The following is a 57,246-nucleotide window of genomic DNA, read 5'->3' as shown; positions in this document are numbered from 1 at the left end:
ATGATCACCAGGTCGCCGTCGCGCACGGTGCCGTGGCGCAGCAGCTCCTCGATCACCGCGCAGTTGACCTCGTGGATGTCGGTGCTGGCGACGTCGAAGGCGACCGGGTAGACACCGCGGAACAGACACACCTTGCGCCGGGTCGAGTCGAAGCGGGTCATGGCGTGGATGGGGATGCCGGAGCTGATGCGCGACATCCACTTCACCGTCGAGCCGGTCTCGGTGAGCGCGGCGATCGCCTTCACCCCGAGATGGTTGGCGGTGTACATCGCCGCCATGGCGATGGCCTCGTCGACACGCCCGAACACCGAGTCGAGGCGGTGTCCGGAGCGAGTGGCGCTCTTCTCCGCCTCGCGGCAGATCCGGTCGAGCGCCTCGACCACCTTCACCGGATTGCTGCCGATCGAGCTCTCGGCCGAGAGCATCACCGCGTCGGTGCCGTCGAGCACCGCGTTGGCGACGTCGAAGACCTCGGCGCGGGTCGGGATCGGGTTCTCGATCATCGACTGCATCATCTGGGTGGCGGTAATCACCACGCTGTTGAGCTCGCGGGCGCGGCTGATGAGGTGCTTCTGCACCGCCGGCAGCTCGGCATCGCCGATCTCCACCCCGAGATCGCCGCGCGCGACCATGATGGCGTCGGCGGCGTTGATGATGGCGTCGATGCCGTCGAGCGCCTCGGCACGCTCGATCTTGGCCACCACCCCGCCGCGACCGCCGGCGGCCTGGAAGTGGGCGCGCGCCTGGCGCACGTCCTCGGCGCTGCGCACGAAGGAGACGGCCAGGTAGTCGGCGTCGAGCTCGGCGGCGAAGCGGATGTCGGCCAGATCCTTGTCGGTCAGCGCCGGAGCCGAGAGCCCCCCGCCCTTGCGGTTGATCCCCTTGTTGTCGGAGAGCTTGCCGCCGACCACCACCCGGCAGGCCATCCGCCCGGCCTCGACCGACTCGACCCACAGCTCGATGGCGCCGTCGTCGAGCAGCAGGGTGTCGCCGGCGCGCACGTCCTCGGCGAGCGCCGGATAGGTGGTACCGACCCGGGTCGCGTCACCGCCATCGAGCGGGCAGTCGGCATCGATGGCGAAGGGCGCGCCGCGCTCGAGCACGATCGGCCCGTCGGCGAAGCGCCCGATACGGATCTTCGGCCCCTGCAGGTCGAACAGCACCGCGACGTCGACGTCGGCCGCGCGGGCGCGCTCGCGCAGCCGCTCGACACGTTCGCGATGGCGTGCATGGCTGTCGTGGGAGAGGTTGAGGCGGGCCAGATCGAGACCCGCGCGGATGAGCCCGTCCATGACCTCGGGCGCGTCGGTTGCCGGCCCCAGGGTTGCAACGATCTTGGTACGTCTGGGCATGGTGTCACTGCCTCCCGCGTGCAAATGGGGCCGCGCCGGATGGCGCGGCCGGGATCGACCCGTCGTGGTCGATCAGTCCTTGGCCCGGGCCTCGAGCATGGCCACCGCGGGCAGGGTCTTGCCCTCCAGATACTCGAGGAAGGCGCCACCGGCGGTGGAGATGTAGGAGACACGGTCCTCGATGCCGTACTTCTGGATCGCGGCGATGGTGTCGCCACCGCCGGCGAGGCTGAAACCGGGGGCGGCGGCGATCGCCTCGGCGACCACCCGGGTGCCCTCGCCGAACTGGTCGAACTCGAACACCCCGACCGGGCCGTTCCAGACGATGGTGCCGGCCCCCTGGATGACCTCGGCCAGGGCGCGCGCCGAGTCCGGGCCGATGTCGAAGATCATGTCGTCCTCGGTGACCTCGGCGGCGGCCTTGGTCACCGCCGGCTCCTGCTCGTCGAAGCGCTTGCCGCAGACCACGTCGGTGGCGATCGGGATGCCGGCGCCGCGCGCGGTCATGGTCTCCATCAGCGCCTTGGCGGTGGGCACCAGATCGGCCTCGTGCAGCGACTGGCCGACCGGCAGCCCGGCGGCGGCGAGGAAGGTGTTGGCGATGCCGCCGCCGACCACCAGCTGATCGACCTTCTCGGCGAGCGACTCGAGCACGGTGAGCTTGGTCGAGACCTTGGAGCCGCCGACGATGGCGACCATCGGGCGCGCCGGCTCGGCCAGCGCCTGACGCAACGCCTCGAGCTCGGCGCTGAGCAGCAGCCCGGCGCAGGCCTGGGGGGCGAAGTGACCGACCCCGTGGGTCGAGGCCTGGGCGCGGTGGGCGGTGCCGAAGGCGTCCATCACGAAGACATCGCACAGCGCCGCGTAGCGGCGCGCCAACGCCTCGTCGTCCTTCTTCTCGCCGGCGTTGAAGCGCACGTTCTCGAGCAGCACCAGCTCGCCCTCGGCGACCTCCGGCGGGGTGTCGAGATAGTCGCGCACCAGCCGCACCTCGCGCCCGAGCTTGGCGCCGAGGTCGGCGGCAACCGGGGCGAGCGAGTTCTCGGCCGAGAACTCGCCCTCCTGGGGACGGCCCAGGTGCGACATCACCAGCACCCGCGCGCCGGCGCGCAGACAGTGCTCGTAGGTCGCCAGCGAGGCGCGGATGCGCGCATCCGAGCTGACCCGGCCGTCCTTGACCGGGACGTTGAGATCGGAGCGGATCAGCACCCGCTTGCCGGCGAGATCGAGGTCGGTGAGCTTGATGAAGGACATGACAAACCCTCTGGATGGATGGGGAAAGAGATCAGGCGCAAGCCCGGGCTTGCCTGATCGCCCTCGGCGGGGCCGCCGACCGGGACGGTCGGCGACGCGGCGGCGACCGCCAGACGGCGGTCGCCGGGACGACGGCGCCTCGCGGCGCCGCGCGCGGCCTCAGTTGTTGGCCACGTACTCGACCAACCGCAGCATGTTGCAGGTATAGCCGAACTCGTTGTCGTACCAGGAGACGACCTTGATGAAGGTCGGATCGAGCGCGATGCCGGCGGTGGCGTCGAAGATCGAGGGGGCGTTGAAGCCGCGGAAGTCGGTCGAGACCACCTTGTCCTCGGTGTAGGCGAGCACGCCTGCCATCTCACCCTCGGAGGCCTTACGCATCGCCGCGCAGATGGCGTCGTAGTCGGCCGGCGCCTCGAGCTCGACGGTGAGGTCGACCACCGAGACGTCCGAGGTCGGCACGCGGAAGGACATGCCGGTGAGCTTGCCGTTGAGCGCCGGCAGCACCTTGCCGACGGCCTTGGCCGCGCCGGTCGAGGACGGGATGATGTTCTCGAGGATACCGCGACCACCGCGCCAGTCCTTCATCGACGGACCGTCGACGGTCTTCTGGCTGGCGGTGGCGGCGTGCACCGTGGTCATCAGGCCACGCTTCACGCCCCAGTTGTCGTTGAGCACCTTGGCCACCGGCGCCAGACAGTTGGTGGTACAGGAGGCGGCCGAGACGATCGTCTGACCGGCGTACTCCTGATGGTTGACGCCGAACACGAACATCGGCGTGGCGTCCTTCGAGGGCGCGCTCTGCACCACCTTGCGGGCGCCGGCGTCGAGGTGCTTCTGGCAGGCCTCGGCGGTGAGGAAGAAGCCGGTGCTCTCGATCACCAGCTCGACCCCGGCCTCGTTCCACTTGAGGTTGGCCGGATCGCGCTCGGCGGTGAGACGGATGCGCTTGCCGTCGACGATCATGGTCGAGCCGTCGACCGCGACCTCGCCGGGGAAGCGGCCGTGCACCGAGTCGTACTTGAGCATGTAGGCCAGGTACTCGGGGTCGAGCAGGTCGTTGATCGCCACCACCTCGATGTCCGGGAAGTGCTTGGAGATCGCCCGGAAGGTCATCCGGCCGATACGACCGAACCCGTTGATACCGACTTTGATTGTCATGCGTTCAAGCTCCTTAACTTGTTGAGCGAAATATGTCGAACCGCGCGGGCGAGCGCGACGCCGCATCGCGACCGCCCGCGCGGTTGTCGGTCATTGAGCGTTCGGCCAGCGGGGAGCGGGCCCCGGCGGCCGGACCCATCAACCCTGCAGCACCCCCTCGACGACCGCGACCAGGTTGTCGACGGTGAAGCCGAACTCCTTGAACAGCGCGCCGGCCGGGGCCGACTCGCCGAAGCGATCGATGCCGAGCACCGCGCCGCGCGAGCCGACGTACTTCCACCAACCGTCGCCGACGGCCGCCTCGACGGCCACCCGCGCCTCGACCGCGCGCGGCAGCACCGACTCGCGATAGGCCGCGTCCTGGGCGTCGAAGACGTCGGTCGAGGGCATCGACACCACGCGCACCGCGCGCCCTTCGAGCGCATCGGCGGCACCGAGGGCGAGGGCGACCTCGGAGCCGGTGGCGATGATGATCACCTCCGGGGTCCCGGCGCAATCGCGCACCACGTAGCCGCCGCGCGTGATCGCCGCCAGCTGCTCGGCGTCACGCTCGACGTGCGGCAGCGACTGACGCGAGAAGATCAGCGCGCTCGGGCCGTCGCGCCGCTCGATCGCCTGACGCCAGGCGACCGCCGACTCGACCGCGTCGCAGGGCCGCCACACGTTCATGTTAGGGATCATGCGCAGGGTCGGGATCTGCTCGACCGGCTGGTGGGTGGGACCGTCCTCGCCGAGACCGATGGAGTCGTGGGTGTAGACGAAGATCGAGGGCACCTTCATCAGCGCCGCCATGCGCAGCGCGTTGCGGGCGTACTCGGAGAACATCAGGAAGGTCGCGCCATAGGGCACGAAGCCGCCGTGCAGGGCGATGCCGTTGATGATCGCCGACATGCCGAACTCGCGCACGCCGTAGTAGACGTAGTTGCCCGGCGCCTCGCCCTTGCCGATGCCCTTGCAGCCCTGCCACAGCGACAGGTTGGAACCGGCCAGATCGGCCGAGCCGCCGAGCAGCTCGGGGAGCAGCGGACCGAAACCGTTGAGCGCGTTCTGCGAGGCCTTGCGCGAGGCGATGCTCTCGCCCTTGGCGGCGACCTCGGCGATGAAGGCATCGGCCTGCTCGGTCCAGTTCGCCGGCAGCTCGCCGGCCATGCGCCGCTCGAACTCGGCGGCCTCGGCGGGGTGGGCCTTGGCGTAAGCGGCGAAGCGCTCGCGCCACGCGGACTCGGCGGCGGCGCCGCGCTCACGCGCGCTCCAGCCGGCGTAGACCTCCTTGGGGATCTCGAACGGGGGGTGGTTCCAGCCCAGCGCCTCGCGGGTGAGGGCGATCTCCTCCTCGCCGAGCGCGGCGCCGTGGCAGGACTCCTTGCCCTGCTTGTTGGGCGAGCCGTAACCGATGATGGTCTGGCAGCAGATCAGCGTCGGTCGATCGGTGACCGCACGCGCCTCCTCGATGGCGACCTGGATGGCGTCGGGGTCGTGACCGTCGACCTCGGGGATGACGTGCCAGCCATAGGCCTCGAAGCGCTTCGGGGTGTCGTCGAGGAACCAGCCGGGGGTATCGCCCTCGCCGCGCACCTCGCCGTCGATGGAGATGTTGTTGTCGTCATAGACGGCGATCAGCTTGCCCAGACCGAGCGCGCCGGCGAGCGAGCAGGCCTCGTGCGAGATCCCCTCCATCAGACAGCCGTCGCCGAGGAAGGCATAGGTGTAGTGATCGACGATATCGTGACCGGGGCGGTTGAACTGGGCGGCGAGCGCCTTCTCCGCGATCGCCATGCCGACGGCGTTGGTGATGCCCTGGCCGAGCGGCCCGGTGGTGGTCTCGACGCCGGGGGCATAGCCGTACTCGGGGTGTCCCGGGGTCTTGGAATGGAGCTGGCGGAACTGCTTGAGGTCCTCGATACCGAGGTCGTAGCCGGTGAGATGGAGCAGAGAATACAGCAGCATCGAGCCGTGCCCGTTGGAGAGCACGAAGCGATCGCGGTCGGGCCACTGGGGGTTGGCCGGGTTGTGGTTCATGAAGTCGTTCCACAACACCTCGGCGATGTCGGCCATGCCCATCGGCGCGCCCGGATGCCCGGACTTGGCCTTCTGCACCGCATCCATGGCGAGTGCCCGGACGGCGTTGGCGAGTTCTCTGCGTGAGGACATGAGCCCCTCCTGAAGTTGACGATGACGAAGATACTGATTGTGCGGACCGGGGCGCCGAGGCATCACGGCGGACTGAGGCTCACCCGGAAACGGCCCGCGAATGCGATGAATGTGGCGTGCGGGGCTGGCGGCCGCATCGAGCAGGGAAGTTTCCATCCTCCGGCCCGGGGCGAGGACGCGCGAGTTGGCCGGAGATTCCCACACAGGGCCCTTGATTGTGAACCAAAGGTCCAGGGTCGGACATCAAAACAAACTTATACCGCCAAAAACTATTTTAACATTTCATAATATTCAGGATTGACGCTTGAAATACCACATCAGTTTACCACCGCGCCGGGCGGGCCGGCGCGGGCCGGGCCGTGCTCAGCCCTCCATCCACTTGATCGAGCAGCCCATGCTCGGGATCTGCTCGGCCGGGCCGCGTCCGCTCAGCGCGACCTCGCGCATCGCCTCGAACAGGTCGCGGCGCACGTCGGCGGGGGCGGCCTGCTTGCGACTGGCATCGAGCCGACCGCGATACTGCAGCTCGAGCGCGGCGTTGTAGCCGAAGAAGTCGGGGGTGCAGACCGCACCATAGGCCTTGGCCACCGCCTGGTCGGCGTCGTAGAGATAGGGGAAGGGAAAGGCGAAACGCTCGGCGATCTCGCGCATGTTGTCGAACGAGTCCTCGGGGTAGTCGGCGACGTCGTTGGACATGATCGCCACGCTGCCGATGCCGAGCGTGGCCAGCTCGGCGGCATCGCGCACGATACGCTCACGCACCGACTGGACGTAAGGGCAGTGGTTGCAGATGAACATCACCAGCAGCCCGCGCTCGCCGCTGCAGGCATCGCGCGTCCAGGTACGGCCGTCGACGCCCGGCAGGGCGAAATCCGGGGCCGGCTGGCCGAAGTCACACACGGGGGTCTCGAGTGAAACCATGACGGGGATCCTCCGAGTTGGCGGTTCGATGGTGCGGGGCCGCCCCTGGCGGGCGCGACCAAAGGGGACATCAGCGTCCTCGCGGGCACGACGCCGGCGAGCACGGCCCCGGGCAACATGCCACATCCGCCCCCTCGGGCGCATCCCCACCCCCGCGCCCCGGCGGTCGGGGAGGATGTCGGCGACCCGTCCGCGCCCCGCATGTTACCGGAACGGAAGGGGATTCCAAATCTCGCCCCGATCGCCGCCGATCGCCGCCTCATGAGGCCGCGGCGCGGGCTTCGCGAACGTCACGCGAGCCGCTATCATGAGCGGCTTCATCAACGCGCCACCCCGGCGCCATGAATAGGGCTCGACTCGTATGAGCAAGGACTACATCTTCACCTCGGAATCGGTCTCCGAAGGACATCCGGACAAGATGGCAGACCAGATCTCGGACGCCGTCCTCGACGAGATCTACCGCCGCGACCCCAACCACGCCAAGGCGCGCGTGGCCTGCGAGACCCTGGTCAAGACCGGCTTCGTGATGCTCGCCGGCGAGATCACGGTGACCGACGCCAACCTCAAGATCGATTACGAGCGCGTGGTGCGCGAGGTGGTCAAGGACATCGGCTACGACAACTCCGAGGTCGGCTTCGACGGCAACACCTGCGGCGTGATGATCGCCCTCGGCGAGCAGTCCAAGGACATCAACCAGGGTGTCGATCGCGAGAGCGAGGAGGCCCAGGGCGCCGGTGACCAGGGGCTGATGTTCGGCTATGCCACCAACGAGACCGACATGCTGATGCCGGCGCCGATCGACTACGCCCACCGTCTGGTGAAGCGTCAGGCCGAGGTGCGCAAGAACGGCACCCTGCCCTGGCTGCGCCCCGACGCCAAGTCGCAGATCACCATGCGCTACCGCGACGGCAAGCCGGTCGGCGTCGACGCCGTGGTGCTCTCCACCCAGCACGGCGAGGAGGTCAGCGAGCGCGTGCTGCAGGAGGCGGTGATGGAGGAGATCATCAAGCCCGTGCTCGGCGCCACCGGCTGGCTCAACGCCGAGACCAAGTACCACATCAACCCCACCGGCAAGTTCGTCATCGGCGGTCCGGTCGGCGACTGCGGCCTGACCGGGCGCAAGATCATCGTCGACACCTACGGCGGCATGGCCCGTCACGGCGGCGGCGCCTTCTCCGGCAAGGACCCGTCCAAGGTCGACCGCTCGGCCGCCTACGCCGGTCGCTATGTCGCCAAGAACATCGTCGCCGCCGGGCTCGCCGACAAGTGCGAGATCCAGGTCTCCTACGCCATCGGCGTCGCCGAGCCGACCTCGGTCTCGATCGAGACCTTCGGCACCGCGCATGTGAGCGAGGAGCGCATCATCGAGCTGGTGCGCGAGCACTTCGACCTGCGCCCCTATGGCATCATCAACATGCTTGACCTGACCAACCACGAACTGATCAAGTATCGCGATACCGCTGCCTACGGTCACTTCGGTCGTCCCGAGGCCGGCTTCACCTGGGAGCGGACCGACAAGGCAGAGGCGCTGCGCGCCGCCGCCGGGCTCTAAGCCCACCCAGCCCCCCGCCACCGAGGAGCGCTGCAACCCGGGACCACCGAGGTCCGGGCCAGGCTCGGGGACGGGGCATACAGTTCGAACGGCGCTCACTCACGATTCATCAGGAAGAGTTGATCAACCATGAGTGAGTTCACCGATTACAAGGTCGCTGACATCACCCTCGCCGACTTCGGTCGTCGCGAGATCGCCATCGCCGAGACCGAGATGCCGGGCCTGATGGCCCTGCGCGAGAAGTACGGCCCCTCCAAGCCCCTCGCCGGCGCCCGCATCACCGGCAGCCTGCACATGACCATCCAGACCGCCGTGCTGATCGAGACCCTGGTCGCGCTCGGCGCCGAGGTGCGCTGGTGCTCGTGCAACATCTTCTCCACCCAGGATCACGCCGCCGCCGCGATCGCCGCTGGTGGCATCCCGGTCTATGCCTGGAAGGGCGAGACCCTGGAGGAGTACTGGTGGTGCACCGAGCAGGTGCTCAACTGGCCCGACGGCCAGGGCCCGAACATGATCCTCGACGACGGCGGCGACGCCACCCTGCTGGTGCACAAGGGCGTGGAGTACGAGAAGGCCGGCGCGGTCCCCGCGCCCACCGCCGAGGACAACGAGGAGTGGACCGCGGTGCTCGGCGTGCTCGGGCGCACCTTCGAGCGTGACAACCAGCACTGGCACAAGATCGCCGAGGGCATCAAGGGCGTCACCGAGGAGACCACCACCGGTGTCCACCGTCTCTACGAGATGGCCAAGAACGGTTCGCTGCTGTTCCCCGCGATCAACGTCAACGACTCGGTGACCAAATCCAAGTTCGACAACCTCTACGGTTGTCGCGAGTCGCTCGTCGACGGCATCAAGCGCGCCACCGACGTGATGATCGCCGGCAAGATCTCCATGGTCTGCGGCTATGGCGACGTCGGCAAGGGCTGCGCGCAGTCGCTGCGCGGACTCGGCGCCACCGTGTGGGTCTCGGAGATCGACCCGATCTGCGCCCTGCAGGCGGCGATGGAAGGCTTCCGCGTGGTGACCATGGAAGAGGCGGCGCCGATCGCCGACATCTTCGTCACCACCACCGGCAACAAGGACATCATCCGTCACGACCACATGGCGGCGATGAAGAATCAGGCGATCGTCTGCAACATCGGTCACTTCGACAACGAGATCGACATCGCCAGCGTCAGCCAGTACCAGTGGGAGGAGATCAAGCCGCAGGTCGATCACATCATCTTCCCCGACGGCAAGCGCATCATCATGCTCGCCCAGGGTCGACTGGTGAACCTCGGCTGCGCCACCGGCCACCCGAGCTTCGTGATGTCCAACAGCTTCACCAACCAGGTGCTGGCACAGATCGAGCTCTTCACCAAGGAAGACGCGTACCCGATCGGCGTCTACATCCTGCCCAAGCACCTCGACGAGGAGGTCGCGCGACTGCATCTGGACAAGATCGGCGCGCACCTGACCACCCTCACCGAGGATCAGGCGGCCTACATCGGCGTCGATGTGAACGGACCGTACAAGCCCGAGCACTACCGCTACTAAGCGGCTCGCGCGTCCCGGACGCGGCGGTCGCGGCCTCTTGGCCACGGCCGTCGCGGCCGCCACGGTTCCTCACCTCAACTCATCTCGCGACCGTCGCGCACCGCGCACCCGCGTCCTCGCGCGGCGGTAGCCGGAGTGCCAGAGCATGTCGCCACAAGATCCCACCCCGACCTACAGTCTCGAACTCTTCCCGCCCAAGACCGCCGAGCGCATGGAGCGGCTCAAGAGCGAGATCACCACCCTCAACACCGTCTCGCCGCGGTATTTCTCGGTCACCTACGGCGCCGGCGGCTCGACCCGCAAGGGCACCTTCGAGACCGTCTCCTGGCTGCGCAGCCAGGGCATCGACACCGCCCCCCACCTCGCCTGCATCGGCTCTCCCCGGGCCGAGGTCGAGGAGCTGCTGGAGCACTACCGCGAGCAGGGCATCGACCGCCTGGTGGCGCTGCGCGGCGACCTGCCCTCGGGCATGGGCGGCGGACTCGGCGGTGACTTCCGCTATGCCAACGAACTCGTCGAGTTCATCCGCGAGCGCACCGGCGATCACTTCCGCATCGAGGTCGCGGCCTATCCCGAGTACCACCCCCAGTCCGGTACCCCGGACCGCGATCTGGCCAATTTCAAGCGCAAGGTCGAGGCCGGCGCCGACGCCGCCATCACCCAGTACTTCTACAACGCCGACGCCTATTTCGCCTTCATCGAGCGCTGCCAGGCAGAGGGCATCGACATCCCCATCGTGCCCGGCATCATGCCGATCACCAACCACAGCCAGCTCGCCCGCTTCTCCGACGCCTGCGGCGCCGAGATCCCGCGCTGGATCCGCCGTCGGCTCGAGGGCTTCGGCGACGATCTCGCCAGCACCCGCGAGTTCGGTCACGAGGTGGTGCTGCAGCTGTGCCGGCGCCTGATCGAGGGCGGCGCCCCCGGACTGCACTTCTACACCATGAACCAGTCCGGCCCGACGCTGCGTCTGTGGCAGGAGCTGGGACTGCCCACCGGCGACTGAGCCAGCCAACGCCGGCGCGCGCCCCGGACGCGCCGGCGCCTCAGTCGTAGCACTCGTCCTTCCAGCGTCGCAGCGCGGCGAACACCGCCGCCGGCTCCTCCAGCGCCTCGCCGGCGAAGCGCTCGGCGGCCGCGCGCACCTCGGGCACCGCAACCCGCAGGAAGGGATTGGTCGCCAGCTCCTCGGCGAGCGTGCTCGGCACCGTCGCGCGGCCTGCCGCACGCGCCGCGCGCACCGCGGCGATGCGCGCCTCGAGCGCCGCATGCTGCGGCTCGACCCACTGGGCGAAACCGAGGTTGGCCTCGGTGTACTCGTGGGCGCAATAACACCGCGTCTCCGGCGCCAGCCGCGCGATCCGCGCCAGCGAGCGCGCCAGCTGCTCGGCGGTGCCGTCGAACACCCGGCCACAGCCGGCAGCGAACAGGGTATCGCCGCAGAACAGCCGCCCCTCGCCGAGATAGGCGACATGGGTCGCGGTATGACCCGGCACCTCCAGCACCCGGAAGGTCACGCCGAGCCCGGCGGGCTCGATGGCGTCCCCCTCCCCCACCCGATGATGCGCCAGCGCGATGCGCGCATCCTCCGGGGCGTAAACGACCGCCTCGGGGAAGGCGGCGCACAGCGTCTCGACGCCACCGATGTGGTCACCGTGATGATGGGTGAGCAGCACCGCCTCGAGATGCAGCCCGTGCTCGCTGAGATAGGCCAGCACCGGCGCGGCCTCGCCCGGATCGACCAGGGTCGCGCCGGCGCCACCGGGGGCGCGCAGCAGCCAGATGTAGTTGTCCTCGAAGGCGGGGATGGCGATGGGTTCGAGCATGATCGACGGCTCCTCGGGCGACGGCGGGGACGGCGATGGGGGGAGACGGCCGGGCGCATGACGCCCGGCACGGCTGCGGCTAGCCGGCGAGCGTCTGCTCGCGGCGCGGCGTGGTGGTCTCGAGCGCGGCGAGCGCCCGACTCACCGAGTCGTGGATACCCGCGGCATCGAGCCCGCACTCGGCGAGCTGCTCGGCCTGGGTGGCATGGTCGATGTTGCGATCGGGCAGCCCGAGCTGGAGCACCGGTACCACCACGCCCTCGGCGGCGAGCAGCTCGGTGACCGCGCTGCCGGCACCGCCGGCGACGGTGTTCTCCTCCAGGGTGACCAGCAGCGCGTGCTCGCGCGCCAGCGCGAGGATCAGCTCGCGATCGAGCGGCTTGACGAAGCGCATGTTGGCGACCGTCGCATCCAACTCCTCGGCGACCTCCAGTGCCGGCGCGACCATGGTGCCGAAGGCGAGCATCGCCACCCGACGACCCTCACGCACCCGCAGGCCGCGCCCGATCGGCAGCGCCGGGGCCTCGGGGTCGACGGCGACGCCGGGACCGACGCCGCGCGGATAGCGCACCAGCGCCGGTCCCTCGAACTCGTAGCCGGTCTTGAGCATCTGCCGACACTCGTTCTCGTCGGCCGGGGCCATGATCACCAGATCGGGCAGCGGACGCGAGAAGCTGAGATCGAAGCAGCCGGCGTGGGTGGCGCCGTCGGCCCCGACCAGACCACCGCGATCGACCGCCAGGGTGACGTCGAGCTGTTGCAGACAGACGTCGTGGACGAGCTGGTCGAAGGCGCGCTGGAGGAAGCTCGAATAGATCGCCACCACCGGCTTGACGCCCTCGCAGGCCATGCCCGCGGCGAGCGTCACCGCGTGCTGCTCGGCGATGCCGACGTCGTGGAAACGCTGCGGGAAGCGCTTGGCGAAGTCGCCCATCCCCGAGCCCTCGCACATCGCCGGGGTGATCGCCACCAGACGCGGATCGCGCGCGGCGGTGTCGCACAACCAGGAACCGAACACCTTGGTATAGGTCGGGCCCTTGGCCTTGGACTTGCGGAACTCGCCGGTCTGACGGTCGAAGGGGGTGACGCCGTGGAAGGTCACCGGCTGGCCCTCGGCGGGCTCGTAGCCGTGCCCCTTGTGGGTGACCACGTGCAGCAGGCGCTGTCCCGGCATGCCCTTGACGTTACGCAGGGTCTTGAGCACCGAGTCGAGGTCGTGACCGTCGATCGGGCCGATGTAATTGAAGCCGAGTTCCTCGAACAGGGTGCTCGGCATCACCATGCCCTTCATGTGCTCCTCCCAGCGCCCGACCAGCTCGCGCAGGTGCGGCATGCCGCGCAGCGCGCTCTTGCTGCCCTCGCGCATGCTGGTGTAGAGCTTGCCCGAGAGCAGTCGCGCCAGATGATTGCTGATGGCACCGACCGGGGGCGAGATCGACATCTCGTTGTCGTTGAGGATCACCGTCAGGTCGATGTCCATCGAGCCTGCGTGATTGAGCGCCTCGAAGGCCATCCCCGCGCTCAGCGCACCGTCGCCGATCACCGCGATGACGTTGCGCCGCTCGCCGCGCTGCTTGGCCGCGATCGCCATGCCCAGCGCCGCACTGATCGAGGTGCTGGAGTGACCGACGCCGAAGGTGTCGTATTCGCTCTCGCAACGCTTGGGGAAGCCGGACAGGCCGTCCTTCTGACGCAGGCTGTGCATGCGCGCGCGCCGTCCGGTGAGGATCTTGTGCGGATAGGCCTGATGACCGACGTCCCACACCACCCGATCCTCGGGGGTGTTGAAGACGTAGTGCAGGCCGAGGGTCAGCTCCACCACCCCGAGCCCGGCCGCCAGATGACCCCCGGTGCGCGAGACGGTATCGACGAGGAACGAGCGCAGTTCGCGCGCGACCTCCGGGAGCTGGCTCTCGGGCAGGGCGCGCAGGTCGGCCGGGGAGTCGATCGAGGCGAGAAGCGGATGCCGCTGCACGGCGGCGCCGGTATCACTCTGGGTGCGGTCGGGCATGATCTGACTGGCTGTTTTTTTGGCAGGTCGACTAGTTTAGACGAATCGATTCGGCGCTGCCCAATGCGAAAGCGCATCGGAGGGCGCCACGGCTCAGCGCCCCAGGGCCACCGGCGCGGCAATCCCACTGGCCTCGGCGATGACGAAGTCGCGAAAGGCGCGCGCCGCCGGCGACAAGCGCTTGCCCTGACGATAGACCAGGAACCAGTGACGCCGGTGCGGGAAGCCCTCGACATCGAGCACCACCAGGCGGCGCGTCTCGAGTTCGAGTTCGATGGTGTGCAGCGACACCACGCTCAGCCCCAGCCCCGAGCGCACCGCCTGCTTGACCGCCTCGTTGCGGGTCATCTGCATGCCGTGACGGATCGCCAGCCCCTGCTCGGCGAAGATCCGCTCCATCGCCTGACGGGTGCCGGAGCCGGGCTCGCGCATCACGAAGGGCTCCTCGGCCAGCCGCGCCAGCGGGATGTCGGCGACCCCGACGAGCGGGTGCTCGGGCGGGGCGATCACCACCAGCGGATTCTCCATGAAGGGCTCGGACTCGACCTCGACGCGCTCCGGCGGGCGGCCCATCAACACCAGATCCACGGCATTGCCCTCGAGCATCTGTACCAGCGACTCGCGGTTGGTGATGTCGAGATGCAGCGCGATCCCCGGATAGCGACGCTGGAACACCGCCAGCAGCCGCGGCGCGAAATAGTTGACGGTGCTCGCCGCGGCCAGGTGCAGACGGCCCCGGTTGACGCCCTTGAGCGACTCCAGCACCTCTTCCATCTCCTGCAGCGAGCGGTTGACCGCACGACTGTAATGAAAGAGCTCACGCCCGGCCTCGGTCAGCTCGATGCGCTTGCCCAGCCGCTCGAACAGCGCCAGCCCGACCGCGTTCTCGAGCTGGCGCACCTGCATCGACACCGCCGGCTGGCTCAGATGCAGCTCCTCGGCGGCGCGGGTATAGCTCAGGTGGCGCGCCACCGCCTCGAATACGCGCAACTGTCGCAATGAGACGTGCATGACGAGGCCAATCAATAGAAGTAGAAGGGATAGATCATAATCTATAGCTTATATTAAACATAAGCAATATTTAGTAGTAATTATAGGGTTGTTCCATATAATCGATCCCCAGGTTCCGCCCCCGGCCACCACGGCCGGGTCCGGCCCGAGAATACCGGCACAGCAGCAACACACCGAGCTCTATGCGGAGGACCGAGCATGGCCAAGACCTATAACGCGGGCGTCAAAGAATACCGCGAGACCTATTGGATGCCCGACTATACGCCGAAGGACACCGACCTCCTGGCGTGCTTCAAGATCACCCCGCAGCCCGGGGTGGCGCGCGAGGAGGCCGCGGCGGCGGTCGCGGCCGAGTCCTCCACCGGCACCTGGACCACGGTGTGGACCGACCTGCTCACCGACCTCGACCACTACAAGGGCCGCGCCTACGCCATCGAGGACGTGCCCGGCGACGACGAGCGCTTCTACGCCTTCATCGCCTACCCCATCGACCTGTTCGAAGAGGGCTCGGTGGTCAACGTCTTCACCTCGCTGGTGGGTAACGTCTTCGGCTTCAAGGCCGTGCGTGCCCTGCGTCTCGAGGACGTGCGCTTCCCCATCGCCTATGTGATGACCTGCAACGGCCCGCCGCACGGCATCCAGGTCGAACGCGACGTCATGAACAAGTACGGTCGGCCGCTGCTCGGCTGCACCATCAAGCCCAAGCTCGGACTCTCGGCGAAGAACTACGGTCGCGCCGTCTACGAGTGCCTGCGCGGCGGTCTCGACTTCACCAAGGACGACGAGAACGTCAACTCGCAGCCGTTCATGCGCTGGCGTCAACGCTTCGACTTCGTCATGGAGGCGATCGACAAGGCCGAGCGCGAGACCGGCGAGCGCAAGGGGCACTATCTCAACGTCACCGCCCCGACCCCGGACGAGATGTTCAAGCGCGCCGAGTACGCCAAGGAGATCGGCGCCCCGATCATCATGCACGACTACATCACCGGCGGCTGGTGCGCCAACACCGGACTGGCCCAGTGGTGTCGCGACAACGGCGTGCTGCTGCACATCCACCGCGCGATGCACGCGGTGATCGACCGTCACCCGCACCACGGCATCCACTTCCGCGTGCTCGCCAAGCTGCTGCGTCTCTCCGGCGGCGACCACCTCCACACCGGCACCGTGGTCGGCAAGCTCGAGGGCGATCGCGCCGCCACCCTCGGCTGGATCGACCTGCTGCGCGAGTCCTATGTCGAGGAGGACCGCTCGCGCGGCATCTTCTTCGATCAGGACTGGGGCGCGATGCCGGGCGTCTTCGCCGTCGCCTCGGGCGGCATCCACGTCTGGCACATGCCGGCGCTGCTCGCCATCTTCGGCGACGACGCGGTCCTCCAGTTCGGTGGCGGCACCCTCGGCCACCCCTGGGGCAACGCCGCCGGCGCGGCGGCCAACCGGGTCGCGCTCGAGGCCTGCGTCGAGGCCCGCAACCAGGGACGCGCGATCGAGAAGGAGGGCAAGGAGGTGCTCACCGCCGCCGCCGCCCACAGCCCCGAGCTGAAGGCCGCGATGGAGACCTGGAAGGAGATCAAGTTCGAGTTCGACACCGTCGACAAGCTCGACGTCGCCCACAAGTGACCCCGGAGCCCGGGCCCGGACGGGCCCGGCACCGGCCACCCAGAGTCAACCGAGCCGACCGACCGCAGGCTCGCCGATCGTAGAGACGAGGAGGACCCCGTCCGCGGACGGGCCCGGCAACGCCGGGGAGCAGCGCGGCGCCGCGAGGCGCACGCATAACCATAAGGGGCACCAAGTCCCACGGGCGGTGCCGCCAGCGATGGCGGCGGCGACCCGAACCAACAAGATCACTCGTCGCGCCCTCGGCGCCTGTGCGGTTCCAACCATAGAGAGTGTCACCATGAGCGAAATGCAGGACTACCAATCGAGCCTCGAGGACGCGAGCAGCCGCAAGTTCGAGACCTTCTCCTACCTGCCGGCGATGAGCCCCGAGGGCATCCGCCAACAGGTCGAGTTCATCGTCTCCAAGGGTTGGAATCCGGCGATCGAGCACACCGAGCCGGAGAACGCCTTCGACCACTACTGGTACATGTGGAAGCTGCCGATGTTCGGCGAGACCGACGTCGACACCATCCTCGCCGAGGCCGAGGCCTGTCACCAGGCCCATCCCGACAACCATGTGCGCCTGATCGGCTACGACAACTACGCCCAGTCGCAGGGCGCGGCCATGGTCATCTACCGCGGCACCCCGGTCTGACCACGGCCCGCCATCGCTTGTGACGTCACGGACGCGACCGGCGCCGGTCGCGTCCGTCCCCCGCCCGCCCAGCGTTCAAGGACTGCCCCCATGAGCGAGACCCATCGCGACCAATACCTGATCCGAGAGGAGCCCTACTACCGCACGGTCGAGGACGAGGTACGCCTCTACGAGGCCGCCTACGCGGCGCGCATGCCGGTGATGCTCAAGGGGCCGACCGGCTGCGGCAAGTCGCGCTTCGTCGAGTACATGGCCTGGCGGCTCGAACGCCCGCTGATCACCGTCGCCTGCAACGAGGACATGACCGCCTCGGATCTGGTCGGGCGCTTCCTGCTCGACGCCGACGGCACCCGCTGGCAGGACGGCCCGCTCACCGTCGCCGCGCGCATCGGCGCCATCTGCTATCTCGACGAGGTGGTCGAGGCGCGTCAGGACACCACCGTGGTGATCCACCCGCTCACCGACCACCGTCGCTGCCTGCCGCTGGAGAAGAAGGGCGAGCTGGTCGAGGCCCACCCCGACTTCCAGATCGTCATCTCCTACAACCCCGGCTACCAGAGCCTGATGAAGGACCTCAAGCAGTCGACCAAGCAGCGCTTCGGCGCGCTCGACTTCAGCTACCCCAGCGCCGCGATCGAGGCCGAGATCGTCGCCCACGAGGGCGGCATCGAGCGCGATCAGGCCGACAGGCTGGTGCAGGTCGCCCAGCGCAGCCGCAACCTCAAGGGCCACGGCCTCGACGAGGGCATGTCCACCCGCCTGCTGGTCTACGCCGCCCAGCTCATGGCCAAGGGCATCGAACCCCGCGCCGCCGCCCAGATGGCCCTGGTCCGCCCCCTCACCGACGACCCCGACATGCGCGACACCCTCGACGCGGCGGTGGATACCTATTTCTAAGCGGCCAGCGGTCAGCCACCAGTGAGGCGGATACCAACCGCCGACAGTCGACGACAGACCGCTGGCGGCTGATAGCTGAAGGCTGATAGCTGGTAGCTGGTAGCTGGTAGCTGGTAGCTGGTAGCTGGTAGCTGGTAGCTGGTAAAGCATCATGCGCGACTATCGCAAGCTGTCCGTCTGGCACAAGGCCCACGCGCTGACGCTCGCCATCTACGAGACCACCCAGGGCTTCCCGCCGAGCGAGCGCTTCGGACTGGTTCCGCAGATGCGCCGCGCGGCGTCCTCGGTACCGTCGAACCTCGCAGAGGGCTGTGGGCGCGGCAGCGATGCCGACTTCGCCCGCTTCGTGCGTATCGCGGCGGGGTCGGTCAACGAACTCGAATACCAGTGTCTGTTGGCGCGTGATCTCCACTACCTGCCGGCAGCACACGCCGATGAGCGCATGCGCGAGTGCGCGGAGATCCGGCGGATGCTCGTCGGGCTACTCACCTCGCTCGCCCCGCCGACCCCACATCCCCCTACACGGTCAACGCCACCGGACGAGGATGCCCGATGAGCACGCGGCACCGCCCACTGGAGGCTGGTGGCTGATATCTGGAGGCTTTGCATGACCAGCGATATGCAAGACGCACTTTCCTGCCTCAAGTCCGGCGCCGAGCACGCCCAGGCGCTCGAGGCGAGCCATCACGAGGCCGCGCGCCTGCTCTCGCCGCGCGGGCTGGAGCACTATGTCACCGGCATCCGCGCGATGTGCACACTCAACAAGGGCGACGATCTGGTGATGACCTATGTGCAGGAGATGCCCGGGGTCGCCCGCGAACTCGGCGAGGACATCATCCCCGACATCGTCGGCGCGCTGATGAAGCTCGCCTCGCACACCTCCGGCACCGTGCTCACCCTGCTGCTCGGCTCGCTCGGGCTGGCCGCCACCCGGCTCGGCGACGCCGAGCTGATGCGCGGCTATCTCGGCCTGCTCCACCAGCTCGCCGGCAAGGCCCCGCGCGGCCTGCGTCCGATGCTCGAACACAGCGACGAGCTGTTCGCCAAGCTCACCCTCGGCGGACTGCGCCGCTGGGCGCTGTGGGGCGCCCAGGCCCACGCCCGCGACCTCGACGGCCAGCTCGCCTACTTCGGCCTGGCCAGCGAGGCCTCGCGCGCGGTGCTCCAGCAGGAGCGGCGCGGCACCCTGTTCGTCGACAACCAGCGCCGTCTCAACTTCTATCTGCGCGCGCTCTGGGCGCGCGCCTTCTTCATGCGCCCGACCTCGGGCGACTACGAGTCGCGCGAGGGACTGCGCCCCTTCATCGAGGAGTTCCAGATCCATCTCCCCGATGCCTTCGACGACTGGCAGGACATCCCCGGCGTCGACCTCTACCGCGCCGCCGCCGCCCACTGCGCCGCCCATCTGGTCTACACCACCGCGCCGCTCGACGGCGCCGGCCTGAGCCCGGCGCAGCGCTTCGTCGTCACCCTGTTCGAGGACGCCCGCGTCGAGGCCCTGGCGGTCGCCGAGTTCCCCGGCCTGCGCAAGCTCTGGGGCGCCATCCACGCCCACGCCCTCCCCCTCGCGGCCAACGCCCACCCGATGCAATCGCTGCTCACCCGGCTGGCGCGCGCCCTGCTCGACCCCGAGTACCAGGACCCGGAACCGGCGATCGCCGAGAGCGCCGCACGCTTCCATGAGCACTGCGCCAACCGCGGCACCGACAACGCGATCAGCCGCGAGGCCGGGCTCGCCTTCCACGACCGCGCGCTCGAACTGGTGGCGCTGCCGAGCCTGCGCGTGCTCGAGGACATGCCCCTGCCCTATCGCGACGACAACCGCTACTGCTGGGCCTTCGACGAGAACCTGTTCATCACCCAGGGGCTCGACTACCTGCCCGAGCGCGCGCGACAGGTGCGCCGTCAGGTCAGCGTGATGGAGATGGTCAACGAACTCGACTGCGAGCTTGCCGGCGACGACGCCCAGGAGGTGTGGAACCTCGCCACCCCCTTCTGGCTCGACCAGGAGGACTGCACCATCAACGAGCTGGAGGGCCGCGAGCCGATCTCCGAGCCCTTCCACTATCCCGAGTGGGACTACCACGTCCAGCTCTACCGCCCCGACTGGACGAGCGTGATCGAGCGCCGCCAGGAGCGCGGCGACCCGGCGCTGATGGACGAGATCCTCACCCGCCATCGCCCCATCGCCTCGCGCATCCGCCACCTCATCGACGCCCTCCAGCCCCAGGGCGTGGTGCGTCGGCGCGGCTACGAGGAGGGCGAGGAGCTCGATCTCGAAGCCGCGGTGCGCGCCATGGTCGACATCCGCCGCGGCGTCATGCCCGACCCGCGCATCAACATCCGCATCACCCGCCACGTCCGCGATCTCGCCATCGTCGTGCTGATGGACCTCTCCGAGTCGACCAACGAGAAGGTCGGCGTCAACGAGGGCGAGCCCGGCTACGACGCGGCCCCCAGCATCCTCGACCTCACCCGCGAGGCCACCGGCCTGCTCGCCTGGGCGATCGACGCCATCGGCGACGCCTTCGCCGTCCACGGCTTCGCCTCCGACGGTCGTCACGACGTCCGCTACTACCGCTTCAAGGACTTCGACCAGGACTATGGCGACGCGGCCAAGTCACGCATGGCCGGGATGCGCGGCGGGCTCTCCACCCGCATGGGCGCGGCGCTGCGCCACGCCGGCCATCACCTCGAACAGCAACCGGCGCAGAAGCGTCTGGTGCTGCTCATCACCGACGGCGAGCCCGCCGATATCGACGAGCGCGACCCGCAATACCTCCGCCACGACGCCAAGAAGGCGGTCGAGGACCTGCGCACCCGCGGCATCCACACCCACTGCCTCACCCTCGACCCCGAGGCCGACCGCTACGTCGCGCGGATCTTCGGCGAGAACGGGTACTCGATCGTCGATCAGGTGGAACGGTTGCCGGAACGGTTGCCTGGGGTGTTTGGGGTGTTGACGGGGTGAGGGGGTGTGTTCAACTCCGGTCCTTGTAGACCGCTGTCTGGTCGCGTGTATAGCATAGGTAGCAGGGCGTCATCTGGTCTGCGGAAACGTCTCGGATGCGTGTTGGCTTGAGCGTATTGATGACGTTATCCGCGCGTTGCACATAGACGCGGAGCTGGTTGGGCGAGACTCGGTGGCATGCCAAGAGTGAGAGGCTGGCCTCGCGATGGGGGTGAGGCATCAAGCATTATTGGCGGTTGCCGTCCGCGTATTTGAGTCGACCACTGTTATGATAGACTGCCATCATCGCAGAAATTTACACACGGAAGTTATTCCACCAAAATGTTAAAAGCAGAAAAGCGCACCCAACAGCATGTCTTTTGAAGCAGCAGTAGACTGGGACGGAACAATCCGAAAAGGCTTTACCATCCGCACCTGGATGAGCCATCTCTATCAATCAAAAGTCATTGAGCAAGATTTTGTCTGTCAGGTTGAAGACTTATTCACTCGCCATGAAAGAAACCAGATTAATCACGACGACCTAGCTCAGCAAACCGCCCTAATCTATGCAAACGCACTAAAAAATAAAAAATTCTCAGAGATTCAAACTCAAGCCCGCATTTTTATTGAGGAAGACAAGAATTACATATTCCCAATCTCAAGACGCCTGATAAACCACCTCGCAAGCAATGGCGTTGAAATAACCATCATAAGCGGCGCCCCCATTGAAGTAATCTCCCAATACCAAGACAGCCTACCTATAAAAAGCATCTACGGTTTAAAGTTAAAAATTAGCGGAGCTAAGTATACAGGCTCAATACAGAGCAACCCCGGATCATCCAAAGAAAAAAAAGATATCTTATTTAAGCATTTCAATAAACCCCCGATTGAGCTTGCGCTTGGAAATTCCGCCTCAGATATACCGCTATTCAAAAACGCAAATAAACGCATAGTCGTAGACAACCCATCCATTCTTCCAGGCGAAAATTCTTACCACCTTAAAAGCGGTGACGCAGAAGAATCTGACTGGGATAACATTTTAGATTATCTTGGAGGCAATTAGTGGGCGCCAGTTCTTGGAATATCTTTTGGGGGCTCGTTGGCTCAGGGGTCGGAGCTTTGGTCGGATGGTTATTGAGAAATATAACTGACTGGTACCGAAAGCGGCTGGGCGTCCTTACTGGCACGTGGTACCAACTCATCCCATTACAGAACGACCAACCTGAAAAATGGGACATGGTCACCTGCAAGCATATTGGGGAGACACTTTCCGGCGAAATCAAGAGATTTCGGCCCGATGAAGAGAGCTTCAAGAAATGGAACTTCAGCGGCAGAGTTCGGAACGATCTTATCTTTGCTGTTTTTTGGACTGCAGACGAGAAGACAAATCCAGGAAGCTACGGAACAATTCAGTTGCATCGTTTGCCTGCGAGATATTGCGAAGGGCACTACGAAAAATGGGTCTTGTCCAGTGACGGCAGTGAGTTCACCGGCAAGTTACAACAAGCGAAGCTTAAGTGGATGTCTGAGTCTGAAGTCCCCCCCGAATTTCGCCCCCCCCCCCAAGGATTGACGTAGACTGAAGAAGAGTAAAGGACACCCACTTACCGTTGACGCTCCCAAGGCTCTCTCCTACGCTTCTCCCAACACCTCCAGCGGAGATGCCCCATGACTCGTCCCCGCACCGCGCTCGTCTCCCTCTCCGATACGCCCTAGTACCACGTCGTCACGCGCTGCGCGCCCGAGAGTAAAGGACACCAAAGGACACCCACTTACCAGATATTCCAGAAAACGCCCGATATGCGAGGCGTCCAGATCGGTCGGATCTCGATTTCCGCTGAAGGCGATATAGCGCATCATCCAATGGACATAGGTCTGCTCGGTGCGGATCGCCATTCCACGGACCCGAATGGTCTTGACGACACGATCCAGCAGGGCCGAATGCGTCTTGCGGATCTCGGCGAAGGAATGATTCGAGTCATCCGATGAATCCACGTCCGGACTCGCCGGACCCGCTTCATAATCCCGAGCCACCGTCGGATGGCTCGGCTCCAGCCGTTGGGCCGATGCCCGCCACTGTTCCCAGTCCACCTGCTCCAGCCATTCCACGCCCGCGAGCTCGAACAAAATCCGTATAGCATCGACAATCTGGCGAAACTGCCAGTCCTTCATCTCGGTCCTCTGACCCACCTCCGTCAGATAGCGCTCGACGTCGGCAGGGCACTGCTCCGCCAGCTTCCGATTCGGAAAAGCCGCGATGTACTGCTCCGCACGCCGCACCATCCAGCGGTCGAACGGAGGCTTAACCCCTGATTCTCCGACCTTTTGCACGTACCGGTGCCAAAACGACCGTACCTTTTCCCTATAAGTTGACGGGTTGTTGTCCATGGCCTAGTCTCAGTTCGTGTATGCGTGGTTGGTTGGGACGGCTACATCGCGAAATTTTGAGGATAGCGAGGGTGCGTACATGAATCATAGACACGCTATGCAGATTCTGTCTAGTTCAGAAATTAGAGAATCTGTATAGCGCAATAATTACTGATTCCGCCTAATCAACTGTTAGACATTAAAACGAGGAATAAGGTATGTTTGAAATATTGCCATGGATATTAGGGGTTGCAGCCGCCACTCACAGCATTTATAAAAAAGATGACACAGTATTTGCCGTTTTTGCAATCTTTTTCTTGGTGTCAATCTTTCTATATTTCGCATATTCTTCCGTTTTCCTTGGCGTGATGGTGCCAGACTTTTTGTCGATTCTTCCATTCCATCTTATACTATTATTTTTTTTCTGCTCCGCCTATTACTTTAAGTCCTTTGTAAAATACGAAGAATTCAAAGAGAATGTAGAAAGCTATTATTTCCAAGTTGGAATATTGATAACTTCGGTTAGTTTTTTTATTGGGGCCGCCTTCCTTGGATATTACTGGCCTCAATATTTGACAGCGTTTTATTTTGTTATATTTTTATTTGGCATAAATTTTGTAAAAAAATATCCACGTCTATCTGTTGTAGAATTCATGTCATTATTATTAATAGGAGGGGCAATTTTTAGCTATTATGTCTTAGCTATGTGGTACCATGGTGGAATTACGCCGAAATCAATCATGGATGTTGTATCTAGGCACATGTCTTTTTCTTTAATGGCTTGGTTCTTTTTTTTGTATGCCCTCGTGAAAATGAGAATACTTGAAAAGAAGCAATGGGATAGGTTCGCAGCTATCTGTATGGTCGCATTCATATTTGGTTTTAGCACGTTACACCCTGAGCTAAAACAACTATCCTCACCTGTTATAAAAAACATAGTAGATATTGCCTTTATTGGTGGCGACGTTGGAGTTATAGGTGTTTATGCATCAGCTTTAGTTAAACATAGGGTAAGTCTTTTAGCATAATAATTGCCAATTAAATCTGAAAAATATCTAACAAGGTAAATGCACTCGGACGTCAAAAAGCGCCGCTCGTTCCTCTCTATGCTTTTTGCCGCCGGTGATTTGCGGCGTTGGGCGACTAGCAAGATCAGTATTTGGTGAGTGCTCATGGATCGTATTTATCAGACGCGGCTTTGGGTGACTGCAGCTTTGGCTGCATTCTTTGTGGGTCTCAGCTACGAACTTAAGTCGTTTGCGCCGTCACTGTCCGCTTTTCCCTCTATCTTCTTGGCTGCGATTGCATTTCTATTCGGATCTGGCCTAGCTCAGTTTGTGGTGAAGGTCCTTATAGACAGCAAGCGCGTCCGCAGATTCCTACTTGGTAGTGCATGGATTGAAGGATACTGGTTCGTAGAAACAAAGAAAGTAGATGGCGAGGGAAACCCTCTTAAGTATCCCGGGATCCTTTATCTGGATTACAAAGCATCTAAAGGCATGCTAAAAGCCGTAACAACCCGATTTGACGCAGACGATAAAGAATATACGGTTGTGTCACAGGTTGCACATGCTCGAACTGACGATGATTTCATTCAGTACCTTAATTACTTTAAATTGACTAGTGCTGGCCAAGGAGAAAGACATGGGCTCGCTTTTGGTGAATTTGTAAACAACAGCGATTTCACTTCTTTCCCTACAAAGATGCTAGGGAAAATTTCCCTCGAAGGTGAAGATCAAATTAAAGAACAAACAGCAAGACGAATTTCAGACAAGAAGGCAAGAGAACTCTATGAGCAATACGGAGACAATTGGATGAAAGAGGTTCTTCACTCAAATGGCTCTTTGGCGTTTTCTTGACGTAGTAATCGAGCAGGGAACTTAGCAATCTGAGGCCCAACACGCCCATCAAGCCGAGTCCATACTGCGCATTGAACTCAGCGCAATCCCGTAGTGTTGTGGTAGCGCAGTATGGCCCGGCTTATGGGTGACGTTATGCGAGAGTAAAGGACACCCACTTACCACTTACCACTTACCACTTACCACTTACCAGCGTAGACTTGAAACGCGAACGTCATTCCATTCAAATGGAAGAACAAAAAATGACCGGCACAACTCAGGATAAACAATGATTACCTTCAAGACACAATTCCCCATCAACAGTAACAAATCGGTAGATGATTTATTTGAAACGGGGCGAATCTGGCTTGCTGGGAGCCCCCACTCCACATTAGCTTCAAAAATGTCAAATGCATCAGATATCAAAGATAATTGGTCAACTGAAAGCGAAAATGAAAAGATCCGCTTCATAAAATTTGAAAATGGAAAAAAGCTCAGCGCCCTAAGGCATGAGAATATCGACCATTCTGGTATGCGATGGGTAACAGAGGTCGCCTGCGCAAAATCTGCTGATGACTTTTGGCTTTCGGTACAACTCAGCGTCGATTCCGAACTACCAGTTGAAAAAATTGAACATGGCAAGCGCCCCCATATTATTAAAACGATCATACGTGAGATTGGCGGGGGCATGGACGGAGAGCTTCCCGTTTCGGATAAGCCAATACACCTCAAAGAGGATCAAGTAGAACTCGCGGCAGATGTAATCACGGCCAAAGCTGGATGCCAAATGCCGGTTGTGTACGTGAGTTCAGACAATGACGGGAATAGCCACATCAATCCAGCAAAGCTGTCCCATTGGCTGTCAGGGATGGCGCATGTTCTTGTAGAACCAAACAGAAGCTTTTCTTTTGATCTCGCCCCCTTGGTATATAGAGAGAATGCGTATGGCGGAGCCATCGCAATCTATTGGCCAGACGGGATCGGAAAATGGCTTTTTCTTCCCCAAGGGAAATACCTAGACCCTAAAGAGCTCCAAATATCGATAACCCGGAAAGTAAGAGATTCACTCTTATCTCAACGCACAAGGAGGGAATGCACCTGGGGGCACATTATTGAACAAAAATCAAGGAAGCGCATTCAAGAACTACGCAACTCAGGATCAGAAAAAGTCGATGAATATATCGCAGAATTTGATATTGAAATCGCCAGCAAGATTGAGGAAATACAGCGTTTAGAATCTGAGGTTAATCGCCTCAAACATAGCTATTTTGGAAAAGAAGACGGTCGACCGCTGCGTACAGATGGAGTGGTACTCAGCAGCTCTGAAGCCGATCTCTATCAAGGGGAAAGGCTTTCATTAATAATGGAAGCATTGTCGAGAGCGCTCGCTTCATCTGAGCCCCATAGCCGAAGACATCACGTACTAAATGACTTCGTAAATTCTAATAGCCAGCCTTGCGAGAAAGACACGATCATTGAGTCATTGAAAGAACTTTTACGTGCTTATAGAGAAATGGACTCAACAACCAAGGCTGAGCTGATGAGGCTTGGGTTCGACATAAGAGAAGATGGCAAGCACTACAAATTGACATTCAGAAATGAGAAAAGATGCCCGTTCATTCTCCCTAAAACCGGCAGCGACCATCGTGGCGGCCTTAACTCTTTCTCAGACATCAAGAAACGGCTTTTCTAAGAGGCTCTATCAAAAAGCCCCACACCACACCACACCACACCACACCACAGAGTAAAGGACACCCACTTACCGTTGACGCTCGCGAGACGCTCTCCTACGCTTCTCCCAACACCTCCAGCGGAGGAGATGCACCATGACCCGTCCCCGCGCCGCGCTCGTCTCCTTGTCTGATACGCCCTGGTATCACGTCGTCACGCGTTGCGTGCGCCGAGCGTATCTCTGCGGCTTCGATCGGTTGACCGGACGGAGTTTCGAGCATCGGCGCGGCTGGGTGGAGTTGCGGTTGCGTCAGCTCGCGGGGGTGTTCGCGATCGATGTCGCGGCCTATGCGGTGATGAGCAATCACGTGCATCTGGTGGTGCGGGTCGATGCCAATCGGGCGGCGGGGTGGTCGGATACCGAGGTGCTGCGGCGCTGGCGGTGCCTGTTCCGGGGGCCGGTGGTGGTGGAGCGGTTCCTGTCGCCTGCGACGCGGGCGGGGATGACCGAGGCGGAGCTGGAGGTGGTCGCGGGGTTGGTCGCGACCTATCGGGCGCGGTTGGCGGATCTGTCGTGGTTCATGCGGGTGTTGAACGAGTCGATCGCGCGGGCAGCGAATCGGGAGGATGGGGTTCGGGGACGGTTCTGGGAGGGACGCTTCCGTTCGCAGGCGATCCTCGACGAGACGGCGCTGCTGGCGGTGATGGCCTATGTCGATCTCAACCCGATTCGGGCGGGGATCGCGGAGACGCCGGAGGAGAGTGCGCATACCGGGATTGCGGCACGGATCGCCGCCTTGCGCGCGGACGAAGGTGACACGGCAGGACGATCGTTCGCTGTCATAGAGCGATCGACACCTGAGGTTGTCGAGGCCCCGCCAACGGCGTGCACCGCCGCAGCGCCCGAGACCGACCACGCCGACAGCTCACCAGACGCTCGCAGCACTCACCTCTGGGAGACCGTCCTCGGTCGCCTGCCCCCTGCCCCACTACTGCCCTTCGGCAACCCCGCCGAGGTCCCGGCAGCAATCCCCTTCACCTTCGACGGCTATCTGACCCTCGTCGACTCGCTCGGCCGCGCCCTGCACCCACGCAAGCGCGGGTCGATCCCGGCGGAGCTGCCCGACATCCTGTCCCGACTCGGCATCGCGCCGGAGCGCTTCGTCGAGCACGCGGGTTTCCTGCTCAAGGGGTTCGGCGCGGCGATCGGTGCGCCGGAGCGACTGACCGCGCTCGCGGCACGGCGAGAGTGTCGTTATCTACGCGGCGTGCGCCGCGCCACGGCCCTCTTCGGCCCGACCACGCCGACCGATCGTCCGGCAGCGACCGCATCGCCCTCGCCCGTCCCTGGCCGATAAATATTCAAACGCAAATTTAATAACTTCTACATACCACAGAAAGCGTAAATACGCGATGGATATTTTTGTAAGAAACTTGGATACGTCAGATATACCAGAAGTCCTTCAGATAATAAACGGATGCCCTCATTTAGAGGCGCACTCCCCTTTTATATACTGGATACTATCAAATTATTTCACCAATCTGTCCGTTGTCGCTTTACACAAAAACAAAGTGATTGGCTTTTCTTCCGCAATATTAAGCAGTAACAGCAAAAAAAAATTAGCGTATATCTGGCAGGTTGGCGTAGATATAAACTTCAGAAAAAAAGGAATTGGAAAAAGAATGATAAAAGAAATACTTTGTAATTTCGAAAAACACAACATTGAAAGTGTAGAGTTTTCAGTACCCCCAAATAATTTCGCCAGCCTCAAAATGTTTCAAAAAGCACTATCAGAATCAAGCTACCAAATCAAAGAGATGGCAGACCTTAACATTTCCGTAAAAAATATAAACTGGACAGAAAGTCATCGCCACTTTACGGCAAACCTCATAAATCAAAAACACTAACAAGCCAAGCCAAAATAACGTGCCCCCCAAGAGCGACACTCTACACTTATCGCAGAACGCTTTTCCGCCCAGTTATAAACAAGCCCGCAGCAAAAAACGCAAACCAAAAAGAGAAAGCTCATGTTTCACAGGAGAACTCAATACCCGCCCCCGTCAGGAAATTACTCAGTAAAAGTGAAACGTGGAGACAGCTGGAGAAATCATCGCAATTGCAGGCTTCAAATAAGCGTCGGCCACCAGTACCACGAAGCCGAAAAACTCAGCGCCACAATAGAATGGGCCACAAACAGATTTACTCCAGAACAGGGGAGTCAAATATTTTTATGCGTAAATGACACATTGCAGCGATACAACTCAATGTCAAAAGACAACATCACAGAAAAAAAAGCGTTAGAGCAAAGCATAGAATTGGGCAATGAATGGATAGAAAGGAACTCTTGTTTTTTCTCAAAAATCAGAAACCTTTACCTATCCCGCTGGGATTCCTGGAGAAGCCATAAAGATTACAAAAAATCACTAGACTCGACATATAAACTCTACGATCGCAATATAGAATTCCATAACGCAATCGACAAAAATGCATATGTGTTTTGGGAAAGACAAAAAAACAGAAACCGCTCCTCGAAAAGAACACTAGCCCGCTCTCTCGAACTTTCCAAGCTATACCTTCTTGAAGAAACGGCAGTCTTTTCACTTATGTTCAAATACAATCCCGCCATAGACATATACCCAGGCACAACATTACTTCCATGCACAATATTTCAAGGCAGGAGCAATATCCCCGGGCTTCCGGATGGTTTAGGGCAAGGCGCCTTCGCTCAAATTGATTTCGCGAAAAACTCAAAAATACGCAACAAATAATTCATGCGCAACCCAAAAACAAGCAACACCAATAATTAAGGAACACCCACCCCGCCCACTTATACAAAAACCTCTCCTACGCTTGCCCGCGCTGTGGGCGGCAAGTATATCTCTGCGGCTTCTATCGGTTGACAGAGGGAGTTTCAAACATCGACGGGGCTGGGTAGATTGGCGGTGATAGCCGATGTCGATATCAACCCAGTCTGGGCAGTGACCCCGAAGACACCGGAAGAAAGTACGCACAACGGGATCGCGGCGCGATCCCGTCGGACTTGCCCGAGATTCTCACCCGACTCGGCATCGCGACGGAGCGCTTCGTCGAGCACGCCGGTTTCCTGCTCAAGGGGTTCGGCGCGGCGATCGGTGCGCCGGAGCGGATGACGGCGCTCGCGGCACGGCGAGAGTGTCGTTATCTACGCGGCGTGCGCCGCGCCATGGTCCTCTTCGGCCCGACCACGCCGACGGATCGTCCGGCAGCGACCGCATCGCCCTCGCCCGTTCCTGGCCGATAGTGCGCATGGCCTGTCCCTGGCCGCGCCAGCCCCTGCACGCTAGACCTTCGGCCTCACCCGCCGCGCCCCTCCCCCGATCGGCTTGAACGCCACGGGGGCGACGAACCGCGCCCAGGCCCAGCTTGCCAGCCGGACGACCAGACGCACCACCAGCAGCGCCCACAGCAGCATCAACGCCCGGTAGACGATCACCCAGGCGGAGATCAGCTCGGGCTGCGGCAGTGCCACCCACGCCTCACCCTCGACCCGGTCCTGATACCACTGCAGCGCATCGGCGCTCGATCCGTTGCCGGCGATATGCATCTCGGGCTGGCCGAGCAGGCTCGACGGGATCGAGTCGAGCAGCGTGGCGAAGGCCGCGACGGTCAGCAGCGCCAGCACCAGTTGCACGAGGTTGTGCCGCCACGCCGAGGCCTTCGGTGACAACCAACCGCGCGCATGGAAGGCGAGCACCCAGACCACCACGACCACCGCGGCAAGGAGCGATTGCGTCAGTCCGACGAGGAGCACGAACCAATCGAGACGCTTGAGCGGGATCCCGCGAATCGCCCCGAACACCAAGGCCGCGACGACAACGGCGATCAGCAGCGCCCAGAAGGTCACGGCAGGCCCCATGGAGGGACCGGCGGTCCAGACCACCCATCGATCCTCGGCGGGCATCACCTTGACGCTGAGGTTCGTCGCGGCGGTCACGCCGAGCTCGACCGGTGCGACCCGGTAGCGTGTCGCGATCGCCGCCGCCGAGTCCCAGCTCACCAGGACCCTATGGAGACCGGGATCGATCGGGACCTGAAGCTCCACCCGACCATCCTCCAGTGCGGTCTCTCGGACGTGCCGTCTGGAGCCATCCACCTCGAGCGCCTCGAAGCGCGACCCGGCCGCCAGCCTGATCGGCAGCACATCCCCCTGACTGGACTGGATGCTGACCTCCAGTGTGTAGCGGGAGCCCTTGGCCCGCGGCATGACGGTCAGGGTCGAGGCGCGCACCGTCATGGTTGCGGCCGGCACCGGCTTGGGCCGGGTCACGTTGAGTTCGATGCGCTGACCCGGCCAGGGCCTCCAGGTCCGCAGCGCGCCCTGCTGGAGGGTTGCGACGCCCTCGTCCTCGACCGCCTCGACGCGCCACAAGGGGGATTCCGCGATCGCCCAGGTCTCGCTGAACGCGCCCCCGCCCGGGCTCTCCAGACGAATGCGATCGGCGAACTCCAGCTCGCTGCTCCACCGACGCTCGGTCTGGCCGGCGCGGAACGGGATCTCGATGCGGCCGTCCCGAACGGACAGGCCCGAGGAGACGACGCGCTCGCCATCGAGCAGGGGCACCAGCACGACGGCGCTGTCGCTGCTGCTCGACAGGCGCTGCACCCGCGTCGAGACCGTCCACTTGGGACCGAAGGAGATGGTCCTGAGCACCCGGGTGAAGGGTTCGAGTCCCGCGGTATCGGGCGCGCTCGCGTCCCCGGCCTCAGCGCGCTGCCGGGGCGCGATGCTGAGACTGCCGTTGGACAGCCCGAGCGCGGAGACGCCATCGACGCGCCAGATGTCCGGGGCGTCGACCCGGATTCGCTGCGGCGGGGCGTTGAGCGTCAGGGTCAGCCCGCCGGGCGGGATGGCGCCGGACAGCTCGAGGGTGTGTCGCCCGGCGGGCATGCGGACGTACCTGATCCGCGATGCGGCATCCGCGCGCACCGGCGTCGTCTCGCCGTCGAGCAGGACCGCCCGTGGCTGCCACTCGGAGCGTCGCGCGGGGAGCGGATAGGCGGTCTCGTGCAGGGCGGAGACGTCCAGGAGCAGCCGCAGCGTCCACCCCTGCTGGTCGTCGGCGCGGGAGATCATCACCCGCATGTCGCCCGAGGACGCACAGTTGGGCGCGCACTCGGGGGAGCGGAGCACATGCGAACGCAGCGCCTCGATCAGCGTGTCCGAGGGATAGCCGACGGACTGGGCGAGCGCCTCGTCGCTGACGAAGAGCGCGGGGCTCGACAGCACCGCCACGGCGATCAGCGCAACGGCGGGCGACGAGGGCCGCGCGGCGTCGACGTCGAGCGTCATCGCCTCCTCGTCCGATGCCGCGGGCCGGTCGCGATAGGTCCGGTAGCCGCGGAAGGCCAATGCCACCAGCAGCACGATGAGACCGCCCGCGCCGATCAGCTTCGCGGCGCCGAACATCATCGGCGTGAGCAGATAGAGCGAGGCGGACTCGAAGGCATCCGGGACGTTCGGGACCTGCCAGGCAAGGGTGGTCTGGTTGCCGCGCCAGGTGGGCAGTCCCGGCCCGGTGCCGATCTTGGCCTCGGCATCGACGATCACCTGCAGGCGACCACCGTCCTGATCGAGGCCCAGATAGTCAGAAGGCGCGGCGGCCTTGCCCCGCATGGGCGCGGATGAGGGCATCGCCATCTCGGCCTCGGCGAACCCCATCGCGCGGTTCGGGCTGGACAGCGCCGCGTCGTAGCGGTTGGCGAAGTTGCGATCAAGCTGCGGAAACAGCGACGTCTTGACCGCATAGACCGTGTAGGAGGCGACGAACACGGCGAGCGCGACGAACAGCGCCGCGGCGATCCCGCCGACGAGGTTGCCGAGACGCGGGATGTCGCGCTGATAGCACGCCCGCGTCAGGATGCCGAGGAGGATGACGGCGATCCACAGCGACCCACCGCCGAAGGGCAACTGCCAGGTCAGCGCCCCGACGATCACCCACAGCACCCCGGCCCAGAGGCCCAGGGCCTTGACGAAGAGCGCGGCGACCAGGATGAGCAGGAACAGATCGAGCAGGTTCCACTTGGTGAGCCAGGTCTGCGGGAGGTTGTCGGTGCCGAAGGCGGCGACGGCGAGCCACCCCGCCGGCAGGTTGATGGTGGTGTTGACCGAGTCGAACACCGCGCTCTCGGCCGCCCAGCCATTGCTCGCGAGCCGCAGGGGGAAGGTGCCGGACTGCTCGGGATCGGTCTCCAGACGCCCCTCCGCGGTGAGCGCGAGCCGCCCCGCCGGTACCTCGATCCCGTCCAGCGACGCCGCCGCGTTGTCCGCGGCGATCTCCGAGAGCACCCACGGTGTGCCGTTCAGCTCGAGACGGCCGATGTCCAGGGGCGACGAAAAGCGGCCTGGCGCGAACAGCTCGCCGGTGATGCTGTCGCGGAACGTCAGCCCGCGACCGGAGAAGTCGAGCCACGCCTCGCGGCGCAGGTCCACACGCCCGACGCCCGAGCCGATATCGGCGAGCAACTGCACATCGAGTGATCCGGCCTTGCCGGCCTCGGCCAGAAAGGCGCGATCGCCGCGCCACGGCTCGGGGATCTCGGTCTGGCTGGGGTCGATCTGATCCAGCCCGGTGAAGCCGAGAGAACGAAGCGCCGGCACCACCTGGAACGACCACAGCTCCCTGCCGGGCCAGCCCTCGCCGGCGACATCGGGAACCGGGATGCTGAGGATGTCGCCGGTGGCGTGCGCCAGGACGTCGACCGAGTGCGAGCCCTGCCCGACCTGGATCTCGAGCCGCCCCGCCTGATCGATGCCCACCGGGAGCGCGCTCTCGACCTGATGGGGGACGAAGCCCTCGGGCAGGAAGTCCGCGAACGTCAGGGATCGCTCGCGCCCGGTCACGGAGATCAGCAGCCGGGTGACGACGACCATCGGGTTGCCATCGGTGAAGCGCCGGAAGACCTTGATCGACAGCGAGTCCTGGGGCGCCGCCGGCGTCGCCTCGCGAGGGCGCTGGAGCCAGAGATCGCCGTTGTCGTCGAGCCGGAGCGGCGTGCCGTCGGCCGCGAGCACCACCCCGACCTGCTCGGGGATGGACAGCTGCGTCGGGCGGCGGAGCCACGCGATCTCGCCCTCGACGCGGGCGGATGCGCGGGGTCCGTCCAGGAACAGGAACGGCTTCCCGTCCCGATCGACCACGGTCGCGGGCGCGCCGTCGAGCGTCACCTCGGTCGGCCAGGCCCCGCGTTGACCGGGGAGCGGCAGCCAGCCCCGCTCGAGCAAGGTCCAGGGTTGTCGGAAGCTCATGGCCTCGCGCTCGATCGACAGGACGAGCGGCCCCGGCCAGGCACACACGGGATCGAGGGCGGCGCCGGCGGCCAGCGCGGGGGTGCAGCCGAGCGCGGCGGCCTGGTCTCGCAGCGCCCACGGGACCCATGCCTGCAGCTCGGCAGGAACGCCGGTGAGCCGCCAATCCTCCACCAGATCGAGCGGTTGCCCCTCGGTCATCGCGCCCGATGCCGTCTCCTGGCCCGGAGACACAACCTCTGGTGCCGATTGGGCGAGCGTCGTCGCCGGCAGGAGCAGCACGGCGAGGACGACGAAGAGCCCGGCCACGGGCGCCAATGGCCTGATGCCGAGAGACACGCCGGTGTTCTCGCGGGCGCTGCGTATCAGGTGTCCTGAGCGAGACATCGCGTCCCCTCCCTGTGGCGTCGATGATGGATTGGGTGCGCTGGAGGGTAGCTGTCGGGCCGCGCGGAACATGCGCGTCAAGGGGGCAATCACCGGGCTGACGCTCCTCGTCTGCGACGCCTCGCATCATACAGCCGTTCATCGAGCCCGAGTGAACGCCTCGGGCCGTCCCACGCAACCGCCCTGGTCTCGCGCCGATCTCGCGGCGGCTCGGCACGAAGGCGACCCCGCCCGTCCCCGACCGGCATGTCCGCAAGGACCCCGTCTCGCGGGACCGCTAGAATCGGCACGAAGGCACGGCTGATGACGCCTCCCGAAGACGATCGCGACAGCGCCTCGGCTGCCCCCATGGACCCACCCATCACCGGACGACACGACCACCATGCACGCCGAACTGATCCCCCTGGGCTGGACCGACTGGTTCGAGGACAGGCTCGACCCCGCCCCGAACACACGACTCGCCCGCGTCGCCGCGGTCGATCGCGACCAGCTGTTGCTGCTCGACGAGACCGGCCCGTTCCGTGCCAGGCTCGCCGGTCGCTATCTCCATCGCCACCCACACCCCGACGCACACCCCTGCGTCGGTGACTGGGTGTCTGTGGAGGGTGGCGCGGACGACGACTTCGGCATCGTCCATGCACTGCTCGCGCGGCGCACCGCGCTGCGCCGCAAGGTCGCCGGGAACAGCAGTGAGCCGCAGATGATCGCGGCAAACATCGACTGCGCGGTGATCGTCCAGTCCTGCCACTTCGACTTCAATCTGAGGCGCCTGGAGCGTTATCTGGTGATGGTGACCGACGGCGGCGCCGAGCCCTACATCCTGCTGACCAAGACCGATCTGGTCGCGCCGGAGGTGCTCGAGGCCCAGATCGCGGAGATCCGTGACGCCGGCATCAGTGCGCCGGTGCTGACACTGAGCAGCGTGACGCGGGAGGGGCTGGAGACGCTCGAACTGCTGCTCACCCCGGGCAGGACCTATTGCTTCGTCGGCTCGTCCGGCGTCGGCAAGAGCACCCTGATCAACCTGCTGACCGATCAGGCACGTCAGGAGACCGGCGGCGTCAGCGGCACCGGCGAGGGACGTCACACCACGGTACGACGCGAGCTGATGCGGCTCGCCGGCGGCGCGCTGGTCATCGACAACCCCGGGATGCGCGAGTTCGGCGTCATCGGCGCCGAGGGCGGTCTCGACGCCAGCTATGGCGAGATCACCGCGCTCGCGCAGCACTGCCGCTACCGCGACTGCACCCATACCGACGAGCCCGGATGCGCTATCCTGCAGGCGGTGGAGGTCGGGACGATCGGTCGGGCACAGCTCGACAGCTACCTGAAGCTCCGGGAGGAATCCGCCTTCCACCAGCGCTCCCATGCCGAGCGGCGCAAGAAGGACCGCGACTTCGGCAAATACATCAAGTCGGTGAAGAAACAGCTGAGACGCTGACCCGTGACGACAGGACCCGGCTCAATAGACACGCGGTCCGGTGGCACGGCTCGGTCGGTGAGGCGAGCGCCTCACCGATCGCATCCCTGCAGATCGGTGCCAGGAGCGCGCGCAAGGACATCATCTCGATCAATGGACTAGCGAGGTATCCGCGCATGAGACCTACCGTGACCGCACTCGGCCTCTCCCTGGCCCTGCTCACCGGACTGGCGCCGACCACCCAGGCCGAGCCCAGGGATCAGTTCACCAAACCCGACCCGAGGGAGGTCGAGGTCCAGCAACACCCGGACCCGGATGACCTGCACGTCGCCCGCCCGCCGCTCGAGATCCGCTATCAGTGCCCGCCCGGCTGGACGACCTCGGTCGGCAGCTTCGAGCCGCACCAGACGACGGTCTGCGTACCCGAAGACGTCCCGCAGCGCATGCCCTGCCCGCCGGGCACCGTCTTCACCAGGTCCTCGTGCAGCATCTCCTGCCAGATGTTCAACTAGTCGTCCGACGGACCGCCCCGGGGCTCGCACCCCGGGGGCGGCCCCGTGCGCTCAGAAGAAGCCCAGCGGGCTGGTGCTGTAGCTCACCAGCATGTTCTTGGTCTGCTGGTAGTGGTCGAGCGCCTTCTTGTGGGTCTCGCGGCCGATCCCCGACTTCTTGTAGCCGCCGAAGGCCGAGTGCGCGGGATAGGCGTGATAGCAATTGACCCAGACGCGCCCGGCCTGGATCGCGCGGCTGGCGCGGTAGGCGCGGTTGGTGTCGCGGGTCCAGACCCCGGCGCCGAGCCCGAACTCGGTGTCGTTGGCGATGGCGATGGCCTCGGCCTCGTCGCGGAAGGTGGTCACGCCGACCACCGGGCCGAAGATCTCCTCCTGGAAGACCTTCATGTCGTTGCGCCCCTTGAGCAGGGTCGGCTGCACGTAGTAGCCGGTGCTCAGACAGCCGTCGAGACACTCGGCGCCGCCGCCGATCAGCACCTCGGCGCCCTCCTCGCGACCGATGTCGAGATAGGACATGATGCGTTCGAACTGCTCCTGCGAGGCCTGGGCGCCGACCTGGGTGTCGGTGTCGAGCGGGTTGCCGCGTTTGATACGCGCCGCGCGCTCGATCACCCGGCCGATGAAGTCCTCGTAGATGTCCTCCTGGATCAGCGCCCGCGACGGACAGGTGCAGACCTCTCCCTGGTTGAAGAAGGCCAGCACCAGCCCCTCGACGCACTTGTCGAGATAGTCGTCCTCGTGACGGAGGATGTCGCTGAAATAGATGTTGGGCGATTTGCCGCCGAGTTCGACGGTCGAGGGGATCAACTTGTCGGCGGCACAGCGCAGGATGTGCTGGCCGACCGGGGTCGAGCCGGTGAAGGCGATCTTGGCGATGCGCTCGCTGGTGGCCAGCGCCTGCCCGGCCTCCTCGCCGAGACCGTTGACGACGTTGATCACCCCGGGCGGCAGCAGGTCGGCGATCAGCTCCATGAAGAGCATGATCGAGGCCGGGGTCTGCTCGGCGGGCTTGAGCACCGAGCAGTTGCCCGCGGCCAGCGCCGGGGCGAGCTTCCAGGCGGCCATCAGCAGCGGGAAGTTCCAGGGGATGATCTGCCCGACCACGCCCAGCGGCTCGTGGACGTGATAGGCGACGGTGTGCTCGTCGATCTCGGCCATCGAGCCTTCCTGGGCGCGGATACAGCCGGCGAAGTAGCGGAAGTGGTCGGCGGCGAGCGGGATGTCGGCGGCCAGGGTCTCGCGCACCGCCTTGCCGTTGTCCCAGCTCTCGGCCACCGCCAGCCGCTCCAGATTGGCCTCGATCCGATCGGCGACCTTGAGCAGCAGATTGGAGCGCTCGGTCACCGAGGTCCGCCCCCAGGCCGGAGCGGCGGCATGGGCGGCGTCGAGCGCCAGGGCGATGTCGGCGGCGTCCGAGCGGGCCACCTGACAGAACACCTGGCCGTTGACCGGGCTGACGTTGTCCAGGTAGCGACCATTGACCGGGGCGACCCACTCGCCACCGATGAAGTTCTCATAGCGCTCGGCGAAGCGCACCACGGCGCCGGGATCACCAGGGTTGGCATAGATCATGGCTCAGATCCTCCTGTTGTCGTCATCGCTTGGGCGGCAAGACACGCGCCGTGCCGGCAACAGGACGTTAACGGGGCATGACCATCGAATACTTGCCCCGCAGTCCCCAAGATTGGCCTGACAGTCCAGGCCCGGGGACCACGGAGGGAACAGCATGTCGCCAAGCGTACCGATGTCGTTGAACACCGCCTTGCCATCGCAACCGCCGGTGGACCTGATCGAGAACCGCACGCTGTTCGCGCGTCACGCGGCCGAGCTGTCGATCTACGACACCTTCGCCCCGGCCCGCGACGTGCCGCTGCGCGCCGAGGAGCTGCTCTACTGCGCGATGACCCAGGGCCGCAAGCGGATGCACGGCCCGCACCCGGCGCACGACTTCCTGCCGCACCAGTCCTATGTGCTCGCCCCCGGCGAGCAGGTGCTGATCGACTTCCCCGAGGCGACGCTGCAACGACCGACGCGCTGCCTGACCATCGCCGTCGAGCGCGAGCGACTGCGCCGACTGTGCGACCGGCTCGATCGCCACGCGCCGCTGCCGCGCGGGCGCGGGAGCTGGCAGACGGTGTCTCGGCACAGCTGGCACGGCCATCACTCGGAGGCCACCCAGCGCCTGCTCGAACGCATCGCCGGGAGCTTTCTCCAGGCCGACGCCGACAACGACCTGGTACTCGATCACGGCGTCGACGAGCTGTTGGGCCGGCTGTTGCGCCAGCAGGGGCGCGAGTTCCTGCTCGCCTGCGCCGCCGCCGAGCCCGATCACGACCCCTTCAGCGCGGTGCTCGACCATATCGAGCGTCATCTCGCCCAGCCGCTCGACATCGAGCGGCTGTGCCGACTGAGCTGCATGTCGCGCACCCGATTCTATGCCCGCTTCGCCGCCCTGCTCGGCTGCACCCCCAACGCCTATCTGCTCGAGCGTCGGCTGCGCTGTGCCGCCGAGCTGCTCGACCAAGGGATGGCCGTCACCCGCGTCGCCTACGAGGTCGGCTTCCAGAGCCCGAGCCACTTCTCGCGCCGCTTCCAGGCGCGCTATGGGGTCGCCCCCAGCCGCTACCGAGCGCACGCCGCCCCGCCCCTGCCCGGCTGACCCGCCGGCTCGCTTCCGACTCGCCCGGGTTCTGGACTATGCTGCCCCCTTCTCGCACTTTGGAGACATCGAGCATGGCCCAGGAACACCCCACCCCGGAGACCCGCACCGACTGGCGCGACACCATCGACCGCATCGCCTCGTCCGCACCGATGCGGCTCGCCCAGGCGCTCGGGCTGCGTCTCAGCGTCACCGCGCTGCTGCTCGGCTGGCTGGTCGTGCTGGTCGGGATCAACGCGCTCTACCCGATCGACGTCAGCGGTCTCTTCCTCTCCGCGGTCTTCCTCACCCTCTATGTGCTGCCCGGGCTGATCGCCCATGACCGCGGACTGACCAGACGGCTGCGCATCACCCTCATCAATGTGCTCTTCGGCTGGACCCTCGTCGGCTGGGTCGCGGTGCTGTTCTGGGCACTGCTCGGCGACGGCGAACCCACCCCGCAGGGCGGCGCCGAACCCCAGGCCTGATCGGCCCGTCGGCGCGCGGCCCGAACCGCCCCACGGCCGCCTCGACCTTCGCCGGCAACACGGACACCCGGCGTACAAAAGTCACCGGGTTTCCGTGACCTGAACCCCGGACACCCGGTGACGATCAGGTTACAATCGCGTGGCAATCGCCCCGGGCGCATGGTCTGAAGGAGTTCGCGAAGCAGGGATCGCTCGCCCGAGGATCCAATCGCCCGAGCGCACGGATCACGCCCGGTCTTGACGTGGCCCGCCCATCCGGGCGCCCGCACTCATCACGTCCGACCCCGCCGCATCGCCGCTCGGCAAGACAACGACCAGGACCGCCCCGGTCCACACGCACAGTCAAGAACAACCGAGCCAACATGTCCCGCATCCATCTCAGCCTCGGCCGCAAGATCGGCCTGGCCCTCACCGTCATACTCGTCTTCATGCTGCTGATCGCGCTGATCGGCTGGAGTGGACTGCAACGCACCGACAAGGTCCAGCAGGCGCTGATCAAGAGCTTCGAGCAATCCAACTTCCAGCTGGTCAAGGAGATCGACCACCTGGCCTGGGTCAACGATCTCGGGCTCAGTCTGCTGCTCGACCAACCCTTCACCGGCGAACTCGACCCGCACCGGTGTGACTTCGGCAAGTGGTACGACAGCCTGCGCAACGACCCGGGCTATGCGCGCTACCCCGAAGCGTTCCGCGCCGCCTTCGACACCATCGCGGTCCCGCATCGCGCCGTCCACGAGTCGGCCAAGCGGATCAACAGCGCACTACAGCGCGGCGATCACGATCAGGCGCTGCGCATCTATCGCAACGAGACCCTCGCCTACCTGCAAACCCTGCGCCATCTGTTCGGGGTGCTCGAGGAATCGCTCCAGGCCCAGCAGCAGGAGAGCATCGCCATCTCCGCAGAGACCAGCCAGCTGGCACGCTGGAGCATGCTGGGCGCGGCCAGCGTCGCACTGGTGCTCGCGGCCCTGCTCGGCGTGCTGCTCACCCGCCTGGTGGTCCGACCGGTGCGCGCCACCACCGCGCGACTGCGTGACATCGCCGAGGGCGAGGGCGACCTGACCCAGCGTCTCGAGGTCCACGGCAACGACGAGATCGCCGATCTCTCGCACGCCTTCAATGCCTTCATCGCGCGCATTCACACGCTGGTCAGCCAGGTCGCCGGCGCCGCCAGCCAACTCTCGGCCGCCGCCGAGCAGCTCTCCGGGACCAGCACCGAGAGCCGCGAACACGTCGCCCAGCAACAGCGCGAGGTCGAGCAGGTCGCCACCGCGATGCACGAGATGGCCTCGACCGTGGCCGAGGTCGCACGCAACGCCGCCGAGGCCGCGCAGGCGGCTCAGAACACCGACAACGAGGCCGAGGCCGGCAGCGCCGTGGTCGGCGAGGCCAACACCACCATCGATGCGCTGGCCCTCGAGGTCGAGAGCGCGGCCGAGGCGATCTCGCGCCTCGCCGCCGACAGCGAGGAGATCGGCAAGGTGCTCGACGTGATCCGCGCCATCGCCGACCAGACCAATCTGCTCGCACTCAACGCCGCGATCGAGGCGGCACGCGCCGGTGAGCACGGGCGCGGCTTCGCGGTGGTCGCCGACGAGGTGCGCAACCTTGCCAGTCGCACCCAGGCCTCGACCACCGAGGTGCAGGAGATGATCGAACGATTGCAGGGCGGCGCGCTCGGCGCGGTCGAGGCGATGGAGCGCGGTCGCGCCAAGGCCGGCGAAGGCGTCGCCCAGACCACGCACGCCGCCGAGTCCTTCCAGACCATCACCCAGTCGATCAGCACCATCACCGACATGAATGCCCAGATCGCCAGCGCTGCCGAGGAGCAGTCCGCGGTCGCCGAGGAGGTCAACCGCAGCGTCTCCAACATCAACGACGGCACCGCGCACGCCGCCACCACCTCCGGCCAGATCGCCCACGCCAGCGAGGCCCTGGCCGCGCTCGCCCTCGAACTCCAGACCCTGCTCGGGCGTTTCCATATCTGAGCCGCCAGCCGCCAGCCGCCAGCCGCCAGCCGCCAGCCGCCAGCCGCCAGGGAAGGCTAGCGCCCATGACTAAGGCCGAGAGCTGGAGACTCGCCGTTGGTGGTTCAGCCACCAGCGACCAGCTGCCAGCGCCGAAGGCTGGCAGCTGGAGGCTGATCGCTGATAGCTAAGATTCAAGAACCTCTTGCCGCGGCCGTTACTCAGGGACGGAACAGACTCGCCCCGGAGGCCCAGAGATGATCTCGCTCCACTCATCCGTCTCGCAGCTCCAATCGCTCACGACCCTGCGCTCGGGTGCCGGCGCATCGGGCTCGCCGACGACAGCGACCCGCGACGGCAGCGCAGCGGCGCCACAGCAGCAGGTGCTCGAGCGACTCGCCGCGCACATCCCCGGCATGGACGCCAATGCCGTGCGCAAGCTCGACGCCGAGAACTTCACCCCGGAGAAGGTCGCCAACCGCATCGCCGATGCGGTGGCCACCGGGCTGGAGAGCGCCCGCGCCCGTGGCCGCTCCGAGGCCGAGGTCGAACAGCTCTATCAGCAGGCCGTCGAGGGCGCACGCAAGGGCTTCGAGGAGGCGCGCGAGATCCTCTCCAACCTCGACATGCTCCAGGGCAAGGTCGCCGAACAGCTCGACGAGACCGAGCAACTGACCTTCGCCGCGCTCGACGGCCTGGCCCCCGGCGGCCAGAGCACGGCGAGCAGCGCCACTACCGCCATCGGCGTCGCCGAGCGCTTCCAGCACGCCGAGTCCTTCTCGCTCGAGGTGCGCACCCGCGACGGCGACAGCGTGCGTATCGACTTCGGCCAGCAGCTCGACTACAGCGCCACTGCAGCACTCGCCCGCGACAGCGAGGGCAATCAGGTGGCGCAGTTCGACGTCTCGCGCAGCGCCTCCAGCAACTACAGCTTCAGCGTCAAGGGTGATCTCGACACCGAAGAGCTCGACGCCATCCGCAACCTGGTACAGGACACCAGCGAGCTGGCCAACAGCTTCTTCCAGGGCGACGTGCAGGCGGCCTTCTCCCAGGCCGGCAGTCTCTCGTTCGACGCCGGGCAGCTCTCGCGCATGGAGCTGAACATGAGTTCGAGTACCAGCTACTCGGTCGCTCAGGCCCAGCGCTATCAGGAGACCCAGCAACTCGGCAACGACTCGCAGAGCGAGCGCCCCGGTCGTCGGATCGGTCAGCTGATGGATCAGATGCAGGAGCGCTTCTCGCAGCCTGCGCTCGGCTTCCTCGAGGACGCCCGCGCCAGCGGTGCCGAGCTGATGCAGGGCCTGGTCGAGCAGGATGAGCGCTTCGTCAGCGCCGAGAAGCAGCAGCAGGACGACTTCCGCTCGCACATGAGCCGACTGCTCGACGCCTTCGCGCCACGGCGCACCGACAGCGATGACTGAGGACTACTCGGGCAGGTTGGGCGGATCCCAGTCATCGAGTCGCGCCCCCGAGGCACAGGCCGCGCGCCACGCCGCGAGCCGCTCGAACTGAGCGCGGCTCGCGGCGGCCAGTAACACGGCGAGTTCGCGAACCTCGGGCGCCGCCTGATCGACCAACCCGGCATAGAAGTCACGACGACACCGGGCATCGCGCATGCCCAGCTCCAGCACCTCGGCCACGCTCATCAGATAGTCGACGCCCTCCCCGCCGACATCGGGCGCCGGCGCACCGTCACCACACCAGGCGAAGTCCCAGGGCGCGATGCGCGGCAGACACAGCCCACGCGCGCGGTGCTCGACCCGGGCCACGGTGGCCTCGCTGAGCCCGGCCAGTCGATCGAACGCAGCCGCCGCGGGCGCATTGTGGTGCAGCGCCATCCCGGCGGCGAGTTCGGTATAGCGCTCGTGGCTGGCGTGTTCGAGTTCGAGCGCGTGGGCGAGCAGCGCCGCGAGAGAATCCACCGACCCCGGGCCCGCGCTCATGCCAGCAGCCCCGACTCGATCTCTTCGAGCGTGCACGCGGGAGCCTGCTCGGCCCGCCAGGGCGTGAGGGCGCGGCGAAACAGCAGCCCCAGGGTCTTGCCGTCATCGGCCTGGATCCGGCGCGCCGCCGCCACCGGATCGGTGCTCGGCCCCGTGTCATCGACATGCACCCGCCCCTTCCAGTCGCGATGCTCGGGCCTGAAGGTGGGACAGGGGGTGAGCACGTGCACCAGGGCGAATCCGGGATACTCGATCGCCTCGACCAGCAACCGGCTCAAGCCCGCGGGATCGCCGGAGAAGCCCCGGGCGATGAATCCGGCGCCGGCGGCCAGAGCGATCGCGGTGGGCAGGAAGCGCGGCATCCCGGTGCCGTGCGGCGTGAGCTTGGCCTGCTGCCAGTCGGGCGCGGTGGTCGGCGAGGCCTGTCCCTTGGTCATGCCGTAGACCTCGTTGTCCATCACCACATAGGTGAGGTCCTGGTTGCGCCGACAGGCATGCAGGAAGTGATTGCCGCCGATCGAGAAACCGTCGCCGTCGCCCCCGAGCACCAGCACGGTGAGTTCGGGGCGCGCCGCCTTGAGACCGCCGGCGAGCGCCAGGGCGCGACCGTGCACGCCGTGGAAGCCGTAGGCGGCGACATAGGCCGGCAGCCGCGAGGAGCAACCGATGCCGGAGATCAGCGCCAAACGCTCGCGCGGCAACTCGAGATGGGCCAGCGCCCGGGTCAGCGCCGCGAGCACGCCGTGATGTCCGCAGCCCGGACACCACACCGGTGTCACCCCGGACTTGTAGTCACGGGCACGCAGGGTCGAGGTGGTCGGTGATTGCGACTCAGTCATCGGTCTCCTCCGCATCCAGCACCGCGGCGACGATCTCGCCCGGTCGCCACGCCAGGGGGCCGGGCCGGGCCAGCGCGCGCGCCTGTGGCGGCAGCACCCGCTGGGCATGGAGATGAGCAAACAGCTGGCCGTCCTGATTGAGTTCGACCACCCATATCCACGCCGCGCCATCGAGCGCCTCGCGCAGCGCCGCGCGCGCCAGCGGGGCGATCAGCCGCAGCGCGATCACCCGGGTCGGGCGCCCCGCTGCGGTGAGCCGCGCGGCGGCCTCGAACACCGCCCCGGCGCTGCTGCCCCAGGTGACGAGACAACGCGTACCCCGACCACGGATCTCGGCCCAGTCGGGCCCCGGATCGAGACCGTCGAGCTTGCGCGCGCGCTTGTCGAGCTGCTGGCGATGATCGGCGGCCAGGCTCGAGGGCGTCCCCGAGGCGTCGTGCTCCAGTCCCTCGGCGACATAGCGACACCCCGACCGGCCGGGCGCAGGCATCGGCGAGCGTCCGTCGACGCTCGGTGCATAGCGCTGGAAGGGCGCATCGAGGGGCCCGTCGGGCACCAGTCGGGACGGCAGTTGCGGGGCCCGTGGCGGCGGATCGACGATGGCGCGCGACTGGCCGAGCGCCTGGTCGGAGAGCACGATGGCCACCGTCTGCAGGTGTTCGGCCAGCCCCACCGCCCATTCCAGGGTGAAGCAACAATCGGCGATACCGAGGGGCGCGAGCACCAGGTGCGGGGCATCGCCGTGGAGCCCGTAGAGCGCCAGACCGAGATCGGACTGCTCGGTCTTGGTGGGAATCCCGGTCGAGGGACCGCCGCGCTGCACGTCGACCACCACCAGCGGGGTCTCGCTGGCCACCGCCAGTCCCAGCCCCTCGACCATCAGGCTCAGTCCGGGGCCGGAGGTGGCGGTCAGCGCCGCCACCCCGCCGAAGGACGCGCCGATGACCATGTTCACCGCCGCCAGTTCGTCCTCGGCCTGGAGCAGCTGACCGTCGCGTTGCGGCAACCGCGGCGCCAGCCATTCGAGCAGCTCGGTCGCCGGGGTGATCGGGTAGGCGGCGACGAAGCGCACCCCGGCGCGCAGCGCGCCGAGACCGGCGGCCTCGTTACCGCTGAGGTTCCACAGCCCGGCAGCGCCGCCAACGGGCGCGCACCCACCCTGCTCCACCAGCCCCAGCCCCGCTTCCAGACAGGCGATGGCCGCAGCGCGGGTGGCGGCGTCCTTGCTCGCCAGCACCCGTTCGCTGGCCGCGCTCAGCGCCGCATGAGACAACCCCAGCCAGCCGCCGAGCGCGCCCAGGGCGACCATGTTGGCGCGCCCCCCGGGGATCTCGGCGGCGCGCGCGGCGAGCGGCAGCGCCCGCACCCGTGCGCCGCACCCGGTCAGACAGGGCGGCGGCGGCACGCTGGCGACGTCCTGGAGGATGAGGGTGTCGGCGTCGACCGGCAGCTCGTCGACGAAGCGCTCGACATTGGCCCAGTCGAGCCCGAGCAACAGGTCGAGCCGATCGGCCATGCAGGCGACCGGGCGCGAGGCGAAGCGGAGGGTGGCGGCCGACTCGCCGCCGCGGATCTGCGGACCGGCGGCGCGCGTCAGCAACCCGTGGACACCGGCGCGACCGAGCGCGGCAAGCAGGATCTGGGCAGTGGTGAGGGCGCCGTGACCACCTGCACCGGTGATCGCCAGCATGCCCTCGGGGGCGACGGGGTCGCGATTGCACGGCATCGCGGGCACTCCTCCCAGGCCGGTGCGCCGCACTCGGATCGGCGGCGCGGGGATGGGGTGCGAAGCGGTTTCGGGGACACCACGACACACCCCCGTGCACCGATCATAGCCGCGACGCCGAGCGTCCCGGTTGATCTGGCACAGTCGAGGGGCGTTTCGATGGAGGGCGACCGGACCCGCCGCGCGGGCCGGCCGGGATCAGGCCTGGAGCTGCTCGGAGCGGAAGGGCGCGACGGTCTCGAGGATCGCCTTGTGGACCTTGACGTTGCCGGCGACCAGATTGCCGGTCTCGAGGAAGCGATTGCCACCGCCGAGGTCGCTGACCGTACCGCCCGCCTCCTGCACCAGCAGGGCGCCGGCAGCGCAGTCCCACTCGGACAGGCCGAGCTCCCAGAAACCGTCGGTGCGTCCGGCGGCGACATAGGCGAGATCGAGCGCCGCCGAGCCCGGACGACGCAGCCCGGCGGTGGCCAGGGTCATGGCCTTGAACATGCCCATGTAGGCGTCGATATGGCGCTGGTCACGGAACGGGAAGCCGGTGCCGATCAGTGCACCGTTGAGCGAGGGGCGCTTGGCGACCCGGATCTTGCGGTCGTTGAGCTGGGCGCCCTCGCCGCGCGCGGCGGTGAACATCTCCTCGCGCAGCGGATCGTAGACCACGCCGCACTCGAGCTGCCCCTTGTGCTTGAGCGCGATCGACACCGAGAACTGCGGAAAGCCGTGGAGATAGTTGGTGGTGCCGTCGAGCGGATCGATGATCCACTGATAGTCGCCCTTGCCGTGGAGACCGCTCTCCTCGGCAAGGATCGCGTGGCCCGGGAAGCGTGCCTGCAGCTCCTTGATGATGGTCGCCTCGGCGAGACGATCGACGTCGCTGACGAAATCGTTGCGTCCCTTGGTCTCGGCCTTGATGTGGTCGACGTGATCGAGATAACGCAGGAGGATCTTGCCGGCGCTGCGCGCGGCACGGATGGCGATGTTGAGGCTTGGATGCATAAGGATGAAAGATAACGGATGTGGTCCGCGTATCATAGATTGAGAACCCTATCAGCGTCTTGAGAGAACGCCCCATCCATGACCCAAACCAGCGAAGAAAACCTCGGGCGCATCCGCGCCGTGCTGATCGAGACCAGCCACCCCGGCAACATCGGCGCCGCGGCGCGTGCGCTCAAGACCATGGGCCTGTCGCGTCTGGAGCTGGTCGCGCCGCGTCAACGCCCGGACGCCGAGACCCTGGCCCGCGCCGCCGGCGCCGATGACCTGATCGAGCGCGCCGGCATCCACGACGACCTCGACAGCGCGCTCGAGGGCTGTCGTCTGGTGATCGGCGCCAGCGCCCGGCTGCGCAGCATCGAATGGCCGGTGCTCGACCCCGCCGAGGCCGCCGGCCGACTGCTCGCCGAGGCCGCCCACGGCGAGGTGGCGATGCTGTTCGGGCGCGAGAGCTCGGGGTTGACCAACGCCGAGCTGTCGCGCTGTCACTATCTGGTGCACATCCCCACCAACCCCGAGTTCAGCTCGCTCAACCTCGCCGCCGCGGTCCAGGTGCTCGCCTACGAACTGCGTCGCCACGCCCTCGTCGGCCGCCTCAGCGAGCACGTCGACGAGCGCCCCGATCTGGCCGACGCCGCCGACCTCGAGGGCCTCCACGGCCATCTCGCCGCCACCATGCGCGCGGTCGGCTTCGGCGACATCGAGCAGTCGCGCACCCTGCAGATCCGTCTGCGCCGGCTGTTCAACCGCGCCCGCCCCGACCGCACCGAGATCAACATCCTGCGCGGCATCCTCAGCGCCGCCCAGGGTCGCAAGCGCCCCGGGCGCGACGACCCGGCGCCAACGGAACCCGCCCCCACCGCCAAGGACACCACATGTTCAGACGACTGAGAGAGGATATCGCCTGCGTCTTCGACCGCGACCCGGCGGCGCGTACCACCTTCGAGGTGCTCACCACCTATCCCGGCATCCACGCGGTGGTGGTCCATCGCATCGCCCACGGTCTGTGGCGGCGCGAGTTCAAGTGGGCCGCACGCCTGCTCTCGAACATCGCGCGCTTGTTCACCGGGATCGAGATCCACCCCGGCGCGGTGATCGGCCGGCGCTTCTTCATCGACCACGGCATGGGCGTGGTGATCGGCGAGACGGCGGTGATCGGCGACGACTGCACCCTCTATCACGGGGTGACGCTCGGTGGCACCACCTGGGAGAAGGGCAAACGTCATCCCACCCTCGGACGCGACGTAGTGGTCGGTGCCGGGGCCAAGGTGCTCGGTCCGATCGACATCGGCGACGGCGCGCGCATCGGCTCCAACGCCGTGGTGGTGAAGTCGGTGCCGGCCGGAGCGACCGCGGTCGGGGTGCCGGGCCGGGTCATCGAGCCGGCGCGTGATGCGGCGAGCAAGCGCCGCGCCGACACCGCCCGACGCATCGGCTTCGACGCCTATGGCGCCACCCGCGATGTCCCCGACCCGGTGGCCAACGCCATCAACCGCATGCTCGATCATATCCACCAGATGGACAGTCGCATGGAGTTGATGTCGCAGGCACTCGAGGGCCACGGCATCATGCGCCGCTTCGAGCACGAGTGCGATCTCGACGCGATGAGCATCCCCCCGGCCACCGACGGCGAGACGGACGCCGACTCGGGTCAGCGCCGACCCGAGGATGCACGCCAGCGCTGAGCGCAGTGCCCTGGCGTGGTGCGGATTAATTGATCGTAACGGTCGGGTAACGTAGAATAACCCTACACTTGTTCGCTGTATTTTCCCTTGGGTGCAACGTGAGACTGACTACCAAAGGCCGCTACGCGGTCACCGCGATGCTCGACCTGGCCATCCACCAGGGCCGGGGACCGATCGCGTTGGCCGACATCGCCCAGCGCCAGGGCATCTCGCTGTCCTACCTGGAACAGCTCTTCGCCAAGCTGCGCAAGCGTGCGCTGGTGACCAGCGTGCGCGGCCCGGGCGGCGGCTACAACCTCGCCCGTACCGCCGCCGAGATCCGCGTTGCCGAGGTGATCGCCGCGGTCGACGAGAACGTCGACACCACCCGCTGCGGCGGCGCCCACAACTGTCAGAACAATGGTCCCTGCCTGACCCACGACCTGTGGAACGACCTCAGCGACCACATCTTCGACTATCTCAACGCCATCACCCTGCAGCAGCTCGTCGACAAGCGCGAGGCCACCCAGCCGCACCCACCGACCTCCTGCGCCACCGTCGACGTCAAGCTCGACGTCTCGCGGGTCGCCGCCAACACCTGAGCAGGCGCGCAAACGCCTTGCCAGCACGCGCTCCGAGGGCCTAGGATCTGGGTGAGCCGTGCGGATGACCCCGGGCGGCGGGATGCCCGAGATCCACCCAACTGTCTTCGCCGAGTTGGACGCAGCCAAGAACCACTTCGAGCTCTTCGGATTGCCGACGAGCTTCACGGTCGACACCAACCGCCTGGCGGAGCGCTATCGTGCGCTGAGCGCCCAGGCCCGCGCCGACACCGCCCTCGCCGCCGCCTCGCCGTCGCAACTCGACGAGGCCTACCGCACGCTGCTCGACCCACTGGCGCGCGCGCGCTATCTGCTGCGCCTGCACGGGCGTGAGTTGGGGCGCGGACGGGGCAATGCCGGGCTGCTGGTCGAGCAGCTCGAGCTGCGCGAGCAGCTCCAGGAGGTGAGCAACCGCACCCGCACCGCGCTCGCCGTCTCCAGCGTGCTCACCGATCTGGCCGAGCAGAGCGCGGTACTGGCCAAGGAGCTGCGGACCCTGTTCGAGGATCCCTCGACGGACAATCTCGAACTGGCGCACGACCTGGTGCACCAGCTCGAGTTCATCGCGCTGTGCCGGCGCGACGCCGAGCAGCGCCGCGACGCGCTCCAGCGCCGGGGCTGAGCCCGACCCGCGGGCTCAGCACTGCTCCCAGGGGAGACCGTGGAAGCGCCAGCCGCCGAGGCTGCTGCGGTGATGGTGCTCGTCGAGTTCGCCCTCGAACCCCTCGCCGACGTGATAGACACGCTTGAGCCCGGCCTGGAGCAGCGCCTTGCCCGCCTCGTGCGAGCGCTTGCCGCTGCGACAGATGAGGATCACCGGCGGGCACTGCTCGGTGTCGGACTCGCAGCTCGCGCCGCCGAGCAGGAGCTTGCGGATCTCGGTCTCGAAGTCCGGGTTGACGGTCCAGTCCGGCTCGTCGATCCAGGGTACGTGCACCGCGCCCTTGGGGTGACCGACGAACAGATACTCCATCGACGAGCGGATATCGACCAGGATCGCCTGGGGGTGGGAGTCGAGCATCGCCTGCGCCTGCTGCGGCGTCAGACTCTGCGGAGCAGCGTCGTGCATGGGGATTCCTCGTTGGTGGTGGGATCGCTCTTGTTATTGTGCCGCGCGCGGAGGCGCGTCCGGCTATCCTAGCGCCCTCGGGCATCACCGCCCAGCGCAAGCATCGGGAGACAGTATTGGCGACACATCGAGATCCACGACCCCCGCTGGACGTACGCATCAAGGACGCGCTGGCACGGGCGCTGATGCGACTGATGGCACGTCTGCCGCTGGCCTTCGCCCACCGTCTCGGCAACGGCCTCGGCTGGCTGGTTGCGCGCTGGCCCAACCGTCAGCGCCGCAACGCCCTGATCAACCTCGCGCTCAACTTCCCCGAGCGCGACCGCGAGCAACTGCTCGCACTGCGCGACGACACCCTGCGCGAGGTCGCCAAGACCTATTGCGAGATCGCCCATCTGTGGCTGCGCCCCGTCGAGCAGACCCTCTCGCTGGTCCGTGAGGTGCGCGGGGCGGAGCTGCTCGAGCGGCGCGACGGCAAGGGGCTGATCGTGCTCTCGCCGCACATCGGCGCCTGGGAGCTGGCCGGACTCTATCTCGCCGAGCAGGGACCGACGGCGATCTTCTACAAGCCGCAGAAGTATCTCGACGACCTGATCCGGCGCGCCCGCGGGCGCAGCGGCGCGACCCTGGCACCGATCACCGGCAAGGGCATCCGCGTACTGGTGCAGGCGCTCGAACGCGGCGACTATGTCGGCGTCCTGCCCGACCAGGAGCCCAAGGCCGACAAGGGGGCGGTGTTCGCGCCGCTGTTCGGCATCCCCGCCTTCACCATGCTGCTGGTCAACCGCCTGGCGCGGCGCACCGGGGCGCCGGTGATCTTCATGTTCGCCGAACGGCTCGACGACCAGAGCGGCTTCCGCATCCACTGCATCCGCGCCCCCGAGGGCATCGACAGCGCCGACGACGAGGTCGCCGCGCGCGCCCTCAACCAGGGCATCGAGCAGTGCGTGCGCACCTGCCCGAACCAGTACATCTGGCCCTACAAGCGGCTCAGACGTCGCCCCGAGGGCTGGCCGAAGATCTACAGCGGCGGGCTCTCCGACGCCGAGGCGCTGGAGCAGGTGGCGCGGCTGCGCGAGCGGCACGCGGCGCTCGCCGAGGACGCGCCGCCGAGCTGAGCGGAGACGCGGCCGGCGGCAGACCGCCGGCCGCGCGAGATCAGGACGAGATGGTGGTCGAGGCGCTCTGCGTCTGCCCCTGGTTGTCGGTCCAGGTGATCTCGATCGGATCGCCCTCGGCGCCCCCGGCAAACTTGAACGACAGATAGGGGTTCTTCGACACCCCGCCGCTCCACGAGGCGGTCATCACCACCTCCCCCTTGGCCTTGCACACCACCTCCTGGATGAAGTGCGCCGGGATCGGCTCGCCGGTCTTGCTGTCCTTGCGCAGCCCGGTCTCCATCGGGTGACTCATCAGACACTTGACCGTGGTCACGTCGTTCTTGGTCTTGGCGCGGATCTTGATATCAGACATTGGCTCTCTACCTCAGGTTATCCGTTGAGCTCGCTGCGATGGCGTCCTGTCACCCGCCGCAACCACCGATGGTCACCTTCACGCTCTTGCTGTTCTTGAAGACCTGATCGCCGACCTTGACCACGGCGGTGACATCGGCGGTCTCGGCCATCTTGATGCGGGTGGAGACGAAGGGCATGGCGTTGGGTGCGAGCTCGAAGGAGGCGATCAACGGGGTCTGATTCTTCTCGGCGAAGATCGCGATCGAGGTGACACCCTCGATATCGGCCTCGACCGTCACCGGCACCACGGCGCCGTTCTCGGCGATGTCCGGGGCCTTGATGCGGATGCGCTCGTCGCGCTCGGCGCTCTCGCTGCCGACCAGCGCCGTGAGCGCCTCGGGCATCTCCCTGGCCTTGAAGGCCGCCTCGTTCCAGTCGGCGAGCACCAGCCGGGGCGACAGCAACCCGGCGCTCACCGCGACCCCGACCGAGCCTGCACTCAGCGAGCCCTTGAGCAGGATTCTGCGTTTTGCATCGATCATCAACTCTCTCCTGTCGAGCATGGGTGGATGGTCTGCGGATCCGCTGGAGGAGGACCGCTGCCAGTGTTCACGACAGCGGCGCGCGGAACCTGGGTGCCCGAGTCCATCGGGCGTTGTTGTTGTCGTGCGTCGCCATCCCGGCGCCTCGAGCGAGCGGGTCGCGGGACAGCGGATATCGTGAGGAGCAGGCGCGACGCTCAGCCCAGCGGGTCGTCGCGCTCGCGCCGGTCGCGCTCCTCCTCGCGCAACGCATCGAGCCGCGCCTGGATCTGGGCGGCGTCGTGATAAGGGATATCGCGTTGCCGCAGGGCGATCTCAAGCTGGCGGATCGCCGGCTCCAGGTCGCCGAGCAGATAGAGCCGCTCGGCCCGATAGCGATGGGTCGCGGCACGGTTGCCGGACTTGAGCGCCGCCTGTTCGAGCAGGTCGTAGAGCATGACGTCGTCGGGGCGCAGCCGCGCCAGGTCCTCGAGCGCGTCGAGCGCCTGGCGCGCGCGGCCCTGCTCGAGCAGCAGTCGTGCCCGCACGGTGCCGAGCACCCAGTCGTTCGGCGAGAGCGCCAGCGACTGGGTGAGTATGCTCAGCGCCTCGTCCGAACGCCCGCGCCGCTGCGCCAGCTCGGCCTCGAGCACCACGAACTCGGGTTGGCTGGGCTGGGCCGCGAGCAGCCGGGCGAGTTCACGCTCGGCGCCGCCGTAATCACGCGCGCGCAACAGCGCCAACGCATAGCCGTAACGCTCGGCCAGCGCGTTGCGGTAGCGCCCCTCGCGCAAGGTCGCGCCGAAGTGCGCCACCGCCTGCTCGGCGCGGTCATAGGCGCGCTCGCGCAACCGCGCGCGGGTGAGATGGAAACGCAGACTATCGGGACGCTGGCGGGCGCCGAAACGCTCGGCGCGCTGCAGCGCCTCGGCGATACGATTGCTGGTCACCGGGTGGGTGCGGAGGAACTCGGGGGCGGCGCTGTCGTGGATCTGCCCGGCGCGCGAGAGCCGCTCGAAGAATCCGGCCATGGCGTAGGGATCGTGCCCGGCGCGCACCAGGGTGGAGATACCGATGCGATCGGCCTCCTTCTCGTTCTCGCGGGTGAAGTTGATCTGGTGCTGGATCGCCGCGGCCTGGATACCGACGATCGCCGCCATCCCGGCATCGCTCGAGACCTGGGCGCCGAGGATGGCCGCGGCCACCAGCAGCGCCGTCGCCGGGACGCTGAGCCGGCTCTGGTCCTCGACCCCGCGCATCAGGTGGCGCTGGGTGACGTGCGCGATCTCGTGGGCGATCACCGCCGCCAGCTCGCTCTCGGTCTGGGCGGCGAGCACCAGTCCGGCATAGACACCGATATAACCGCCCGGACCGGCGAAGGCGTTGACCACCGGTTCGTCGATCAGAAAGAAGGTGAAACGCCGCCCCTCGGCATCCGGGTCGGCGAGCACCAGCGAGCGTCCGAGCGACTCGATATAGCTCGCCAGCAACGGATCGTCGAGCACCGCCAGACGCTCGCGCACGTGCTGCATGAAGGCCTTGCCGAGACGGGTCTCCGCGCCCTGGGTCATCACCGCATCGGCCGAACTCGAGAGATCGGGCAACTCGAAGTGCTGGGCCTGCACCGCTCCGGCACCGAGCAGGGCCGGGAGCAGCGCCGAGGCGAGCAGGCGGCGGAGGCGTGGCAGTCGACACATGGATCGCTTCATCACATAACCGACGAATCAGATCAGAAGGAGACGGCGAGGTTTCCGCCCCATCCTCGCCGACATCGCGCGTCATGTCGACGCCCGGCGACGATTGAGAATCCTCATTGCCCCGACAAACCCAACTGCGTTGTCAACTATTAGAAAACCGCTGTATTCTTAACCACCCACCGCGCGCCAACGCTGCGTATACCATGCGCGCCAGCCGCTGGCCGGGGTGGTGACGGGTGAGGACGCGGCGCCAACCGCTGCCCACCCGCCCCGCAAGCCCCGCAGCGACGGGGATCAACGTCTCTATGGAGAGGACGAGGCCGCGCGGACGACACCGGCGGCCGGCATCGAGACCCGGCCGGGCGAGCGTCCCGGCCGGGCGCCATCACGAACTAGCGCGGAGAGACTCGGACATGAATCAGTTCTACTACGACGCGGTCACCAAGATGGAACAGCTCGGCGTCGATGACGAATACATCCAGGGCTGGCAGTGCGGCTTCCTGCAGAACCCCAAGCGCGAGGAACAGCGCCTGACCGAGGCCTATGCCGCGGGCTACGACGACGGCGAGGAGAAGAACGCCGAGAACTTCGCCAACTGGGTCAGGGAGTGACCCCGGTCCGGGGCGCCAGCGCGCCCCGGACCTCTCAGTGATGACGCAGGGTGTGCAGTGGCGGGCGCACCAGCAGCGGATAGGTCGCCACCACCCCGGCCACGCCGATCAGCAGCCCCGAACCCAGCACCCCGACCGTCCACAACCAGGGGTTGAAGACGAACGCGATGCCGAAGAGCTGCTCGGCGAGCAGCCAGCCGATGCCCTCGGCGAACACCGAGGCGAGCAGACCGGCGAGCAGACCGGCGACGACGAACTCCACCGCCAGCGCACCGAGCAGCCGCGCCCGTCCCACCCCGAGGGTGCGCAGGATGGCGTGCTCGACACGACGGTCCTCCAGGCTCGCCTGGATCCCCGCATACATCACCAGCAGCCCCGCGGCGAGGGTGAAGAGGAACACGTACTCCACCGCCAGCACCCCGCGATCGACCACCTGACGCACCTGCTGGAGCAGCGCGTCGACATCGAGCAGGGTGAGGTTGGGGAAGCGGCGCACCAGCTCGACGAGCAGCGACTCGTCGCTCGCCGGGACATGGAAGCTGGTGATATGGCTTGCCGGCTCGTCACCGAGCAACGCCGGCGAGGCGATGACGAAGAAGTTGACGTTGAAGCTGTCCCACTGCACCTCGCGCAGGCTGGTCACCGGGGCCGCGACCTCGCGCCCCGCGACCATGAAGGCGATCTCGTCGCCGAGCGAAATGCCCAGGGTCTCGGCCAGATCGCGCTCGACCGAGAACTGCGGCGGCGCAGCGGCATCCTGCCACCAGGCACCGGCGACGATACGATTGTCCGCGCCCAGCCGGGTACCGTAGCTGAGGTTGAACTCGCGCGTGGCGAGCCGCTCGGCGCGCGGATCGACATAGTCCGAGGGCGCCACCGCGCGATCGTTGATCCGCACCAGCCGGCCCCGGATCATCGGGTCGAAGGCGACGTCCTCGATGCCCTGCGCGGCGAGCAACGTCCGCATCGGCTCGACCTGCTGCGGCTGGATGTTGATCGCGAACTGGTTCGGCGCCCCCGGCGGCAGACTCTCGCGCCAGCCCTGCAACAGATCGACCCGCACCACCGCGAGCAGCAGCAGCGCGAGGATGCCGACCCCGAACCCGGTGATCTGCAGCACCGCGCCGCCGGGACGGCGGGTCAGCGCCGCCAGCCCGAGCCGCCACAGCCCGCGGCTGCGCCCGGCGAGCAGCGCCGCCAGCCGCACCAGCGCGAGCACCGCGACCACCAGACAGACCAGCGCCGCGGCCAGCCCGGCGAGCAACTTCCAGGCGAGCGCGAACTCGCCGGCCTGCCACAACACCAGGGCCGAGAGCGCCAGCGCCGCCAGCACCACGGCCAGCGCCACCGAGCCGCGCGGCGCGCCGAGATCGCGGCGCAGCGCGCGCAGCGGCGAGACCTGGGCGAGCTGCAGCAGCGGCGGCAGCGCGAAGCCGAGCAGGGTCACCAGCCCGGTGCCCAGGCCCACCAGCAGCGGCGACCAGGAGGCGGCCGGCAGCGCGGTGCCGAACCAGTCGCTGAACACCGCCAGCAGCCCGGCCTGGGCGATCCAGCCGAGGGCGGTGCCGAGCAGACTCGCGGCCAGCCCGAACATCACCAACCGCAACACGAATACCCGCATCAGCAGGTGTCGGCGGGCGCCGAGACAGCGCATCACCGCCACCGCATCGATCTGGCGTCCGACCAACCGGTGACTGGCCAGGGCGATCGCCGCCCCGGCCACCAGCAGGGTGCTGAGGCTGGCGAGGTGGAGGAAGCGCGAGGCACGCTCGACGGCATTGGCGAACTCGGGTCGCGCCGCGCTCGCGGTGAGCAGCTCGAACCCCGCGGTCTCGGCCCGCGATCCGGCCCAGGCGGCATAGTCGGCGACCGCGTCCTCGGGGCCGGCGAGCAACAGCCGATGGGTGGCGCGACTGGCCGGGCCGAGCAGCCCGGTGGCGGGCAGATCGGCGGCGTTGAGCAGCACCCGCGGGGCGAGATTGAACAGCCGACCGCCGGCATCCGGCTCATAGGCGAGGATGGCGCCGATGCGCAGGTCCGTCTCGCCGAGCGTGAGAGGGTCGCCGACCTGCAGCTCGAGCAGGCGCAGCAGGCGCGACTCGACCCACAGCTCGCCGGCCGGCGGTCCCTGCTCGCGCGGCTGCTCGGCGGCGGCGAAATCGGCGCGCACCCGCAACTGGCCGCGCAGCGGATAACCCGGCTCGACCGCCTTGGCCTGCACCAGCTGCGGCCCGTCGGACCCCAGCACCACCGAGCGGAACTCGACGGTCGCGGCACTGACCAATCCCTGCGACTCGGCGCGATCGCGCCAGGCCGCGGGTGGCGCATCACTGCCCTCGAGTACCAGATCGGCGGCCAACAGCTCGCCGCCCTGACGCGCCATGCCCGCCTCGATGCGACTGGCGAAGAAGCCGACGGCGGTCACCGCCGCCACCGTCAGCACCAGCGCGGCGGTGAGCAGGTAGAGTTCGCCGCTGCGCCAGTCCTGGCGCAACAGCCGCAGTCCGATCCGCCAGGCCTTCATGCCAGGGCCTCCAGGCGGCCCTCGCGCATCGCCAGGCGGCGATCGCAGCGTGCGGCCAGCCCCGGATCGTGGGTGACCAGCACCAGCGCGGCACCGGCCTCGGCGCGCAGCTCGAACAGCAGCTCGATGATCTGCTCGCCGGTGGCCTGGTCG

49 protein-coding genes, 1 pseudogene and 1 riboswitch (2 of these 51 running past the window's edge) are annotated in these 57,246 nt (G+C 66.0%); of the genes and pseudogenes, 29 read left to right on the top strand and 21 right to left on the bottom strand.

Annotated elements, in window-relative coordinates:
* From pyk to EDC29_RS04260, 5 genes are all read right to left on the bottom strand, one after another.
* Positions 1-1,352: the 5' portion of a pyruvate kinase gene (gene pyk, locus EDC29_RS04280; protein ID WP_123141470.1), read on the bottom strand. Its footprint begins 91 nt before the window's first position; the window shows 1,352 of its 1,443 coding nt (coding positions 1-1,352); its start codon is at positions 1,350-1,352; its stop codon lies beyond the left edge, outside the window.
* Positions 1,353-1,424: 72 nt separating this feature from the next.
* Entirely contained in the window at positions 1,425-2,606 is a 1,182-nt protein-coding gene (locus tag EDC29_RS04275) for a phosphoglycerate kinase (RefSeq protein ID WP_123141472.1), read from the bottom strand.
* 159 nt (positions 2,607-2,765) lie between these two features.
* Positions 2,766-3,767, bottom strand: a complete 1,002-nt coding sequence (gene gap, locus EDC29_RS04270) for a type I glyceraldehyde-3-phosphate dehydrogenase (protein ID WP_123141473.1) — start codon at positions 3,765-3,767, stop codon at positions 2,766-2,768.
* Positions 3,768-3,905: 138 nt separating this feature from the next.
* A complete protein-coding gene (tkt, locus tag EDC29_RS04265) occupies positions 3,906-5,918 on the bottom strand; it encodes a transketolase (protein WP_132228698.1) in 2,013 nt (670 codons plus the stop codon).
* 363 nt (positions 5,919-6,281) lie between these two features.
* Positions 6,282-6,839, bottom strand: a complete 558-nt coding sequence (locus tag EDC29_RS04260; protein WP_123142913.1) for a thioredoxin family protein — start codon at positions 6,837-6,839, stop codon at positions 6,282-6,284.
* Between the two features lie 361 nt (positions 6,840-7,200).
* Between EDC29_RS04260 and metK the strand changes: the two genes are divergently transcribed.
* The 3 genes from metK (at position 7,201) to metF (ending at position 10,933) form a co-directional block, all read left to right on the top strand.
* The gene (gene metK / locus EDC29_RS04255; RefSeq protein WP_062272501.1) at positions 7,201-8,391 is read left to right on the top strand and encodes a methionine adenosyltransferase; all 1,191 of its coding nucleotides are present in this window, start codon (positions 7,201-7,203) and stop codon (positions 8,389-8,391) included.
* Between the two features lie 16 nt (positions 8,392-8,407).
* Positions 8,408-8,495: riboswitch (S-adenosyl-L-homocysteine riboswitch) on the top strand.
* Between the two features lie 25 nt (positions 8,496-8,520).
* Positions 8,521-9,927, top strand: a complete 1,407-nt coding sequence (gene ahcY / locus EDC29_RS04250) for an adenosylhomocysteinase (protein WP_123141478.1) — start codon at positions 8,521-8,523, stop codon at positions 9,925-9,927.
* A 145-nt stretch (positions 9,928-10,072) separates the two neighbouring features.
* Positions 10,073-10,933: a methylenetetrahydrofolate reductase [NAD(P)H] gene (gene metF, locus EDC29_RS04245; protein ID WP_123141479.1), complete on the top strand. Its 861-nt coding sequence runs from the start codon at positions 10,073-10,075 to the stop codon at positions 10,931-10,933.
* Between the two features lie 40 nt (positions 10,934-10,973).
* Here metF and gloB read toward each other — a convergent pair whose 3' ends face one another.
* The 3 genes from gloB to EDC29_RS04230 form a co-directional block, all read right to left on the bottom strand.
* On the bottom strand, positions 10,974-11,753 hold the full coding sequence (gloB, locus tag EDC29_RS04240) for a hydroxyacylglutathione hydrolase (protein WP_132228696.1): 780 nt from the start codon (positions 11,751-11,753) through the stop codon (positions 10,974-10,976).
* A gap of 79 nt (positions 11,754-11,832) precedes the next feature.
* Positions 11,833-13,764: a 1-deoxy-D-xylulose-5-phosphate synthase gene (dxs, locus tag EDC29_RS04235; protein WP_132228694.1), complete on the bottom strand. Its 1,932-nt coding sequence runs from the start codon at positions 13,762-13,764 to the stop codon at positions 11,833-11,835.
* Between the two features lie 93 nt (positions 13,765-13,857).
* Positions 13,858-14,775: a LysR family transcriptional regulator gene (locus EDC29_RS04230; RefSeq protein WP_123141482.1), complete on the bottom strand. Its 918-nt coding sequence runs from the start codon at positions 14,773-14,775 to the stop codon at positions 13,858-13,860.
* Positions 14,776-14,973: 198 nt separating this feature from the next.
* On the opposite strand from EDC29_RS04230, the gene EDC29_RS04225 reads away from it, so the two are divergent.
* The 7 genes from EDC29_RS04225 (at position 14,974) to EDC29_RS04195 (ending at position 22,454) form a co-directional block, all read left to right on the top strand.
* Positions 14,974-16,392, top strand: coding sequence for a form I ribulose bisphosphate carboxylase large subunit (locus EDC29_RS04225; protein ID WP_123141483.1), 1,419 nt, complete (start codon positions 14,974-14,976; stop codon positions 16,390-16,392).
* Positions 16,393-16,672: 280 nt separating this feature from the next.
* Positions 16,673-17,029, top strand: coding sequence for a ribulose bisphosphate carboxylase small subunit (locus tag EDC29_RS04220; RefSeq protein ID WP_005221368.1), 357 nt, complete (start codon positions 16,673-16,675; stop codon positions 17,027-17,029).
* A gap of 90 nt (positions 17,030-17,119) precedes the next feature.
* Complete coding sequence (locus tag EDC29_RS04215) at positions 17,120-17,926, top strand: CbbQ/NirQ/NorQ/GpvN family protein (protein WP_062272487.1); 807 nt, start codon at positions 17,120-17,122, stop codon at positions 17,924-17,926.
* A gap of 151 nt (positions 17,927-18,077) precedes the next feature.
* The gene (locus EDC29_RS04210) at positions 18,078-18,482 is read left to right on the top strand and encodes a four helix bundle protein (RefSeq protein WP_132228692.1); all 405 of its coding nucleotides are present in this window, start codon (positions 18,078-18,080) and stop codon (positions 18,480-18,482) included.
* A 51-nt stretch (positions 18,483-18,533) separates the two neighbouring features.
* A complete protein-coding gene (locus tag EDC29_RS04205) occupies positions 18,534-20,897 on the top strand; it encodes a nitric oxide reductase activation protein NorD (RefSeq protein WP_132228690.1) in 2,364 nt (787 codons plus the stop codon).
* 352 nt (positions 20,898-21,249) lie between these two features.
* Positions 21,250-21,939 carry an HAD family hydrolase gene (locus EDC29_RS04200; protein ID WP_132228688.1) on the top strand — a complete coding sequence of 230 codons (690 nt, stop codon included), beginning with the start codon at positions 21,250-21,252 and terminating at the stop codon, positions 21,937-21,939.
* A 173-nt stretch (positions 21,940-22,112) separates the two neighbouring features.
* Positions 22,113-22,454 (top strand): hypothetical protein, encoded by a 342-nt coding sequence (locus EDC29_RS04195; protein ID WP_132228686.1) that lies wholly within the window; start codon positions 22,113-22,115, stop codon positions 22,452-22,454.
* Between the two features lie 54 nt (positions 22,455-22,508).
* On the opposite strand, the gene EDC29_RS04190 is transcribed toward EDC29_RS04195, so the two are convergent.
* Positions 22,509-23,264 carry a site-specific integrase gene (locus tag EDC29_RS04190; protein WP_242465942.1) on the bottom strand — a complete coding sequence of 252 codons (756 nt, stop codon included), beginning with the start codon at positions 23,262-23,264 and terminating at the stop codon, positions 22,509-22,511.
* Between the two features lie 197 nt (positions 23,265-23,461).
* Here EDC29_RS04190 and EDC29_RS04185 point away from each other — a divergent pair, with 197 nt between their 5' ends.
* The 7 genes and pseudogenes from EDC29_RS04185 to EDC29_RS04155 all read left to right on the top strand — a co-directional run.
* The gene (locus EDC29_RS04185) at positions 23,462-24,271 is read left to right on the top strand and encodes a hypothetical protein (RefSeq protein WP_132228684.1); all 810 of its coding nucleotides are present in this window, start codon (positions 23,462-23,464) and stop codon (positions 24,269-24,271) included.
* A gap of 144 nt (positions 24,272-24,415) precedes the next feature.
* Positions 24,416-25,102 carry a hypothetical protein gene (locus EDC29_RS04180; RefSeq protein WP_132228682.1) on the top strand — a complete coding sequence of 229 codons (687 nt, stop codon included), beginning with the start codon at positions 24,416-24,418 and terminating at the stop codon, positions 25,100-25,102.
* Between the two features lie 268 nt (positions 25,103-25,370).
* Positions 25,371-26,774: a hypothetical protein gene (locus EDC29_RS04175; protein WP_132228680.1), complete on the top strand. Its 1,404-nt coding sequence runs from the start codon at positions 25,371-25,373 to the stop codon at positions 26,772-26,774.
* 133 nt (positions 26,775-26,907) lie between these two features.
* Entirely contained in the window at positions 26,908-28,110 is a 1,203-nt protein-coding gene (locus EDC29_RS04170; RefSeq protein ID WP_132228678.1) for a transposase, read from the top strand.
* Between the two features lie 55 nt (positions 28,111-28,165).
* A complete protein-coding gene (locus EDC29_RS04165; protein ID WP_132228676.1) occupies positions 28,166-28,660 on the top strand; it encodes a GNAT family N-acetyltransferase in 495 nt (164 codons plus the stop codon).
* A gap of 120 nt (positions 28,661-28,780) precedes the next feature.
* On the top strand, positions 28,781-29,521 hold the full coding sequence (locus tag EDC29_RS04160) for a hypothetical protein (protein ID WP_132228674.1): 741 nt from the start codon (positions 28,781-28,783) through the stop codon (positions 29,519-29,521).
* Between the two features lie 245 nt (positions 29,522-29,766).
* Positions 29,767-30,033 (top strand): annotated as a pseudogene (locus tag EDC29_RS04155) (transposase); the annotation flags it as partial.
* Between the two features lie 39 nt (positions 30,034-30,072).
* On the opposite strand, the gene EDC29_RS04150 reads toward EDC29_RS04155, so the two are convergent.
* Positions 30,073-34,425 carry a hypothetical protein gene (locus EDC29_RS04150; RefSeq protein WP_132228672.1) on the bottom strand — a complete coding sequence of 1,451 codons (4,353 nt, stop codon included), beginning with the start codon at positions 34,423-34,425 and terminating at the stop codon, positions 30,073-30,075.
* Positions 34,426-34,807: 382 nt separating this feature from the next.
* On the opposite strand from EDC29_RS04150, the gene rsgA reads away from it, so the two are divergent.
* Both rsgA and EDC29_RS04140 read left to right on the top strand, forming a co-directional pair.
* Complete coding sequence (gene rsgA / locus EDC29_RS04145; protein WP_132228670.1) at positions 34,808-35,866, top strand: ribosome small subunit-dependent GTPase A; 1,059 nt, start codon at positions 34,808-34,810, stop codon at positions 35,864-35,866.
* A 155-nt stretch (positions 35,867-36,021) separates the two neighbouring features.
* A complete protein-coding gene (locus tag EDC29_RS04140) occupies positions 36,022-36,357 on the top strand; it encodes a hypothetical protein (protein WP_123139909.1) in 336 nt (111 codons plus the stop codon).
* A gap of 51 nt (positions 36,358-36,408) precedes the next feature.
* Here EDC29_RS04140 and exaC read toward each other — a convergent pair whose 3' ends face one another.
* Positions 36,409-37,929, bottom strand: coding sequence for an acetaldehyde dehydrogenase ExaC (gene exaC / locus EDC29_RS04135; RefSeq protein WP_123139910.1), 1,521 nt, complete (start codon positions 37,927-37,929; stop codon positions 36,409-36,411).
* 154 nt (positions 37,930-38,083) lie between these two features.
* Here exaC and EDC29_RS04130 point away from each other — a divergent pair, with 154 nt between their 5' ends.
* From EDC29_RS04130 to EDC29_RS04115, 4 genes are all read left to right on the top strand, one after another.
* On the top strand, positions 38,084-39,016 hold the full coding sequence (locus tag EDC29_RS04130; protein WP_132228668.1) for an AraC family transcriptional regulator: 933 nt from the start codon (positions 38,084-38,086) through the stop codon (positions 39,014-39,016).
* A 74-nt stretch (positions 39,017-39,090) separates the two neighbouring features.
* Positions 39,091-39,483, top strand: coding sequence for a superinfection immunity protein (locus EDC29_RS04125; protein WP_200189239.1), 393 nt, complete (start codon positions 39,091-39,093; stop codon positions 39,481-39,483).
* Positions 39,484-39,845: 362 nt separating this feature from the next.
* On the top strand, positions 39,846-41,471 hold the full coding sequence (locus EDC29_RS04120) for a methyl-accepting chemotaxis protein (RefSeq protein WP_123142924.1): 1,626 nt from the start codon (positions 39,846-39,848) through the stop codon (positions 41,469-41,471).
* A 236-nt stretch (positions 41,472-41,707) separates the two neighbouring features.
* Positions 41,708-42,871 (top strand): DUF5610 domain-containing protein, encoded by a 1,164-nt coding sequence (locus EDC29_RS04115; RefSeq protein WP_123139914.1) that lies wholly within the window; start codon positions 41,708-41,710, stop codon positions 42,869-42,871.
* Positions 42,872-42,874: 3 nt separating this feature from the next.
* Here EDC29_RS04115 and EDC29_RS04110 read toward each other — a convergent pair whose 3' ends face one another.
* The 4 genes from EDC29_RS04110 to EDC29_RS04095 all read right to left on the bottom strand — a co-directional run bounded on the left by EDC29_RS04110 (position 42,875) and on the right by EDC29_RS04095 (position 46,954).
* Positions 42,875-43,372: a ferritin family protein gene (locus tag EDC29_RS04110; RefSeq protein ID WP_132228666.1), complete on the bottom strand. Its 498-nt coding sequence runs from the start codon at positions 43,370-43,372 to the stop codon at positions 42,875-42,877.
* 17 nt (positions 43,373-43,389) lie between these two features.
* Positions 43,390-44,232, bottom strand: coding sequence for a 2-oxoacid:ferredoxin oxidoreductase subunit beta (locus EDC29_RS04105; protein ID WP_123139916.1), 843 nt, complete (start codon positions 44,230-44,232; stop codon positions 43,390-43,392).
* On the bottom strand, positions 44,225-45,958 hold the full coding sequence (locus EDC29_RS04100) for a 2-oxoacid:acceptor oxidoreductase family protein (protein ID WP_132228664.1): 1,734 nt from the start codon (positions 45,956-45,958) through the stop codon (positions 44,225-44,227). The genes EDC29_RS04105 and EDC29_RS04100 overlap by 8 nt, the downstream gene beginning before the upstream one ends.
* 198 nt (positions 45,959-46,156) lie before the next feature.
* Entirely contained in the window at positions 46,157-46,954 is a 798-nt protein-coding gene (locus EDC29_RS04095) for an inositol monophosphatase family protein (protein ID WP_123139918.1), read from the bottom strand.
* 78 nt (positions 46,955-47,032) lie between these two features.
* On the opposite strand from EDC29_RS04095, the gene EDC29_RS04090 reads away from it, so the two are divergent.
* The 4 genes from EDC29_RS04090 (at position 47,033) to hscB (ending at position 49,839) form a co-directional block, all read left to right on the top strand.
* Positions 47,033-47,842, top strand: coding sequence for an RNA methyltransferase (locus tag EDC29_RS04090; protein ID WP_123139919.1), 810 nt, complete (start codon positions 47,033-47,035; stop codon positions 47,840-47,842).
* Entirely contained in the window at positions 47,827-48,636 is an 810-nt protein-coding gene (gene cysE, locus EDC29_RS04085) for a serine O-acetyltransferase (protein WP_123139920.1), read from the top strand. The genes EDC29_RS04090 and cysE overlap by 16 nt, the downstream gene beginning before the upstream one ends.
* Positions 48,637-48,734: 98 nt before the next feature.
* Complete coding sequence (iscR, locus tag EDC29_RS04080; protein ID WP_123139921.1) at positions 48,735-49,217, top strand: Fe-S cluster assembly transcriptional regulator IscR; 483 nt, start codon at positions 48,735-48,737, stop codon at positions 49,215-49,217.
* Between the two features lie 64 nt (positions 49,218-49,281).
* Positions 49,282-49,839 (top strand): Fe-S protein assembly co-chaperone HscB, encoded by a 558-nt coding sequence (gene hscB / locus EDC29_RS04075; protein WP_223806177.1) that lies wholly within the window; start codon positions 49,282-49,284, stop codon positions 49,837-49,839.
* 15 nt (positions 49,840-49,854) lie between these two features.
* On the opposite strand, the gene EDC29_RS04070 is transcribed toward hscB, so the two are convergent.
* Positions 49,855-50,286, bottom strand: coding sequence for a rhodanese-like domain-containing protein (locus tag EDC29_RS04070; protein ID WP_123139922.1), 432 nt, complete (start codon positions 50,284-50,286; stop codon positions 49,855-49,857).
* A 116-nt stretch (positions 50,287-50,402) separates the two neighbouring features.
* On the opposite strand from EDC29_RS04070, the gene EDC29_RS04065 reads away from it, so the two are divergent.
* Positions 50,403-51,404 (top strand): lysophospholipid acyltransferase family protein, encoded by a 1,002-nt coding sequence (locus EDC29_RS04065; protein WP_255419406.1) that lies wholly within the window; start codon positions 50,403-50,405, stop codon positions 51,402-51,404.
* Positions 51,405-51,444: 40 nt separating this feature from the next.
* On the opposite strand, the gene soxZ is transcribed toward EDC29_RS04065, so the two are convergent.
* The 3 genes from soxZ to EDC29_RS04050 all read right to left on the bottom strand — a co-directional run bounded on the left by soxZ (position 51,445) and on the right by EDC29_RS04050 (position 53,958).
* Positions 51,445-51,759 (bottom strand): thiosulfate oxidation carrier complex protein SoxZ, encoded by a 315-nt coding sequence (soxZ, locus tag EDC29_RS04060; RefSeq protein ID WP_123139924.1) that lies wholly within the window; start codon positions 51,757-51,759, stop codon positions 51,445-51,447.
* Positions 51,760-51,808: 49 nt separating this feature from the next.
* Positions 51,809-52,282, bottom strand: a complete 474-nt coding sequence (soxY, locus tag EDC29_RS04055; protein WP_132228663.1) for a thiosulfate oxidation carrier protein SoxY — start codon at positions 52,280-52,282, stop codon at positions 51,809-51,811.
* Between the two features lie 197 nt (positions 52,283-52,479).
* Positions 52,480-53,958 carry a M48 family metalloprotease gene (locus EDC29_RS04050; RefSeq protein ID WP_123139926.1) on the bottom strand — a complete coding sequence of 493 codons (1,479 nt, stop codon included), beginning with the start codon at positions 53,956-53,958 and terminating at the stop codon, positions 52,480-52,482.
* Between the two features lie 413 nt (positions 53,959-54,371).
* Between EDC29_RS04050 and EDC29_RS04045 the strand changes: the two genes are divergently transcribed.
* Entirely contained in the window at positions 54,372-54,569 is a 198-nt protein-coding gene (locus EDC29_RS04045) for an Alvin_2107 family globule sulfur oxidation protein (RefSeq protein WP_005221303.1), read from the top strand.
* A gap of 34 nt (positions 54,570-54,603) precedes the next feature.
* Here the strand turns inward: EDC29_RS04045 and EDC29_RS04040 are convergent, their stop codons facing one another.
* Positions 54,604-57,093 carry an ABC transporter permease gene (locus EDC29_RS04040; RefSeq protein ID WP_132228662.1) on the bottom strand — a complete coding sequence of 830 codons (2,490 nt, stop codon included), beginning with the start codon at positions 57,091-57,093 and terminating at the stop codon, positions 54,604-54,606.
* A protein-coding gene (locus EDC29_RS04035) for an ABC transporter ATP-binding protein (protein WP_123139928.1) crosses the window boundary here: on the bottom strand, positions 57,090-57,246 show its final stretch. Its footprint extends 533 nt past the window's final position; only the last 157 of its 690 coding nucleotides appear in the window; its start codon lies beyond the right edge, outside the window; it ends in the stop codon at positions 57,090-57,092. The genes EDC29_RS04040 and EDC29_RS04035 overlap by 4 nt, the downstream gene beginning before the upstream one ends.

This window comes from Marichromatium gracile, assembly GCF_004343155.1.
Classification (GTDB): domain Bacteria; phylum Pseudomonadota; class Gammaproteobacteria; order Chromatiales; family Chromatiaceae; genus Marichromatium; species Marichromatium gracile.
This window is presented reverse-complemented; position numbering and strand designations above follow the sequence as displayed.

Excerpts from the sequence above, each read along its gene's own strand:
- EDC29_RS04275 (WP_123141472.1), bottom strand. The coding sequence starts at position 2,606 with ATGTCCTTCATCAAGCTCACCGACCTCGATCTCGCCGGCAAGCGGGTG.
- gap (WP_123141473.1), bottom strand. The coding sequence starts at position 3,767 with ATGACAATCAAAGTCGGTATCAACGGGTTCGGTCGTATCGGCCGGATG.
- tkt (WP_132228698.1), bottom strand. The coding sequence starts at position 5,918 with ATGTCCTCACGCAGAGAACTCGCCAACGCCGTCCGGGCACTCGCCATG.
- EDC29_RS04260 (WP_123142913.1), bottom strand. The coding sequence starts at position 6,839 with ATGGTTTCACTCGAGACCCCCGTGTGTGACTTCGGCCAGCCGGCCCCG.
- metK (WP_062272501.1), top strand. The coding sequence starts at position 7,201 with ATGAGCAAGGACTACATCTTCACCTCGGAATCGGTCTCCGAAGGACAT.
- ahcY (WP_123141478.1), top strand. The coding sequence starts at position 8,521 with ATGAGTGAGTTCACCGATTACAAGGTCGCTGACATCACCCTCGCCGAC.
- metF (WP_123141479.1), top strand. The coding sequence starts at position 10,073 with ATGTCGCCACAAGATCCCACCCCGACCTACAGTCTCGAACTCTTCCCG.
- gloB (WP_132228696.1), bottom strand. The coding sequence starts at position 11,753 with ATGCTCGAACCCATCGCCATCCCCGCCTTCGAGGACAACTACATCTGG.
- dxs (WP_132228694.1), bottom strand. The coding sequence starts at position 13,764 with ATGCCCGACCGCACCCAGAGTGATACCGGCGCCGCCGTGCAGCGGCAT.
- EDC29_RS04230 (WP_123141482.1), bottom strand. The coding sequence starts at position 14,775 with ATGCACGTCTCATTGCGACAGTTGCGCGTATTCGAGGCGGTGGCGCGC.
- EDC29_RS04225 (WP_123141483.1), top strand. The coding sequence starts at position 14,974 with ATGGCCAAGACCTATAACGCGGGCGTCAAAGAATACCGCGAGACCTAT.
- EDC29_RS04220 (WP_005221368.1), top strand. The coding sequence starts at position 16,673 with ATGAGCGAAATGCAGGACTACCAATCGAGCCTCGAGGACGCGAGCAGC.
- EDC29_RS04215 (WP_062272487.1), top strand. The coding sequence starts at position 17,120 with ATGAGCGAGACCCATCGCGACCAATACCTGATCCGAGAGGAGCCCTAC.
- EDC29_RS04210 (WP_132228692.1), top strand. The coding sequence starts at position 18,078 with ATGCGCGACTATCGCAAGCTGTCCGTCTGGCACAAGGCCCACGCGCTG.
- EDC29_RS04205 (WP_132228690.1), top strand. The coding sequence starts at position 18,534 with ATGACCAGCGATATGCAAGACGCACTTTCCTGCCTCAAGTCCGGCGCC.
- EDC29_RS04200 (WP_132228688.1), top strand. The coding sequence starts at position 21,250 with ATGTCTTTTGAAGCAGCAGTAGACTGGGACGGAACAATCCGAAAAGGC.
- EDC29_RS04195 (WP_132228686.1), top strand. The coding sequence starts at position 22,113 with ATGGTCACCTGCAAGCATATTGGGGAGACACTTTCCGGCGAAATCAAG.
- EDC29_RS04190 (WP_242465942.1), bottom strand. The coding sequence starts at position 23,264 with ATGGACAACAACCCGTCAACTTATAGGGAAAAGGTACGGTCGTTTTGG.
- EDC29_RS04185 (WP_132228684.1), top strand. The coding sequence starts at position 23,462 with ATGTTTGAAATATTGCCATGGATATTAGGGGTTGCAGCCGCCACTCAC.
- EDC29_RS04180 (WP_132228682.1), top strand. The coding sequence starts at position 24,416 with ATGGATCGTATTTATCAGACGCGGCTTTGGGTGACTGCAGCTTTGGCT.
- EDC29_RS04175 (WP_132228680.1), top strand. The coding sequence starts at position 25,371 with ATGATTACCTTCAAGACACAATTCCCCATCAACAGTAACAAATCGGTA.
- EDC29_RS04170 (WP_132228678.1), top strand. The coding sequence starts at position 26,908 with ATGACCCGTCCCCGCGCCGCGCTCGTCTCCTTGTCTGATACGCCCTGG.
- EDC29_RS04165 (WP_132228676.1), top strand. The coding sequence starts at position 28,166 with ATGGATATTTTTGTAAGAAACTTGGATACGTCAGATATACCAGAAGTC.
- EDC29_RS04160 (WP_132228674.1), top strand. The coding sequence starts at position 28,781 with ATGTTTCACAGGAGAACTCAATACCCGCCCCCGTCAGGAAATTACTCA.
- EDC29_RS04150 (WP_132228672.1), bottom strand. The coding sequence starts at position 34,425 with ATGTCTCGCTCAGGACACCTGATACGCAGCGCCCGCGAGAACACCGGC.
- rsgA (WP_132228670.1), top strand. The coding sequence starts at position 34,808 with ATGCACGCCGAACTGATCCCCCTGGGCTGGACCGACTGGTTCGAGGAC.
- EDC29_RS04140 (WP_123139909.1), top strand. The coding sequence starts at position 36,022 with ATGAGACCTACCGTGACCGCACTCGGCCTCTCCCTGGCCCTGCTCACC.
- exaC (WP_123139910.1), bottom strand. The coding sequence starts at position 37,929 with ATGATCTATGCCAACCCTGGTGATCCCGGCGCCGTGGTGCGCTTCGCC.
- EDC29_RS04130 (WP_132228668.1), top strand. The coding sequence starts at position 38,084 with ATGTCGCCAAGCGTACCGATGTCGTTGAACACCGCCTTGCCATCGCAA.
- EDC29_RS04125 (WP_200189239.1), top strand. The coding sequence starts at position 39,091 with ATGGCCCAGGAACACCCCACCCCGGAGACCCGCACCGACTGGCGCGAC.
- EDC29_RS04120 (WP_123142924.1), top strand. The coding sequence starts at position 39,846 with ATGTCCCGCATCCATCTCAGCCTCGGCCGCAAGATCGGCCTGGCCCTC.
- EDC29_RS04115 (WP_123139914.1), top strand. The coding sequence starts at position 41,708 with ATGATCTCGCTCCACTCATCCGTCTCGCAGCTCCAATCGCTCACGACC.
- EDC29_RS04105 (WP_123139916.1), bottom strand. The coding sequence starts at position 44,232 with ATGACTGAGTCGCAATCACCGACCACCTCGACCCTGCGTGCCCGTGAC.
- EDC29_RS04100 (WP_132228664.1), bottom strand. The coding sequence starts at position 45,958 with ATGCCGTGCAATCGCGACCCCGTCGCCCCCGAGGGCATGCTGGCGATC.
- EDC29_RS04095 (WP_123139918.1), bottom strand. The coding sequence starts at position 46,954 with ATGCATCCAAGCCTCAACATCGCCATCCGTGCCGCGCGCAGCGCCGGC.
- EDC29_RS04090 (WP_123139919.1), top strand. The coding sequence starts at position 47,033 with ATGACCCAAACCAGCGAAGAAAACCTCGGGCGCATCCGCGCCGTGCTG.
- cysE (WP_123139920.1), top strand. The coding sequence starts at position 47,827 with ATGTTCAGACGACTGAGAGAGGATATCGCCTGCGTCTTCGACCGCGAC.
- hscB (WP_223806177.1), top strand. The coding sequence starts at position 49,282 with ATGACCCCGGGCGGCGGGATGCCCGAGATCCACCCAACTGTCTTCGCC.
- EDC29_RS04070 (WP_123139922.1), bottom strand. The coding sequence starts at position 50,286 with ATGCACGACGCTGCTCCGCAGAGTCTGACGCCGCAGCAGGCGCAGGCG.
- soxZ (WP_123139924.1), bottom strand. The coding sequence starts at position 51,759 with ATGTCTGATATCAAGATCCGCGCCAAGACCAAGAACGACGTGACCACG.
- soxY (WP_132228663.1), bottom strand. The coding sequence starts at position 52,282 with ATGATCGATGCAAAACGCAGAATCCTGCTCAAGGGCTCGCTGAGTGCA.
- EDC29_RS04050 (WP_123139926.1), bottom strand. The coding sequence starts at position 53,958 with ATGTGTCGACTGCCACGCCTCCGCCGCCTGCTCGCCTCGGCGCTGCTC.
- EDC29_RS04045 (WP_005221303.1), top strand. The coding sequence starts at position 54,372 with ATGAATCAGTTCTACTACGACGCGGTCACCAAGATGGAACAGCTCGGC.
- EDC29_RS04040 (WP_132228662.1), bottom strand. The coding sequence starts at position 57,093 with ATGAAGGCCTGGCGGATCGGACTGCGGCTGTTGCGCCAGGACTGGCGC.